Below are 57,671 nucleotides of genomic sequence, written 5' to 3' on the forward strand. Positions count from 1 at the left end.
ATTACGGAACAGTTTTTGAGACAATCGGAAAACAAATTATCAAAAGACGAGGTGGACTATTTGAAAGGCTTTCTAAACCGAATTCCTCCTTTGAGTTACAGAGAATTTGATGGACATAAAACATTGGCTCCAGCCAAACTTTGGGTACGTATTAATAATTCAGAGGTGCCACAATTGTATTCGGTTTATCCTTGGAAAATTCACGGATTGGGAAAACCGGATTTAGAAACAGCCTTGAATACCTGGAAATTTGACACGGATGCTATTAAATTCAGAAGTCATGTGGGCTGGAAACAGGATAATATTTTTGCAGCAAGATTAGGATTAACTGAGGAAGGAGCCAAATATAATTTGCTGAAAATGGCGAATTCCGAAAGGAGATTCCCAGCTTTTTGGGGCCCGGGATTTGACTGGGTTCCGGATCACAATTGGGGAGGCAGCGGAATGATAGGCATGCAGGAAATGCTTTTGCAAACAAACGGAAACCAAATTTATATTTTTCCCGCCTGGCCAAAAGAATGGGATGTGCATTTTAAATTGCATGCACCAAAAAACACCACTGTCGAAGTGCAATTGGAAAAAGGTGAACTAACTTTGCTAAAAGTTTATCCAAAAGAAAGAGAAAAAGATATCGTAAATCTGTTAGGAAAAAGTCTAACAGAGAAAATAAATTTAAAATAGAAAATGTTATCTGAATTTGGTAGAAATACTGAATGGTAATATAAAAACCCTAAAATAATAAATATGAATTTAGTAAAGCAACTGGCATTTTGCGCAGGAACAATGATAACGTTTACATTGAGTAGCAGCGCGCAAAATCAAAATGTAATTTCAGCTTCAAAATCATTAAAAGTAGATTTTGATTTGGCACAACGCCGCACTTTAGAAGTTAATGATCCTAATTATATTTCCTGGCCTATTAGTGAAGGGACGTCTATTGAAAAAAGTTTTGGAACAATCAAAATGACGTTAAAAGGAACCATTAATTCGAGTTGGTACAAAACCGGAATTCAGGCGCCATTTTATGCGCGATTAGTGAACGATGGAATTGTAGCAGATAAAAGTGTAGAATTAATTATTAGCGGATTGACAGAAGGCAAACACAGTCTGTTAACCTTCAATAATACATTTGATAGTCCGGAGCTGGCTAATTATGCTCCGATTAATGTGTATGTTAATGGTGTTTTTTCGCAAACGATTGAACCAACCAACAGAGCGACAGCAACTATTGACGCAGCTACTTCTTATATCCATTTTAATGCTGAAACAGGCAAAGATGTCGTTATTAAGTTTGAGGCTGATGCCAAAGCGGCTTCTGCTATACAAAAAGTAATTATTAATGGTTTCGAATTGGATTTGCCTAATCTAAAGAAACAAGCCAGTACGCCAAGTCCGGCTAATAATGACGAACATGTTGTTTTAGGGAATGACTTTAAATTAGAATGGAATTCGCCGGAAGGAACAGCTTCTCACGATTTTTATTTTGGTACAGATGAACAAAGCGTTGCTAATGCTACTCATAGTTCAGCTGAATTTAAAGGGAATTTAAACAAAAATACAGCAGCTGTAGATGGAGCTTCTTTGAGTAATTTGAATACTTATTATTGGAGAATTGATGAAATTGATGCAAATAAAGAGCTTACTAAAGGAAAAGTGTGGTTTTTTAAACCAGCCCAAATTGCCTTCCCGGGAGCTGAAGGTTATGGACGTTTTGCAATAGGAGGAAGAGGCGGAAAAGTGATTGCAGTAACCAATTTAAATGATAGCGGACCAGGAAGTTTGCGTGACGCGGTGGAACAGGAAATTGGACCAAAAACAATTGTATTTAATGTTTCTGGTAATATCGAATTAAAATCTCGTTTAGTTGTTAGTCAGCCTAATGTAACCATTGCAGGACAAACAGCACCAGGTGAAGGGATTACAATTACTAGAGCGCCAATAGGACTGACAGGAAATGATGGGATTATTCGTTTTTTAAGAGTTCGTATCGGTGGAGGAACTACTTATGACGGAATGGGATTAACGGGAGCAAATAACAGTATCATTGATCACTGTTCGATTAGTTGGACCATTGATGAGTCATTTAGTTCAAGAGGAGCGCACAACATCAGTTTGCAACGCACTTTAATTTCTGAGGCTTTAAATGTGGCAGGTCATGATAAATATCCGGCAGGGAAAATGCACGGTTATGCAGCTACTATTGGTGGTGATGTAGGTAGTTTTCACCACAACTTATTAGCACACAATTACGGACGTAACTGGAGTATTGGCGGAGGTTTGAACGGGAATGGTTTTTACGGAGGAAAAGTTGATATTAGAAATAATGTAGTCTACAATTGGGGACACCGTGCTACCGATGGAGGAGCAAGCCAAGTTAATTTTGTAAACAACTATTACAAACCAGGAGCTTCAACTAATTTCTTTTATGCTTTAAATGCACAGCATGAAGGGGTTGGGAAAGGGAAACAAGAATATTATTTTGATGGGAATGTGATGCCGGGTCATTTTAATGAAAAAAACCAGCAAAAAGGAAGAACGGCTACTTATTCTCATGGAGATAAGGAAACCTATGAAACATTTGTGGACAAACCATTTTTTGAATCACATGTTAAAACACAATCAGCAGAAGCAGCTTATAAAAATGTGTTATCAGATGTAGGAGCGACTCAACCTGTTTTTGATACACACGACCAGAGAATTATCGAGGAAACCTTAAAAGGGACTTATAGTTTTAAAGGCAGTAAAAGTGGTTTGGGCGGAATGATTGATAATGAACAGGATGCAGGTGGATGGCCTAAATTTGCAACAGAAACGCGTCCGGATAGTTGGGATACGGATCAGGATGGGTTGCCAAATTGGTGGGAAGAAGCCAAAGGTTTGAATCCAAATTCTGCAAAAGGAGATTTTGCTGATGCAAATGAGCACACAGGAGATGGCTATACACAATTAGAAGATTATCTGAACTGGATGGCACAACCGCATTATTTTATAAATGCAGGAGAATCTTTAGAAATTGATGCTGAGGCATTTTTTAAAGGCTATACTAAAAAACCTAAATATACTGTAACAACAGTTATAAATGGTTCCGCTTCGATGTTTAAAAATGAAATTCAATTTACTTCAGATAAAAAGGGTTTTGCTTCTGTTGAAGTTAAAGTTGAAGATGCTGACGGAGATTCTATGAGCCGAATTATCAATGTGTTTTTAAAATAAAAATAAGCCTATAAGTCATATAAGTTTTTTAAAATAAGTGTTTTAATGTATTCTTTTATGAGCTTTATGTTTTAATGATTAAGGATTAGTTTAAATTATAAGTAATAATAAATAGCATATAAGTTTTGGTTTTAAAGAAAACACTTTAATGAACTTATATGACTTATATGGTAAAAATAAGTGAAAATGAAAAAGAACATCATTCTATTGTCAGCCGTGCTTTTTTCGACTGTTATTAATGCGCAAAACAAAGGTTTAGTCGATAATTCTGCAAGTCCTTATACAAAATTGAAGAGTGTTGGTTTGCAGGATGTAAACTGGACAGGCGGTTTTTGGAAAGAGCAACTGAATGTAGAAAATCAGGAGACTTTACCTTATATGTGGGATTTGTATCATGATGATGACATTTCCCATGCTTATGCCAATTTTGAAATAGCAGCAGGAAACAGAAAAGGAACTTTCAAAGGGCCTTCTTTTCATGATGGTGATTTTTACAAAATTTTTGAAGGAATGGCGGCAACTTATGCCGTTACTAAAGATCCTAAATTAGACAAGCAAATGGATGAAGCAATTGCTTTATTTCAAAAAGTGCAACGAAAAGATGGTTACTTGCATACTCCCGTTTTAATTGATGAACGTTGGGGGACTTTAGGCCCTGAAGAAGTGAAAAAACAATTGGGTTTTGAAAAATATAATATGGGTCATTTAATGACTGCAGCCTGTGTGCATTATCGGGCCACCGGAAAAACGAGTTTTCTAAATATTGCCAAGGGAGTAGCTGACTTTTTATATGATTTCTATAAAAAAGCATCTCCTGATTTAGCACGAAATGCGATTTGTCCTTCGCATTATATGGGAATTGTCGAAATGTACCGTACCACAAAGAACCCAAAATATCTAGAATTAGCGAATAATTTAATAGATATCAGAGGAACTACTAATGACGGAACGGATGACAATCAGGACCGAATTCCATTTAGACAACAAACTACCGCTATGGGACATGCGGTAAGAGCCAATTACTTATATGCCGGTGTTGCCGATTTGTATGCTGAAACAGGGGAGAAAAAATTGTTAGACAATCTGGAATCCATTTGGGAAGATGTAGCTTATCGCAAAATGTACATTACCGGAGCCTGTGGTGCTTTGTATGATGGAGTGTCACCAGATGGAACTTCTTATGATCCAACCGTAGTTCAAAAAATTCATCAGGCTTATGGAAGACCTTTTCAATTGCCAAATGCTACAGCGCATACAGAAACCTGTGCAAACATTGGAAACGTATTGTGGAATTGGCGTATGTTACAGCTTACTGCTGATGCAAAATATGCTGACGTAGTAGAATTGGCTTTATATAATAGTGTTTTGTCAGGAATTAATTTGGAAGGAAATAAATTCTGCTATAACAATCCCTTGAATGTGTCCGTTGATTTGCCTTTTAATCAACGATGGGGAAATGAACGCGAAGGTTATATTGCTTTGTCTAATTGTTGTGCGCCAAATGTTACCAGGACTATTGCCGAAGTCAGTAACTATGCTTACAGTCTGACTAAAGAAGGCTTGTATGTTAATTTATACGGAAGTAACAATTTGGATACCAATACTGAAGAAGGTGCTAAGATTCAATTGCGTCAACAAACGAACTATCCTTGGGATGGTGCTATTTCAATAACTATGGATAAGGCTCCTAAAGAATCCTATGCTATATTTTTAAGAATTCCGGGATGGAGTAATGGAACAATTATTATAGTTAACAATAAGGTTGTAGAGGCAAGTCCGGTTTCCGGAACTTATTTTAAGCTGGAAAGAAAATGGAAGAAAGGAGATGTTATCAGCTTAAACATCCCAATGCCTGTGGAATTAATGCAGGCGAATCCGCTGGTGGAAGAAACCAGAAATCAAGTGGCTGTAAAAAGAGGACCGCTGGTATATTGTTTAGAATCTGACGGAGTTTCAAAAGAGGCATCAATTAATGAAGTTGTTTTAGATATTAATTCAGATTTTAAAACTGCAAATTATGAAAAGAACGATAGAAATCTGATTGCGATTACTGCACAGGGGTTTCTAAACACCAATTCGTGGGATAAAAAATTGTACCAACCGTTGCACAATCACAAGGAGAAAGTTTCCTTAAAACTAATACCTTATTTTGCCTGGGGAAATGGTTCAGGTAAAGAAATGAACGTATGGTTTTTACGTTAAAAAACTTGTTAAAAATTAGAAAACAAGAGAATTTGAAAAATTTAACATAAAAAAAACATCAAAACTTAAAAAAAATGTGCTAAAAAAATGTGTTGTAATAAAATTTTAGTACATTTGAAAAATGTAAACGTTTACATTTGATTTATTTAGCTCATTTAAAAGCAAAATCATTAAATAAATCTTACAGAAATGTAAACGTTTACACAAATAAAAACAGTCATAAATACATGCGATCAGAATGTTAAATAAATCGAAAAACAGTATGTTAAAGACATCCGAAACTGATTTCTCACTTATACAGAAATAAATAAGCCAAACAAATTAATAATTTTTTAACCAAAGAAACACACTTATGAAACAAACATTTAAAATGGTATTTAGTGTATTACTGTTCAGTATGATGAGTCTGACTGGTTTTGCTCAAAATGCAGCTGAAAGGACAGCTATCACTGGAAAAGTAGTGGATAAAGACGGACTGGGGGTTGTGGGCCTCAATGTTCTTGAAAAAGGGACAAAACATGCTGTTATGACTGATATTGATGGTAACTACAAAATCCAGGTTCCTAAAGGAGCGGTTTTGCAGTTTTCTTATATTGGAATGAAAACTGTTGAAAGAGCTGTTGGTAGTGCAACAACGATTAATATAACGATGCAGGAAGATGCTTCTACTTTAGATGAAGTAGTGGTTGTAGGTTATGGTACGCAAAAGAAAATACATTTGACAGGAGCTACACAAACAATTAAAGCTACTGAAATAGAAGATTTGCCTACAAATAACTTGGCGTCTACTTTAGTTGGTAGAGTATTGGGTGTTGGTGTTTCTGGAGGAACCAGAAGGCCAGGTCAGGCGGCTTCATTGAATGTACGTAATTCAGTAACTCTTTCTAAAGACGGAGGAACAAATCAACCGCTGTATGTGATAGATGGAATAATACAAATATCAGGAAATGGCGCTCCGGATTCTACATTGTTTGATAATTTGGATGCTTCGGAAGTAGAGAGTATTTCATTTCTTAAAGATGCTGCTGCTGCTGTGTATGGTTCGAGAGGTGCTAATGGAGTGGTTTTAGTGACTACAAAAAGAGGAAAAAGTGGGCCTGCAAAGTTTACTTATACGGGATTGTATGGGATGCAGGACGAGGTCTATCGTACAAAAATGTTAAATGCGGTAGAGTATGCCAATTATTATAATATTATGAATGGTCCAAATGGTTACGGAGCTACTGTTGCAGGAAGGGATGTGAGTCCGCAGCATAATTTTTCTCCTGATGAAATAGATTATTATAAAACAATTAATTATAATCCTCTGGATGAAGTTTGGAAACCATCATACAATCAAAAACACACTATGAATGTAACAGGAGGTTCGGATAGAGCTACTTATTTTGCAGGAGCATCTTATTATACTCAGAATGGAAATATTGATAATGTTGATTATAAAAGATGGACATATAGAGCAGGTGCTGATTTTAAAGTTTCTGAAGATTTTAAAGCTGGTATTCAAATTTCAGGATTTTATAATGATAACTCTAAGGTAAATAGTAGGGTTGGAGGTACAAATGATGAGAATGATTACAGAAGATTATTAAACTCTTCCCCAATTTTGCCTCAGTACATTCAAGGCTTACCGGTGCAGCGTTTAAATACTCGTAATGAATCACAATATCATTATTTTGAGATTAACAGGCTAAACAACATAGCAACAAATAAAGGATTCAATTTGACCTCTAATTTTTATGCGGAATATCAAGTGCCCTTTGTAAAAGGTTTAAAAGCCAGAGCGTCTTATGCACGTAATATGATTACCAATAGATCTAACTATATCGGAACTAGATTTACATTGTATCAGTTTACAACTACACCAGGGGTTAATGGAGCGGGAGCTAATGGGCACATCTATGACCCAAATAGACCTCTAGACCAATATACAGCAGTTACGGCTAGAAATAACAGTAATGGTAATAGATTAGGATGGGATAATACAAATTCATTGTCAGAACAGTATAATTTTAATGTATCGTACAGTCGTGATTTTGGGAAACATTCGGTTTCTGCATTGTTTTCAATAGAAAAAGGTGAAGCTAATGATACTCGTGATCAATTTTATAGAGACGAACCTTTGCAAACAACTAATGGTTTTTCTAATTCTGCTTTTGGAACTATTGATGGTACAGCTACCGGAAATGAATCAGGTACTCTGGGTTATATAGGTCGTCTTAATTATGTTTATGCGGATAAGTATTTAGCTGAATTATTGTTCAGAAGTGATGCTTCTACCCGTTTTGCACCAGAGAATTATTGGGGGAAATTCTACAGTATATCTACGGGATGGGTAATCTCTAAAGAAAATTTCTTTAAATCTAAATTTATTGATTTCTTAAAAATCAGATATTCTCTTGGTTTATTAGGTACAGATGATACAAGACCTTGGGGTTGGAGACAACGTTTTACATATCAGAACGGACAGGGATTTGTTGGAGGAAATAATCAGTTAGCTACTACCGGAATGAAAATGGAGGTTACGCCGAATAGAGATGCTACCTGGACTGACCATACAAAAATGAATTTTGGTGTTGATGCTAAATTATTTGACAACAGATTGTCTTTGACAGCTGAAACTTATTATAATATTGAAGATGATATATTACTTTCTAAGACAGCAGATGTTCCTTTTACTATAGGTGGTTCTGTAGCTTCAGAGAATTATGGTAGAAGAGATAATTGGGGATATGAGTTTGCCTTGGGTTGGGATGATACAATTGGTGGTGATTTTAAATATGGGGTGAACGTCAACTTTGGCTGGGGTGATGATAAGATGGTTCGTGGTGATTTTAATCCTATTAATATTATGGAGCCATGGAATCCGCAACCGGGTCAGCGATTAGATAATGGTGTATGGGGTTATGAATATGTAGGCATGTTAAAAACTATGGAGGATGTTCAGGCTTATATAGAAAAATATAACATTCAAACTGTTTTTGGTGTTCGTGCTCAGGATCTTAGACCGGGTTCGTTATCTTATGCCGATATTCGTGGTCCCTTAAATGTTGAAACAGGTGAATTTGCTCCAGCAGATGGTATTGTTGATAAATGGGATCAAGTTCGATTGGCAAAAAGACAAAGTACCAGATATGGTATGGGTACGACTTTGAAGTTTGGTTATAAAAACTTTACTTTAAATGCAGTAGTAACAGCTTCTTTTGGTGGTGGATTTAATGAAGTAGATAGTCAAACTAGAAAAACAATGAATGCTGCCATTAATGATGGTATTGATAACCGACCTTCAATTTGGAATAACATCTACGATCCGGTGTTAAATCCTAATGGAACGATGCCTAATCCTTACAGTGAAGCATTGAACTTAGCGCCAACTTCATCATTCTGGCAACGTTCAGCAACCAGTATTCAAATGCGTAATATTAATTTAGGTTATACTATGCCTAAGAAATTTACAGATGCTTTAGGAATTAGTTCATGTAGATTAAATTTAACAGCTATTAATCCTTTTATTTTATACAACCCATTTGAATATAAAGCTCCAAATGGTGCCTATGATGTTTATCCTGAATTGAAAACCTATTCTTTAGGACTTAATCTATCTTTTTAATTAAGAATATTTAAATCTTTAAAAATGAAAAATATAAAAATAAATATACTAGCTTGTCTTGCAACAGGACTTTTTTTAGGCAGTTGTAGTGATGATTTTCTTGAAGAAAAGAGAGACTTATCAGGAGTTAATGAAGAGGTATATCAAGAACCTCTTCAAGCTCAATCTTATGTTGATTATATCTATAGATTGTTTTTACCTGCAAATAATGCACAATCTTACACATGGGATTTAGCATCGGGTGCAAATGATGATTTCTCTCAGACTACTGATGAATTAACAGGGGAGGTTAACTGGAATAAAGTTTGGGCTGATCCAGGAAGAAATACCGATGCAAATTGTTTGAACTATATTGGTACAGCTATGAATGCGAGTATAGGTAATAATTCATATACTCGCTTGAGACAAATTAATCTATTCTTGGATAATATTGATAAGTATGGTATGGCAGATGCTGATAAAAATCCATTGAAAGGACAAATGTACTTTTGGAGAGCATGGCAATATTTTGATTTAGTGCGTTTATACGGTGGTGTTCCTCTAGTATTAACAGCTCAAAGTTCTATAACTGATAATCCTGAGGCAAATAGAATTCCTAGAAGTTCAACGGCTGCTTGTATTGAACAAATCATAGCTGATTTAGACATGGCGCAAAGTTTATTACCTGGTGTGTGGGATGAGCCTAATGTAAACTGGGGTAGGATTACTAAAGGTGCGGTAGCTGCTTTCAAAGGGCGTGTATTATTAACTTGGGCAAGTCCTTTATTCAATCGTAATGATGATGTTGCAAGATGGCAAAGGGCGTATGATGCAAACAAAGAAGCTGTTACTTTATTAGAGTCAGCTGAAGGTGGTTCTAAAAGACTCTTTAATACAGGAGGATTTGCGAATGGAACAGCTTGGGGAAATATGTGGTTTACTGAAGTTAATAATCCTGAGGCTGTAATTGTGTATGGTTTTAATAATACAACTGCATCAAATGTTCAAAGAAATAATGGTTGGGAACGAGCAGTCCGTTCTAAAACTCAGGGAGCTAATGGGTCGCTAGGTGCAACGTTACAAATGATGGAAGCTTTCCCTATGAAAGACGGTAAAGCACCAGGTGTTTCAACCACATATCCGTATTCATTGCAAACATTTTATAAAAATAGAGATCCAAGATTTTATAAAACTTTTATTTATAGTGGAGCTCCATGGCCTCATGCTGAAGAACCTTCTTTTAAGCAGTTTTCTTATCATTGGTTTAGGACTACTCCAGCTGATGCTACCGTATTGCCAACTGGTGTAACTGAAACATTAGGTACTGTTAATACTAATATATATATCGGAAAAGCAACAAATCCAAGTGCAAGTAAAGCTAACAATTTCCAGTTTAGTGGTACCGATTATATGGAAATGCGTTTTGCCGAAGTATTATTAAATTTAGCGGAATCTGCTATTGGAATTAATCAATTGGCAGAAGGTAAAGCTTTAATTGCAAAAATTAGAGAGAGAGCTGGTATTGAAAGTAATGGAGGGACATTTGGTTTAGACAATGTAAATAGCAGAGATCAACATTTTGCTGCTGTTATTAATGAGAGAAAAGTAGAATTCGCATACGAAAGTAAACGTTTCTGGGATTTAAGACGTTGGTTGTTGTTTAATGATGATTTTGGTACATGTACACGTTTAAATCAAACTCCTATTGATGGAATCAGAAGACAGGGATTATTTTTTATAGCTAAAAGACAAAATGGTACTGATTATGTAGGTAATCCTGATCCATTTGTGCCAGTTAATGGGGTGGCTCCTGTTGCAGACAGAAATCCTGCAACTTACCCAACTGGTATAACTACTTATGATCAGTACTTAGATTATTTTTATACAAACTTTTTAAGAGTGGTTGTAAAAGATAATGCAGATCCTACGTCTGCTAATTGGAAATTTAAATGGTATAATCAATACTATTTCTTTGGTATTCCTGCAAGCGCATTAAATACTTCTATTTATTTAGGACAAACTGACGGATGGTCTGGAGGGACATCAACTTTTTATCCTTTGCAATAATTATATAACAACAAGAAATGCCTGATTTATTCAGGCATTTCTTCTATTACAACTATCAAAATTTTAATCTAATAAAAACACAGTTCTAACCAAACATTTTTATTAATTAAGAGAATTTTAAAATGAACAAATTAAATTATTTATTGGCTTTTTTGGCTTTAGGAAGCAGTGTAAACTGTTTTGCACAATATCCAAAAATATCTCCTGAGGTTCAGGCAAGAGAAAATGCGATTAAGGCTGAAGCTGAGAAACTTTCAAATGAGGCTTGGGAAAAAGCGAAAGTAATTGTGGAACAGGAAGAAAGACAAGGAAAACCATTTATACCGTGGGCTTCGAGACCTACTGATTTGCCACAGGCATCCATTCCTGCTTTTCCAGGTGCTGAAGGAGGAGGAATGTATAGTTTTGGCGGTAGAGGTGGTAAGGTTTTAACTGTTACCAGTCTGGAAGACAGAGGTCCAGGGTCTTTGCGTGAAGCACTGGAGCAAGGTGGTGCCAGAATCATTGTTTTTAATGTTTCAGGTATTATAAAGCTTAAAAGTCCTTTAATTGTTCGTGCTCCTTATGTTACTATAGCAGGGCAAACTGCTCCCGGTGACGGAATTTGTGTAGCAGGTGAAACCATCTGGGTAGATACTCATGATGTTGTTATTCGTCACATGCGTTTCCGTAGAGGGGAAACTTTTGTAGGTCGTCGTGACGATGCTATTGGAGGAAATCCGGTGGGGAATATCATTATTGATCACGTTTCTGCAACATGGGGCTTAGACGAAAACATGTCTTTTTACAGACATATGTATGCTGATGGAACCGGTGGTCCGGATAAAAAATTTCCAACAGTAAATGTTACCATTCAAAACAGTTTGTTTGCTGAAGGTTTAGATACTTATAACCATGCTTTTGGTAGTACTTTAGGTGGGGAAAATTGTTCTTTTATTCGAAATTTATGGTCTTCTAATACAGGTAGAAACCCATCAATCGGTTGGAACGGAATCTTTAATTTTGCTAATAATGTTATTTTTAACTGGGTAAACCGTTCTATCGATGGTGGTGATTATACGGCTCAGTATAATATCATTAATAATTATTTTAAACCAGGACCGGCAACGGATAAAAATGATCCGATAAGCTACCGAATTTTGAAACCGGAATCAGGCAGAAGTAAATTACCTTATGTAGTTTTTGGTAGAGCTTACGTAAACGGAAATTTTGTCGAAGGAAATGAAAAAGTTTCTAAAGATAACTGGGCTGGCGGTGTACAAATGGAAAATAAAAAAGGAAATGCAATGAGTTTTGAAGAAGCGTCAACGTATTTCCCTAAAATGAAAGTAAATGAACCAATGCCAATGCCTTGGTTAAAAACATTTATGACTGCTGAAGAAAGTTATGATTTTGTACTTAAAAATGCCGGAGCAACATTGCCTGAAAGAGATCCTGTTGATACCAGAATTGTAAGAGTTGTAAAAACAGGAAAACCGGAATATGCAAAAGGATTAGATCCTAAATCATTCTATCAGTTTGAGCACAGACGTCTGGGGCAGGATTCTTATAAATTAGGAATTATTACTGATATTTCACAAGTAGGGGGGTATCCGGAATACAAAGGGAAAGCCTATAAAGATTCAGATAATGACGGTATGCCGGATGCATGGGAGAAAAAATTCGGTTTAAATCCGAAAGATGCTTCTGATGCAAATAAAGACAATAATGGAGATGGTTATACAAATATTGAAAAATATATCAATGGCATAGATCCTACTAAAAAAGTAGATTGGAAAAACCTGGATAATAATGAAGATACTTTAGCTAAAAAAGAACAAGGATTAGCAGAGTATAAGAAGTAATCGATGTTTTTTGGTATAATTCTTGCCTAATCTGGTAACAGATTGAGCAAGAATTTTGCTTTATATTACTTAAGTTTTAAAAAAATAAATGATGAAAATGTACAAAAAATTAGTAGTTGCTTTAATGTTGTTTGTTGGTTCAAATATAGTTTTGGCACAATCAGGCGTTGATCCTGAATATGTAAAAGTGACTAATGAAAGAGCTCAGAAAATTGTTGATGATTTGAAATTAAAATCATCGGAAGATCAGCTGGCAGTTAGAAATATAATTGCAGAACAATACCGTTCATTGAGTAAGATTCAGGATGGCCGTGATGCTAAAATTGAGGAAGTTAAAAAAAGTATTACGGATAAGGAGAAACAGCAAAAAACAATTGATAAATTAAAGAATGATGCCGATAAAAAAATCCTGTCACTGCATAAATCCTATCTGAAAAAATTAAGTAAAAAACTTAATAATAGTCAGATAGTTCAGGTAAAAGACGGAATGACTTATGGTGTTTTACCGATAACTGTTACAGGTTATAATGATATGTTACCCAACCTGACTCAGGAACAACAAAAGTACATTTATGATGCGCTGGTGGAAGCCAGAGAACATGCAATGGATGCGGGTTCTTCTAAAGAAAAGCATGCCTGGTTTGGAAAATACAAAGGAAGAATCAATAATTATCTTTCTAAACAAGGATATGATTTAAACAAAGAAAGTGCTGACTGGCATAAAAGATTAGAAGAAAGAGAGAAAAATAAGAAAAAATAAGGTTTTATAGATTTGGTATTGTGATTTAAACTTCATAAAAATATAAACTCATTCATTAAAAACTTCAAAAAAATGAAATACAACCTACAACAGCTGTTTAACTTAAGCATACTTTTTTTCAGTTGCTCGGTTATGCAGGCTCAATATCCTGAAATTCCTAAAGCTCTTCAGGACAAAACGGATGCTGTTTTAGCACAGGAAGATGCACGATTAGCTAAGATTTGGGCAGACAATGAAAATATACTCAGAGAAGAAGCTGTAAAAGGGCGTCCCTTTATTCCATGGGCTGCCTATCCGGGGGATTTAATTCAGGCTGAAATCCCTGCTTTTCCAGGAGCTGAAGGTGGTGGTGCATTTACCGCTGGTGGACGTGGAGGAAAAATATTCGTCGTGAACAGTTTGGAAGATTCCGGTAAAGGAACTTTAAGAGAAGCTTTAGAAGCAGTAGGAGCAAGAACAGTTGTTTTCAATGTATCTGGTATTATTAAACTCCAAAAACCAATCAGTGTGCGTGCACCATATATTACCATCGCTGGTCAGACTGCACCTGGTGATGGTATTTGCGTAGCAGGAGAATCTATTTTGTTGGATACACATGATATCATTATCCGTTATATGCGTTTTCGCCGTGGCGCAACTGAGGTTACAAGAAGAGATGATGCTTTAGGCGGCAATGTGATTGGAAACGTTATCATTGATCATTGTTCCGTAAGCTGGGGGTTAGACGAAAACATTTCGTTGTACCGCCATCAGTTTCAGGCTAATGAAAAATCAAAATTAGAAAAAATTCCTGCAGTTAATGTAACAATACAAAATACCATATCTTCGGAAGGTCTGGATACTTATAACCATGCTTTCGGAAGTACTATTGGAGGCTTAAACAGTACTTTTATTCGTAATTTGTGGGCCAATAATATTTCAAGAAATCCTTCCATAGGAATGTACGGAAGTTTTAATTTTGTAAATAATGTATTGTTCAATTGGTGGAATCGCTCTCTGGACGGAGGTGATTATCGTTCGATGTTTAACATCATCAATAATTATTTCAAACCTGGACCTATTACTCCTGAAAAAGAACCGATTAGTTACCGAATTTTAAAACCGGAATCGGGTTATATGGAGCCTAAAACTTTTGGAAGAGCTTATGTATCGGGTAATTTTGTAGTAGGTTCACCGGAAGTTACCGCTGATAACTGGAATGGTGGAGTACAGCTGGAAGATCGTTCTTTAGCAGAATCTAAAGATTATTTACAGTTAATTAAACAGTCCAAACCATTTCCAATGGCACATGTAACCATTATGAAAGCTGATGAAGCTTATGAATTTGTGCTGAATAATGTAGGAGCCACTTTGCCTAAAAGAGATGCAGTTGATAAACGTGTAATTAATTATGTTCGAACAGGAAAAATAGAATATAAAGATGGTTTGGAAAACACCATTGGAAAAGAATTTATCAAAAGAAGATTGCCTGCTGATTCTTATAAGAAAGGAATCATAACACATCCGGATCAGGTAGGAGGTTATCCTGAATACAGAGGAAAAGCATACAAAGATTCTGATAATGATGGAATTTCGGATGCCTGGGAAAAGAAATACGGTTTAAATCCTAAAGACGCTTCTGATGCTAATGGAGATTTAAATGGTGATGGATATACAAATATTGAAAAGTATATCAACGGAATTGATCCTGTTAAAAAAACGGACTGGACAAAACAGGAAAATAACAAAGAGACGCTTACAGCTCCGTTGTTACAATAGTTTTGAATTTTAATATTTAACTCCCTTAGGGTTTATATATGAAAAACAAATATCCATATTTGAATAATAGTAATTGTTGTAAACACAACATAATCAACAAGTGCCTTAGTTTTAAGGCACTTTTGTTGTTCTTTTTGGCTGCTTCTCTGAATGCTCAAAACAGTTTTCCAACCATTACAAAAGATAAAGCCGGAAAAATAATCCGAACTCAGAACAATTTGGGAGACCAGATTCCTGATTTTTCTTTTGCAGGTTATCGTGCCGGAGAATATGCGATTCCTAATATTGCAGTTAAAGCGTTTGTACCACATATTTCAGGCGATGCAACGGCTACCATTCAGGCTGCTATTGATTATGTGGCGACACTTAAAGCAGATAAAAATGGTTTTAGAGGAGCGGTGCTTTTAGATAAAGGAATATTTAAGGTTTCGGAAACCCTTACAATTAAAGAAAGCGGAATCGTTTTAAGAGGAAGCGGATCCGGAAACAGCGGAACCACAATTCTGGCAACAGGAACTTCAAGAGGCGCTATTGTAAATATATCCGGAAATAATAATCGTATTTTAAAAGATAAATTTCAAGTTGCTGATGCTTATACACCGCTTGGCAGTACTACAATTTCTTTAAAAAATGCCAATGCTATACAAAAAGGCGATCATATTTTAGTAAATACTCCTATCACCCAGAAATGGATTGACAGTCTTGGAATGAAAGATTTTGGTGGTGAAACAGGATGGATAGGATGGAAAAGTGATGATTTTGTAATTCGTGCCGACAGAGAAGTGACTCACGTTCAGTCCAACAAAATCAGTATCGATGCTCCTTTAACAAATGCTTTGGATACAAAATTGTCTCCGTCGGAAGTAGTAATTTATTCATGGTCAGGCCGAATTAATAATGTGGGTGTAGAAAATTTGATTTTAAAATCAGATTTTGATACTACAAACCCAAAAGACGAACAACACAGATGGTACGGAGTTTCCATTCAAAATACGGAAGATGTATGGGTGAGGCAAGTGAATTTTGAACAATTTGCCGGAGGCGCTGTTTCTATATTAAAATCAGCTAAAAGAATCACGGTAGAGGATTGTATTTCTTTGAATCCGGTCTCAGAAATTGCTGCTTTCAGAAGAAGTACTTTTTATACCGAAGGGCAGCAAACCTTATTTCAGCGCTGTTATTCAGAATATGGTTATAATGATTTTGCTGTTGGTGGCTATGCTACTGCGGGACCTAACGTATTTTTACAATGTCAATCGTATTTACCTTATAGTTTTAGTGGCTCTGTTGGAAGCTGGGCTACAGGAATATTGTTTGATGTTGTTTTAATTGATGGAAACGCATTAAGTTTTAAGAATTTAGGACAGGATGGCCGCGGAATCGGCTGGAATGCAGCTAATAGTGTCATTTGGGAAACATCGGCTTCAAAAATTGATAATTTTAGTCCGCCTACAGCTGATAACTGGGCATTTGGAGTTTGGGCACAATGGGCAGGAAACGGACATTGGAATGACGTAAACAGTCATATTAATCCCAGAAGTTTGTACTATGCTTTGCTAGAACAGCGTCTTGGAAAATTGCCAATGCAATCCCAGATTATTGATTTAGGATCAGAGCCTACTTCCAGCCCAACGATTGAACAGGCAGCCGTTTTAACAGCCGAATCTTATAAAAAGCAAACCACTTTAAAAGAATGGATTGAACAGTCAGCAACGAGAAATCCTATTGCAATTGATTTTTCGAAAGCAAAACGCATTAACGAAGTAAAAACAGAATCAAAATCTGTTGCAGATAATACCGATAAAATAGATATTAAAAATGGCCTTTTAATTAGTAATAAAGGATTGTTAACAGGTGAAATTATTGATATTCCATGGTGGAGAGGCAGTTTGCGTGAATCAGATATTGTAACCGCGAGACCTCATATTACCCGTTTTGCTCCGGGGCATTATGGATTGGGGTATACCGATAATTTAGCTGAAACGGTTCAGTTTTTAGTGGATAATAATAAGGCATCTTTAGATCATAATTACGGTTTGTGGTACGAACAAAGAATGGCCGATCACGAACGCATCCGCCGAATGGATGCCGATGTCTGGGCACCTTTTTACGAACAGCCTTTTGACAGAACAGGACAAGGAACAGCTTGGGACCATCTGAGTAAATATGATTTAACAAGATTCAATACATGGTATTGGGGGCGTTTGAAAACATTTGCGGAGTTAGCGGCTCAGCAAAATAAGATATTAATGAACGAACAATATTTTCAACATAATATTTTAGAAGCTGGAGCGCACTGGTCAAGTTCACCCTGGCGTCCGGCTAATAATGTAAACAATACAGGACTTCCTGAGCCACCACCTTATGTAGGTGATAAAAGAATTTTTATTGCAGAACAATTTTATGATGTTCGAAATGAAAATATTAGAAAATTACACCAGAGTTTTATCGAAAAAAGCTTAGAGAATTTTAAAGACAATGCCAATGTTTTGCAACTTACAAGTGCCGAATATACCGGACCTTTATCGTTCATGCAATTTTGGATTGATGTAACAGCTAATTATAAAAAAGCACATAAAAGTGAATCTAAAATCGCCTTAAGTGCCACTAAAGATGTTCAGGACGCTATTCTGAATGATGATAAAAGAGCTGCAACAGTTGATGTAATTGATATCAGATATTGGTATTATAAAGAAGACGGAAGCGCATATGCTCCTCAGGGAGGTGTAAATTTGGCACCAAGACAACACGCCAGACAAATGAAAGTGGGTAAAGAAACAGATGCTCAGGTGTACAGAGCAGTGCGGGAATACAGAGATAAATACAGCAATAAAGCTGTTATTTATTCTACTCCGGGAGCTAATAGATTTGGCTGGCCGGTATTGATGGCCGGTGGTTCTCTGGCTGCCATTCCTAAAATTACTATTCCGGGTTTTCATGAAGCATTGGTAAACATGAAAACGGTTTCTGCAGAAAATTACAACAGCGCTGTCTGGACACTTGAAGATAAGGGAGAAGGATATCTTTATTACTTCCAAAAAGCAAATCAGGCAAAACTGGATTTATCGGATTACAAAGGAACTTTTGAAGTATACTGGATAAATCCTGAAAACGGTAACCAGATTTCAAAAGAAGTGATTCAGGGAAAATCAATCCATACGTTGACAGCTCCGGGCGGAAAAGATTCAAAAATTGTAGCATATATTAAAAAGAAATAAAATGAAAGTAATGATTTCTAAGAAAATGGGTAAACTATTTGCAATTGCAGGATTAAGCTGTCTGGCTATTTCATGCAAAGTAAATAAGGAAGAAACAAAAGCTTTGGCAAAATTAGAAGTTGCCTCAAACAAGCATTATTTCCAGACAGAAGACGGAAAACCCTTTTTCTGGTTGGGAGACACAGGCTGGCTGACTTTTGGAAAATTAAGTCGTGAAGAAGTAAACCAGTATTTTGAAGATCGAAAACAAAAAGGCTACAATGTAGTTCAGGTGATGGTATTGCATTCTTTGGCTGTAAAAAATGTCTATGGAGATTTTGCTTTAACAGATGAGAATGTTTCAAAACCATTGGTAACTCCCGGAAATAATTTTAATAATCCGGATGAATATGATTACTGGGATCATGTAGACTATACATTGGAAGTAGCAGAAAAAAACGGAATCTATTTGGCAATGGTTCCAGTTTGGGGAACTAATGTGAGTAGTAAAGACAGTAAAGTAACTAAAGCTGATGCTGAAAAGTATGCACAATTTTTAGCCGGAAGATACAAAGGCAGAACCAATGTAATTTGGTTAAACGGTGGCGATACACATGGTGAAAAGTTCATGGATATCTGGAATGCAATCGGGAGTACTTTAAAGACCAGCAATCCGGATCAATTGGTGACTTTCCATCCTTTTGGACGTACCGATTCTTCTGAAAACTATCATAATGCGGACTGGTTGGATTTTAATATGTTCCAATCCGGACACAGAACCTATGCTCAGGATACTACCAAAGGAGCTTTTAAAGAAGACAATTACAAATATGTTAGTAGAGATTGGGATTTAAAACCAACAAAACCAACACTGGATGGAGAACCGTCATACGAAGGAATTCCTCACGGTTTACACGATACCCTGCAACCTAAATGGAAAGATCATGATTTAAGAAGATATGCATATTGGTCTGTTTTTGCAGGAGGAGCAGGTTTTACATATGGAAATAATGCTGTGATGCAAATGTACCATAAAGGAGAAAAGAAAGGGGCTTACGGAAACAGAGAAATCTGGAGCGATGCATTGAAAGCTCCCGGCGCCGGTCAAATGAAATATCTCAAGGAATTGATTTTAGATCACAATTATTTTGAACGTGTTCCGGATGAAACTATTATAGCTAATCAGGGTGAAAAATACGATTACTTAGCAGCTACGAGAGGAGCTGATTACGCTTTAATTTACACTTACAATGGCAGAACAATGTCTTTGAATATGGGAAAAATTAAAGGAGATAAAGTAGATGCTTCCTGGTTTAATCCTAAAAATGGCGAAAATAAATCTATTGGAGAATTTAAAAACGAAGGCGTGTTAGAGTTTGATCCTCCGGGAGAACAAGCTGACGGGAATGACTGGGTTTTAGTTTTAACATCAAAATAATCTGAAATGAATTTTATAAAAAAATACCTTCTGTTGAGTGTTGTATTAATTACTGCTTTGGCGACTGCCAAAAATAAAAATGAAGGCTGGATAAATATTTTGAACGAAGGAGGAAATAACAAAGGAATCCTTTGTACTCAGGCCATTCAAAAAGCGATCGAAAAAGCTTCTAAAAATGGCGGAGGAACTATTTTCTTTCCGGCGGGAAATTACTTAACAGGACCCATTACATTCAAAAGCAATATCACGATTTATCTGGATGCTGGTTCGGTTTTGAAATTCTCCAATAATTTTGATGATTACCTGCCTTATGTAGAAATGCGTTACGAAGGAATCATGATGAAGACTTTCTCGCCATTATTTTATGCTAAAGATGTCGAAAATATCAGCATTAAAGGAAGAGGTGTTATTGATGGTCAAGGGGAAGCCTGGTGGAACGAAGTGTACCGTATTGAAACAGCTAAAGGTCCGATTCCGTTGACAAAATACCAAACGATGTGGGTGGAACAAAACAAAGGAATTGTGTATTCGCCATATTATCAAAGAACAATTGACAAAAAGTTTTTCAGACCAGCTTTTTTTCAGGTACAGAACTCTAAGAATATTTTAATCGAAGGAGTGACTTTTCAAAACTCTCCTTTCTGGACGATAAATCCGGTTTTTTGTGAGAATATAAATATCACGGGAATCACCATTTTTAATCCGCACTCTCCTAATACAGATGGAATCAATCCTTCTTCGTGTAAAAATGTACATATTTCGAATTGTCACATTAGCGTAGGCGACGATTGCATCACCATAAAATCAGGAAGAGATGAAGACGGTCGTAAATATGGGATGGCTACAGAAAATGTGACTATTACTAATTGTACGATGCTAAGTGGTCATGGTGGTGTGGTTATAGGAAGCGAAATGTCTGGAGGAATTAAAAAAATCACGATTTCAAACTGTGTTTTTGACGGAACCGACAGAGGAATCCGTATCAAAGCAGCTCGTGGTCGTGGCGGCGTTGTAGAGGACATTCGTGTAGATAATGTAGTGATGAAAAACATCAAAGAAGAAGCTTTTATGATGAATCTTTTTTATGATAAAAATACTGTAGAAGAACCGGTTTCAGAGCGAACACCTATTTTTAGAAATATTCATATCAGTAATGTTACCGGAACAAATGTGAAAAAAGCAGGAACTGTTTTAGGAATTTCAGAAATGCCGGTGCAGAATATTTCTTTTTCAAATATAAACATTCAGGGTACAGAAGGATTTACACTAAATACAACTGACAATGTGGAATTTCATGATGCAAAAGTTACAATAACTTTAGGAGCTTCTTTTAAAATTGAAAATTCAAACAATCTGATTTTGGATAATGTTGCTTCAATGAAACCAATAGCTAACACCGCATTAATTAAATTAACTGATGCATCAAACATGATGATTTCTAATAATTTTCCAATGTTTACTACAGATGTTTTCCTGGAAGCTGATGGTGCGAAAACTAAAGGAATATTCCTGAAAAACAATGTTTTTAACAATGTAAAAAAAGTGATAAATAAAGGAGCTGCATTAGACAAAAACGCTGTTGTAGAATAAGTGTATCTTCCTGTAAGGTCTTTTTGATCGTATGGGACAGAAATTAATTTTTAAAAAATGAAAAAAATTCTATTTATCCTGACAATTGCTTTAAGCACTTGGAGTTGTTCCAATTCGAAACAAGCTTATCTGTTTACTTCTTTTCGTGAGCCAGCTACAGATGGATTGTACTTGGCTTCCAGCGAAGATGGCTACCATTGGAAAGATTTAGGAGGTCCTTATTTAAAACCGGAAGCGGGGAAAAGCAAAATCATGCGTGATCCTTCAATTGTAAAAGGAAAAGACAATGTGTATCACATGGTCTGGACAACAGACTGGAAAGGTGGCGATGGTTTTGGGTATGCCAGTTCTAAAGATTTACTGCATTGGTCAGAGCAGCAGTATATTCATGTGATGAAAAATGAACCTGAAGTGGTAAATGTTTGGGCTCCCGAAATTTTTTATGATGACGAACAGGACCGCTATATCATTATCTGGGCTTCCACCATTCCGTTTCGATTTGAAAAAGGAGTAGAAGACGAGAAGAACAACCACCGCATGTATTATGTGACGACTAAAGATTTCAAAACATTTTCGGATACCAAACTGTTTTTTGAACCCGGTTTTTCTGTGATTGACTGCGTCATTGTCAAGAGAGCTAAAAACGATTACGTATTAGTTTTAAAAGACAATACCAGACCCATGCGAAATTTAAAAGTAGCTTTTGGAAAAACACCATTGGGACCGTTCGAAAATATTTCTGAACCGTATACGGCATATCTTTCTGAAGGCCCTACGGTTTTGAAAAAAGCAAACGATTGGCTGATTTATTACGATAATTACGGAGCAAAAAATTATAAAGCAGTAAAGACTTCTGATTTTAAAAAATTTGAAGATGCATCGTCGCAAATTCAACTTCCGGAAGGTCATAAACACGGCACAATTACTACTATTTCAAAGAAAACTTTGAAAAATTTAATTGAAAATAAAAAATAATGAAAAACATTTTAAACATAAAAAACAATTTTTTAGTAATAGCTGTTACAATAGCAAGTTGTACTGCAGCTGTTGCACAAAATGATACCGTGAGATATGTTGGAAAAACATTGTCTAATATCGATTACCACCACGGACAATTAAGTCCTGTTGTTGGGGTTCATGCTACGCAAATTATGCGTGCCAGCAGGGAACATCCTGAAAAATCAGATGGCTATGGCTGGACTTACAATCATCAGCCTACCATGGCGTATTGGAATAATACTTTTTTTCTGGAATATTTAAGTGGTCGTTCAGGAGAACATATTCCGCCAAGTCAGACTTTATTAGTGAGTTCTAAAGACGGCGAAAACTGGGGAATGCCAAAGGTAATTTTTCCGGTTTACCGCATTCCTGACGGATGGAAAAAAGAAGGAGTAGATGGTGTAGCTAAAAATCTGGATGCGATTATGCACCAGCGAATGGGATTTTATACATCATCTGATAAAAAATTGTATGCATTAGCTTATTACGGGATTGCAATGGACGAAAAAGACGATCCCAATGACGGAAAAGGAGTGGGCCGTGTGATTCGTGAGATTCATAAAGACGGAAGTTTTGGACCTATCTATTTCATTCGATACAATAAATCCTGGGATAAATCGAAATCGGCTTTTCCATTTTATACCAAATCAAAAGACAGAGCTTTAAAGAAAGCTTGTGAAGAAATCCTTTCTCAGCCCTTAATCATGCAGCAATGGGTAGAAGAAGCTGACAGAGATGATGAATTGATTCCATTACAAAAACCATATAAAGCCTTTAGTTATTATCATTTAGCAAACGGAAATGTGGTAGGTTTATGGAAACACGCCTTAACTTCTGTTAGTAAAGATGGTGGTAAAAACTGGGAATATATGCCGTTGCGTGCACCTGGTTTTGTCAACAGTAATGCTAAAATCTGGGGACAAAAAACGTCTGATAATCGGTATGCTACGGTTTATAACCCATCAGAATACCGATGGCCATTAGCCATTTCAACATCCGATGACGGTTTAAATTATACCGATTTATTACTGGTTCATGGAGAAATTTCTCCAATGCGTTACGGAGGAAATTACAAATCCTATGGTCCGCAATACGTGAGAGGAATTACTGAAAACAACGGAACTCCGCCAGACGGGAAACTTTGGGTTTCTTATAGCGTGAATAAGGAAGATATCTGGGTGGCTTCTGTTCCGGTTCCGATAACAAGTGAAGTAAAAGAAAATGCCAATGACGTTTTTAATGCTATGCCTGACGGTCAGGAATTAAAACTCTGGAATACGTATAACCTTTCCTGGGCTTCCGCCAAAATAGAAAAGAAAGCTGACGGTGTAAAATGGTTAACTTTGCGTGATCATGATTTGTTTGACTATTCCCGTGTAGAACGTGTAATTCCTTTTGCTGAAAAGATGGAAGCTACTTTTACCGTAAAACCGGAACAAAATGATCATGGTTTATTGCAAATTGAATTCCAGAATAAACAGGGATTACCATCTATTCGACTGGTGTTTGATTCGGAAGGGGTTTTAAAAGTGAAAAATGGTGCCCGTTTTAGCGGAATTACTAAATACGAAGCCGGTAAAGAGTATACCATTACCGTAAAACTGGATGCTGCTTCCCGTTCTTATACTGTAAAAGTAAATGACAAAGAATCAGGTACAAAGATATTCTATGCACCAACTGATGGAATTTCGAGAATTATGTTCAGAACCGGCGATCAGCGTTATACTCCAAATCCGGATACAGCACCCGATATTGAAGATTATGTGGATTTACCAAACACTGGTTTAGAAATCCCGGAAGCGGTATTTAATATTAAATCACTGGTTACGGAAAAATTATAAAAAACAGCCACGAATTTGCAAATTGTTTTAGATTCGTGAATTCGTGGCAAAAAAAACAGAACATGAAGTTTTTCAAAAACATAGGATTGCTTGTTTGTCTTTTAGTAACTTTTATTTCTAATGGACAAATTAATGTTGCCCATTTAACATGCAATAGTACTACAAATCCGTTAGCAGTAAGTACCCAAAATCCGGTTTTTAGCTGGAAAATAGTTGCTAAGAAATTTGATGTTTCACAAACAGCGTATCAGTTAGTAATAGCTTCTACTAAAGAAAAACTGAATGCCAATGAAGGGGATGTCTGGGATAGCGGAAAAGTAATTTCCAACGCAAGTCAGGACGTTAAGTACACAGGGAAAGCTTTAAAAAATGGAACTAAATATTTCTGGAAAGTCAGAATTTGGTACAGTAATAGAAAAGTGACTCAATGGAGCAATGTGGCTTATTTCAGAATCCAGCCTTCGGATTTAAATCCAACGTGGATTGGGGCAATTACTAAAGCTGATAGTCATTTGCCGGAAGGCCGAAATTACCATACCGCTACTTTCAAAAAAGAAAAAAGACAGGCTATGGTAGATGCAACGGATTCTTTGGCTCGTAGAAGTATCCAGTTACGCAAACCATTTACAATTTCGAAAAAAATAAAAGAAGCGGTAGTTTATGTTTCCGGATTGGGACATTATGAACTGACTTTAAACGGAAAAAAAGTAGGCAATAGTGAATTTGCACCGCTCTGGACAGATTATGATAAGACCGTTTACTACAATACTTATGAAATTAAGGCAAATGAATTATCAAAAGGTGAAAACGTAATTGGGGTGGTCTTAGGCAACGGAATGTACAACATGATTGAAGAAAGGTATGCCAAGTTCTTTGTGAGTTTTGGTCCGCCTACTTTGTTTTTACAAATGAAAGTCCTGTACGAAGACGGCTCTGAACAAATTATCAAAACGGATAAAACCTGGAAATATGCTAAAAGTCCAATCACTTTCAATAGTATTTTTGGAGGCGAAGATTACAATGCAAATTTGGAACAAAAAGGATGGAATAAGGCTCATTTTAATGATGCTCACTGGAAATCAATTGTGATTCAGGAAGCGCCAAAAGGGGTGTTAAGACCACAACAACTTACTCCTGTAAAAATTGAAGAGCAGTTTGCTGTTAAAGCAGTTACGGAACCGAAAGCGGGTGTTAGTGTTTTTAATATGGGACAAAATCTATCCGGTTTCCCTACGCTGAAAGTACAGGGTAAAAAAGGACAAACCGTGAGAATGTGGGTTGGTGAAGGACTGAATGATGATGGAACGGTAGGTCAGGGAAGATCCGGAAAACCGTATTATTTTGATTATACTTTAAAAGGCGAAGGAGTTGAAGAATGGCAGCCTAAATTTAGTTATTATGGCTATCAGTACATTCAGATTGAAGGGGCAAATTATAAAGCGACTAAGGATGCTTCTTTGCCAACAATTATAGATTTAAAATCTAATTTTATTTATAATTCAGCCGGAACTGCCGGAAGTTTTATTTCTTCGAATGAAATTTTCAATAAGACGCATGAGCTGATTAATAATGCTATCAAAAGTAATTTTCAGGCAGTGCTTACTGATTGCCCGCATCGGGAAAAACTGGGATGGCTGGAAGAATCCCATTTAAACGGACCCGGATTGATTTACAATTACAACATGAAAAATTATATTCCCGGGATCATGCAAAACATTGCCGATGCACAGCGTGAAAACGGAATGATTCCAACTATTGCTCCGGAATATGTAGTTTTTGGTGGTGATTTTACCGATTCGCCTGAATGGGGAGTGGCAGGAGTTATTCTGCCTTGGATGTATTATGATTATTATGGAGATGATTCTTTATTGAAAGAATATTATCCGGTAATGAAAAAATATGTGGATTATCTGACTTCAAAAGCTGATAAAGGAATTGTTTCTTACGGTTTAGGTGACTGGTATGATTATGGAGATCATGCGGCAGGTTATTCTAAAAATAGCCCAATAGCACTCTCAGCGACAAGTCATTACTATTTTGGTGTTGATTTATTGGCCAAAGCTGCGAAACTATTGGATAAAAAAGAAGATGCAGTTATTTATGAAAAATTAGCAATAAGTGTAAAAAATGCATTTAATGGCAGGTTTTTTGATGAAAAGACGAAGCAGTACGGTACCGGAAGTCAGTTTTCTAATGCAGTACCTTTGTTTTTAAACATGGTTTCCGCAGAAGACAGGCAGGCTGTTTTAACCAATCTGGTTAACGATATCAAAGCCAGAAACTATAGATTGACAACAGGTGATGTTGGGAATCGTTATTTGTTTCAGGTTCTGGCTGATAATGGTTTGAATGAGGTGATGTATAAAATGCACAACCATTATGATGCACCGGGTTATGGTTTCCAAATCAAATTTGGTCTGACCACTTTAACCGAGCAATGGGATCCGCGAAAAGGAAATTCCTGGAATCATTTTATGCTGGGGCAAATTGAAGAATGGTTTTATAAAAGTTTAGTGGGAATTGTTCCCGATGAAGCAAATCCGGGATTTACACATTTCTTTTTACAACCTGAAATGGTGGGCGATATGACTTTTGTAAAAGGAACTTATAATTCGGTTTATGGAGAAATCGCTTCAGAGTGGGAGAAAAAAGAGAATAAATTAATTTATAAATGCACGATTCCGGCTAATACAACGGCAACTGTAAAATTGCCTGTAGCTAATACTACCGTTATCAAAGTAAATGGTAAAAAACTGAGCAATTCTAAAACGGTTCAAAATGAGAATGGTAAAACTACATTTATTTTAGGTTCAGGTGTTTATGTTGTGGAATGTGCTTTGTAAATATAAATAAAATGATACTTTAAGAATGATGAGAGCTATAATGAAAAAGACTTTTTTACTGCTGATGCTGCTGTTGGTTTTGCCAAAACTAGCCGCACAAACCTCAGATGATAATTACAAAGAACCCATAGTAAGAACAATAAAAACGATAGAATCTATTTTTAAAATCACTATCAATGACAAAGATGGTTTGCTTAAAGAGAAAGAATTAGAATATGCCCGATGGAGAATCCGTCAGGACAATTTAGAAGTTTCGCTGACAGCTGTTTTGACGCCTTTTAATCTGACCTATTTTAAAGAAAATGATTCTGTTTATCGCATACGCAAATTTGAATATGCCAGAAATTCGGATGCTGTAGGTAAGGAACGATTAGAATATCTAGCAGACTTATATCCCAATTTAAAATCCTGGGAAACCAGAAAAGCCGATTTGAAATCCTGTATTATCAGTTCCATTGGTTTAGACAAAGCACCGGCAATGCCAAACAAAAACCCAATTTTAACTAAAGTTAGAAAATATGGTAATTATACAGTGGAGAATATTGGTTTAGAAATTATGCCGGGCGTTTATGCTACGGGTTCCATTTACAAACCGTATCCTTTAAAAGGAAAAGCACCGGTAGTGATTACACCTAACGGACATTTTGGTGACGGCAGATATCGAAAAGACGAGCAATTGCGTTGTACTATTCTGGCTAAAATGGGTGCGGTTGTGGTTAGTTTTGATTTGTTTGCCTGGGGCGAATCGACTTTACAGTTTGATTCGACTTTGCATCGTCAAAGTATTGCACAAACCATTCAGGTTTTGAGTGCCGAAAGATTATTAGATTATATGCTTTCGCAAAAGTATACCGATAAAAACCGCGTGGGAGTTACCGGTGGTTCCGGGGGTGGTTCCATGACGATGTTCCTGGCAGCAATTGATGATAGAATTACAGTTTCTGTACCGGTGGTGATGACCTCTTCTCATTTTTCAGGTGGTTGCCCTTGTGAGAGCGGTCGCGGTTTACACCTTTGTGGAAATGGAACCAATAATGCTGAAATTGCAGCAATGGCAGCTCCAAAAGCACAATTAATAATTTCTGATGGTGGCGATTGGACATCGACAGTACCGGAATTAGAATTTCCATTTATTCAAAAAACCTATGGCTTATACGGAAAAAAAGAGTTAGTTGAAAACGCACATTTTGCTAAAGAGGGACATAATTATGGCGAATCGAAACGCATGGCAATGTATCCTTTTATGGCAAAACATTTAGGCTTAGATATCAATAAAGTAAAAAACAGTAAAGGTGAAATAGATGAATCTGCCTGCGTAATTGAAGCTTATGAAAAAATGTACGTTTTTGGTGCAAAAGGTGAAAAACTACCGGCAAATGCATTAAAAGATATTAATCAATTATACGCTCTTTTTGGAGAGAAAAACTTAAAACAATAATGAATTTTACAAGTACAAAAAGCCGATTCTTTTTTCAATTCCTAATGGTTTTATTGGGAGTGAATTTTGCATTGGCACAACAACAGCCAATAAAATTATGGTATGATAAACCTGCCGCTATCTGGAACGAAGCCTTGCCTTTGGGTAATGGTCGATTGGGCGCCATGGTTTTTGGTAATCCATCCATTGAAAGATTGCAATTAAACGAAGAAACTATTTGGGCCGGTTCGCCCAATTCTAACGCGCATTCCAAATCATTAGCGGCTTTGCCAGTGGTTAGAAAATTAATTTTTGAAGGAAAATTTGATGAAGCACAGGCTTTGGCAGATTCGGATATCATGTCGCAAACTAATAACGGAATGCCGTATCAGACTTTTGGGAGCCTGTATATTTCCTTTTCAGGTCATGATAAGTTTACAAACTATTACCGTGATTTAAATATTGAAAATGCAACGGCAACAGTAAAATATACGGTGAACGGTGTAGAATATAAAAGAGAAATTTTGACTGCGTTTACTGATCAGGTTGTTGCTGTTAAACTGACTGCCAGTAAGCCGGGAATGATTAGCTGTAATCTGATGATGAATAGTCCATTTGATAAAACGGATCCTTATTCAGATGGGAAACAAAGTGTGATTTCGGGTGTAGGAAGCACTGTGGAAGGACAAAAAGGGAAAATCAAATTTCAGGGGCGAACTGCTGTTCAAAATGTTGGAGGAACCGTAACTTCAAAAAACGGAATTATCAGTATCGATGGCGCTGATGAAGCTACAATATATGTTTCTATTGCTACTAATTTTGTGGATTACAAAACACTAGACGAAAATCAGGAGCAAAAATGTAAACGTTTTCTTGAGGCAGCTTTAACTAAAAATTTTGACGAAATTAAAAAAGCACATGTGGCTTATTATCAAAAATTCTTCAAACGAAGCAGTTTGGATTTGGGAAGCAACGCAGCGATGAATGCACCAACCGATGAACGCATCAAAAACTTTGCGAAGCAATCTGATCCGCAATTGGTTTCTCTTTATTATCAGTTTGGACGCTACCTTTTAATCTCCTGTTCGCAACCGGGCGGTCAGCCTGCCAATTTACAGGGTATCTGGAATGATATGCTTGCACCGCCATGGGAAAGTAAATACACCATGAACATCAATGCGGAGATGAATTACTGGCCAGCTGAACTGACCAATCTTTCGGAAATGCACGAGCCATTTATCCAAATGGCAAAAGAATTAGCGGTTACAGGACAGGAAACGGCTAAAACTATGTATAACTGTGGCGGATGGGTATTGCATCACAACACCGATATCTGGCGTATTACAGGGCCTATCGACCACGCTACTTCGGGTATGTGGATAACCGGAGGTGCCTGGGTTTGTCAGGACTTATGGGAACGTTATTTGTACACCGGAGACAAAAAATATTTGGCTGAAATTTATCCTCTTATGAAAGGAGCGGCTCAATTCTTTTTGGACTTTATGGTAATTGACCCAAATACAAAATATCTGGTGGTCGTTCCGGCAAGTTCACCTGAAAATACGCATGCTGGAGGTTCCGGCAAAGCAACTATTGCTTCGGGAACCACAATGGATAACCAATTGTTGTTTGATTTATTTACTAATGTAATTAGGGCTACCAATATTCTGTCAGAAGATGTGACTTTTGCTAAAAAAGTACAGGAAGCGCTGGCTAAAATGCCTCCGATGAAAATCGGACAACACAATCAATTACAGGAATGGCAGGACGATTGGGACAATCCTAAAGACAATCACCGCCATGTATCCCATTTGTACGGTTTGTTTCCAAGTAATCAGATATCAGCGTTTAGAACACCGGAACTTTTTGAAGCGGCTAAACAATCCTTGATTTACAGAACAGACGAATCTACAGGTTGGTCAATGGGTTGGAAAGTAAATTTATGGGCTCGTTTATTAGATGGAAATCATGCCTATAAATTAATTCAGGATCAGTTGCATTTGGTTACCGCAGAACAACGAAAAGGTGGCGGAACCTATCCAAATATGTTGGATGCACACCAACCATTCCAAATAGATGGTAACTTTGGATGCGCCGCGGGAATTGCCGAAATGCTGATGCAAAGTCAGGAAGGTGCTATTCAATTATTACCGGCATTGCCAACAGTTTGGAAAAATGGTTCTATAAAAGGAATAGTAGCCAGAGGCGGTTATGTACTGGATATCGAATGGAAAAACAATAAGGTTTCGATGTTGAAAATTCAGGCTAAACTAGACGGAAATTGTCGATTGAGATTAGAAAATAGTTTAAAAGCAAGCGGATTTGCAATGAAAAAAGCCAAAGGACAAAATCCAAATCCATTGTTCGAGACAGCGAATGTGAAGAAGCCAATTATTTCAGATAAAGCAAAATTACCAAAAGTAAAATTGCCAAAGTATCAGGAATATGATGTAGAGATGAAAGCGGGTCAGACCTATACATTTTACGGGAATTAATAAGGTCATTGCGAGGAACGAAGCAATCTCATAACGTGAGCGTAATGACAAACAAACTGAAAAAATAAATAATTAAAATGTTGACAAATTTTAAATACAAAATAATCGCTTTTACAGTTTTGATCGCTTCATTAAGCGGCTGTAAATCCACTTCGGGACATTTTTCAAAAGGAGCTGTGTTGAAAGCCGATAACTTCAAACATTATGTTGATTATTTCAACACCATGGAAGATGAAAACCTGAAGTTTGCCATTCCAAATGATAGTGCCTGGAAATGGATGGAAAAGAATATTCCGTTGTTTGAATGTCCACAGCAAAATTTTGAAGAAATCTATTATTTCCGTTGGTGGACAGCCCGCAAACACATCAAAAATACCCCTCAGGGTTATGCCATTACCGAATTTTTGGTAGATCGCTCGTATGCTGATAAATACAATATGATTGCCTGTGCTCTAGGACATCATATTAATGAATTCAGATGGGTTCATGACCCAAAATACATTGAGCAGGATGTGCATTTATGGTACAGAGGCAATGAGGGAAAACCTATGAACAAGTTGTATAAGTTTAGTAGCTGGACTGCAGATGCTTTATACAATCGTTATTTAGTAAATAAGGATGAAAAATTCTTACTGGATATGATGCCGGATATGGTTACGGATTATGCCGTTTGGGAAAAAGACCGTCAGCGCAAAGATGGTTTGTTCTGGCAGCATGATGTAAAAGACGGAATGGAAGAATCCCTGAGTGGCGGACGAAAAGTGCAAAATGCAAGACCAACCATTAACAGTTATATGTACGGAAATGCAATGGCTATTTCGAAAATGGCTGCGATGAAAGGCGATAAAGCATTGGAAGATAAATTCAAAGCTAAAGCAGATAATTTGCAAAGTTTAATAGAAAAAAAATTATGGAATCCTAAATCGGATTTCTTTGAAACCTTTACCGAGAAAGATACCTTGGCACAAGTAAGAGAAGCCATTGGTTTTATTCCGTGGTATTTTAATTTGCCGCAAAAGAATAAAGGTTTTGAAAAGGCCTGGGAACAATTAAAGGATGAAAAAGGATTTTCGGCTCCTTTTGGTTTAACCACTGCCGAGAGAAGAAGTCCGCGTTTTAGAACACATGGAACCGGAACTTGTGAGTGGGATGGTGCTATCTGGCCATTTGCTACTTCGCAAACCTTAACCGCTATGGCTAATTTGCTAAATGATTATGAGCAAAAAGTAGTAGATGCAAATGATTATTTCAAACAAATGAATTTGTATGTGGAATCACAATATTATCGTGGGCGACCATATATTGGCGAATATCTGGACGAAACAACGGGGTATTGGTTAATGGGCGACAGAGAACGCAGCCGTTATTACAATCACTCTACTTTTAATGATTTGATGATTACGGGATTAGTTGGTTTACGTCCGAGAGCTGATGAGAAAATTGAAGTGAATCCGTTGATTCCACAGGAAAAATGGGATTGGTTTTGTCTGGATAATGTGTTGTATCACGGCAATATCATCACCATCCTTTGGGATAAAACAGGAGAAAAATATGGTAAAGGGAAAGGGTTTAGGATTTTTAAGAATGGGAAGGAAATTGGGGTTTCTGAGAGATTAGAAAAATTAGTTGCGGAATAAATAAATTGCACGCAGATTTTACGGATTTAAGCAGATTAACGCAGATTTTTTTGCTCAATCTGATTCAAATAAAATCTGCCAAAATCGGATATTATTGATTATTGTAAATAACTAGAAGATTGAGAATAATAACTTGGAATTGTAACGGAGCATTTAGAAAAAAGTTTGAAATTATTACAGACTTAAATGCAGACATATATATAATTCAAGAATGTGAGAATCCAGCTGAATCAATGGATAAAAAATATCAAGAATGGGCTGAAAATTATCTTTGGATTGGAGATAACAAAAATAAAGGACTTGCAGTTTTTGCAAAGTCAGAGATTAAACTGGAAAAGTTAGATTGGAGTAATAGTTTCAAAGACCATACAGTAAAGCATTTTTTGCCCTGTAGAATAAATAAGGACTTTAACTTATTGGCTGTCTGGACACACAGGAACAATTCTCCTAATTTTGGTTATATCGGTCAATTGTGGAAATATTTACAAATAAATAAAGACAAGCTAAATGAGTCAATAATTGTAGGTGATTTTAATAGTAATACAAGATGGGATGAATGGGACAGATGGTGGAATCATTCTGATGTTGTGAAAGAATTTAGTGAGCTTGGTATTGAAAGTTTTTATCACAGATTTACAAGTGAACTTCAAGGTAAAGAAACTAAACCAACCTTATATTTTCAAAGAAATTTTGAAAGACCTTATCATATTGATTATGTTTTTGGTACTCAAAGATTCACTAATAAAATGATTAGTTTTGAAATTGGAGACTTCGATACTTGGATAAGAATCAGTGATCATATGCCGATTTTATGTGAAATTGAATAAATGATAAAAACAAAAAAGTTTAAACGAAAAATACAAAGACGTAATCTTTAAAAATATTATCTGCGAAAATCTTCAAAATCTGCGTGACAAAAAAAATAAAATTTATGAAAAAAACACTTCTACATACCTTCATCCTAATAGCATCGCTCAGTTTTTCTTTGGCGCAAGCCCAAAATAAAATCAGCATGACCAATCTGCAATGCGAAATGCTAAACAATCCGGAAGGAATTGATGTGGTTCAGCCCCGTTTGAGCTGGCAAATAAAAGCTGATGTAAATGATGTGAAACAAACCGCCTATCAAATTATGGTTGCTTCGACTTTGGAAAATCTGAAAGCGAACAAAGCCGATTTATGGGATAGCGGAAAAGTAACAAGCAACGAATCTGTCAATATTGTTTACAAAGGCAAAAAGCTGGGCGATCGACAAAATGCGTTTTGGAAAGTAATTGTTTGGACAAATAAAGGCGAAATTAAATCGGATGAAACGGCACATTTCAGCATCGGGATTTTAACCTATGCCGATTGGAAATCGACCCGTTGGATTGGCTATGAAAAATTATCGAAAGACGATAGTGTTTCTCAGTATTCGAGATTGTCAGCCCGTTATTTGCGAAAAGCAATTGATTTGAAAAAACAGGTCAAAAGCGCTAAGGTTTACATTATGGGTATGGGCTTGTATGAGCTGTACATCAACGGAAATAAAATTGGCGATCAGGTCTTAGCTCCCGTTCCAACAGATTATACCAAAAACGTAAAATACAATGTTTTTGATGTGACTGCGCAATTGAAAGAAGGCAGAAATATGTTGGGGACTATTTTAGGAAACGGACGCTATTTTGCGATGCGTCAGGATTACAAACCGTATAAAATAAAATCTTTTGGTTTTCCAAAAATGGCTTTGCAATTGTTTGTGGAATATACCGACGGAAGTAATGAGGTAATCAGAACCGATGAAACCTGGAAATTAACTACCGACGGACCAATTTTGGCTAACAACGAATACGACGGCGAAGAATATGATGCACGTAAGGAAATGAAAGGCTGGAACACAACTAATTTTGATGATTCTACTTGGATAAATGCCAGATATGTGCAGGAACCGGGCGGTTTTTATGAAGCGCAGATGACACCGAATATGAAAATAATGGCTGAGGTAAAACCCATTTCTATCAAAGCGACTCCAAGAGGAACTTACATTTTAGACATGGGTCAGAATATGGTAGGCTGGTTGCAATTGAAAGTAAAAGGAAAATCTGGTGACCAAATCACACTGAAATTCGCCGAATCCTTACAGGAGGATGGGTCGCTGTACATTGCCAATTTGCGTGATGCTAAAACTACCGATATTTATACACTTAAAGGCGGAGGAGAAGAAATCTGGGAACCACGATTTGTATTTCACGGTTTCCGTTTTGTAGAAATTTCCGGTTTTCCGAACAAGCCAACATTGGATAATTTCATTGGAAAAGTGGTATATGACGACATTAAAACAACAGGAACTTTCGAGTCTTCGGATGCAACGATGAACCAGATTTTTAAAAACGCCTGGTGGGGAATCAGCGGAAATTACAAAGGAATGCCAATCGACTGTCCGCAACGAAACGAGCGCCAACCTTGGTTGGGTGACAGAACAACAGGAGCTTATGGTGAAAGTTTTTTATTCGATAATCAGACTTTGTATGCCAAATGGCTCGACGATATCAAATATTCCCAAACTCAGGACGGTGGATTGCCAGATGTAGCACCCGCTTTTTGGCGTTATTATGGTGATAATGTAACCTGGCCCGGAACTTACATTACAGTTGCGGATATGTTGTACCAACAATTCGGCGATGCTGAAGTAATTAAAAAACAATATCCGTCGATGAAAAAGTGGATGACGTATATGGAAGAAAATTATCTGAAAAACGATTTGATGAACAAAGATAAATATGGAGATTGGTGTGTTCCACCGGAATCCTTAGAGTTGATTCGTTCTAAAGATCCTGCCCGTTTAACCGATGGACAATTGTTATCCAGTGCTTTTTATTGTCAGCTTTTGGGTATAATGCAAAAGTTTGCTAAAATAGCGAATGCAGAATCCGATATTGCTCATTATGAGGATTTGGCAACAAGAATTAAAAAAGCATTCAATGCTAAATATTTGAATACAGCTACCAACAGCTATGCTAATAATACCGTAACCGCTAATGTTCTGCCTTTGGCTTTCGGGATGGTTCCTGAAAACCTAAAAGAGAAGGTTTTTCAAAATATGGTTCACGAAGTGGAAGTGACTAAAAACGGTCATATCAGCACGGGAGTTATTGGAACACAGTTTTTAATGCGAACGCTAACCAATTTTGGAAGAGGTGATCTGGCTTATAAATTAGCTTCCAATAAAACCTATCCAAGCTGGGGTTATATGGTCGAAAACGGTGCCACAACCATTTGGGAATTATGGAATGGAAACACAGCTGACCCCACGATGAATTCTCAAAATCACGTGATGCTTTTAGGTGATTTAATGATTTGGTACTACGAAAATATGGCGGGAATCAAGAGCAATCCTGAAAATCCGGGCTTCAAGGAAATTATCATGAAACCCGATTTTAATGCCGGACTCACTTTTGTAAATGCTTCTTACGAATCTATTCATGGATTGATTAAAAGCCATTGGAAAAAAAATAAAAATGGTTTGGAATGGAACATTACAATTCCGGCAAATACTTCGGCTGTGGTTTATTTACCAACAACTGATTCGAAAAAAATTACTGTAAATAAAGCAAAATTAGAAAAAATAGGAATTAAATATAAAACTGAAGGTAATCAACAAATTGTAAGCTTGCCATCAGGGGTTTATACCATAAACTTAAAATAAATTACAATAACAAATAAAAAATAAAATGAGAGGATTAAAAATAGCAGTCATGCTTATTGGAGTGATAACATTAGGAAGTTGTAGTTCTGCTTTAAAAAATAAAACCTGGAAAGAAGGCATTTTAGTAGATCAATTTATCTATGATAAAGCACCTTATCCTTCTTGTCATTCGGTAACTATTGTAGAGGCAACTAATGGTGATTTAGTGTCAGCTTGGTTTGGGGGAACACGTGAAAGAAATCCTGATGTCTGTATTTATGTAAGTGTGAAAAAGAAAGGCAGCGACAAATGGGGTGAAGGAATTCAGGTGGCAGACGGAATAATGAAAGACGGACCAAGATTACCAACATGGAATCCGGTTCTGTATCAAATTCCCGGAGGCGATTTGATGTTGTTCTACAAAATTGGTCCAAAACCTTCAGAGTGGTGGGGAATGCTAAGAAGATCTACTGACGGAGGAAAAACCTGGTCAGAAGCAGAGAAATTGCCTGACGGATTCTTAGGACCTATCAAGAATAAACCTGTTTTACTAAGTAACGGAAATTTATTATTACCATCCAGCACCGAAGGAAATGGATGGCATTTGCGTATGGAATCAACTCCTGATTTTGGAAAAACCTGGGTGATGGGCGATACTATTTCGAGAGGAAAAAACCAAGTTAATGCAATTCAGCCAAGTATTCTTTTTCATAAAGACGGAAGTCTTCAGGCTATTGGTAGGACAAAAAACAGGGCGTTGTTTAGTACTTTTTCTAAAGACAACGGAAAAACTTGGTCGGATTTGGAGTTGCTAGATATGCCAAACAACAATTCAGGAACGGATGCGGTAACACTTAAAGACGGAAGGCATTTATTAGTGTACAATCACGTTTTGCCTCCGGGAACAGAAGCTAAAGGGCCTAGAACCCCTTTAAATGTTTCTATTTCTGATGATGGCATTCACTGGAACGCCGCTTTGGTTTTAGAAGATTCAAATATCAGTCAGTATTCGTATCCATCAGTAATACAAAGTAAAGACGGGATGGTACATATCGTTTACACCTGGAGAAGACAGAAATTGAAATATGTAAAAATTGATCCTTCAAAATTAGTGACACTTCCTATCAAAAAAGGAATCTGGCCGGGAGAGAAAGGAAAAGTGGTAACTGCTGTTAAGGCGGAAGAGGAATAATATTAAATTAAAAGGTTTTAAAAAAATATAAATCCGCTAAATCTGCGAGATGAATTTCACGCAGATTCAGCAGTTTTTTAATGATAAATATGATAGCAAATTATTTTAAAAGAAGGACCATTGTTTTATTTCTTGCTGTTTTGGCAGTTACATTCAATAATGAGGTTTCTGCGCAATCATCCAAAAAGCAACATTACAAAGTGGCAGTTTGCGATTGGATGATTCTAAAAAGACAGAAACTAGGTTCGTTTGAATTAGCCAGCCAAATAAAAGCCGACGGAATAGAATTAGACATGGGCGGTTTAGGAAGCCGTGAAACTTTTGACAGTAAACTTGCTGATCCTGTTGAAGTAAAGAAATTTAAGGACAAGTCCAAAGAATTTAATGTTGGTATCTCTTCAATTGCGATGTCCGGTTTTTACGGACAATCATTTGCAAAGCGTGAAACGGTAAAAAAAATGGTTCAGGATTGTATTGATGCCATGAAAACAATGAATGTAAAAGTGGCTTATTTGCCGTTAGGAAATCAATGTGATTTGAAAAAATTTCCTGAATTACGTCCGGTAATCATAGAACGTTTACGTTGGGCGGGAAAACAAGTGGCTAAAGTAGGCGGTGTAATAGCAGTTGAAACAACCTTGGATGCTAAAGCTGAAAAAGAATTTTTAAAAGAAATAGACTGTAAAAGAATAAAAAGTTCTTTCAATTTTTCAAATGCAATCGAAAACGGAAAAGATATTGCGTCAGAATTAGAGATTTTAGGGAAAAAGAATATTGCTCAAATTCATGCTTCCAATACTGATGGTTTCTGGATACAAAATGATAAAGCAATCGATTTGCCAAAAATTAAATCCACTTTAGATAAAATGAAATGGAAAGGCTGGCTAATTGTTGAGCGTTCCCGCGACACTACCGATGTGTACAATGTAAAGAGGAATTATGGTGCAAATGTGGCCTATTTGAAGAAAATTTTTCAGAATTAGTTTAATCGGTCTTACTTTTTAAATAAATTAAAAAACAAATTAGAATGAGGATAATACAAATTGCTTTGATCTTGGTGGGAATGTTATTTTTAGGAAGTTGTAAACCAACTTTTGATACTAAAATAGCATTACAAGATAAGACCTGGAAAGAAGGGATTGTTAAAGATGAATTTATATTTGAGACAGCTCCTTATCCATCTTGTCATGCGGCAACCATTGTAGAAACAACCAATAAAGAACTTGTAGCTTCATGGTTTGGCGGTACCAATGAAAAAGACCCGGATGTAGGTATTTGGGTAAGCAAACTTAAAAATGATAAATGGACAGAAGGTGTAGAAGTTGCTAATGGAGTAATCAACGATACTTTGCGTTACGCCACTTGGAATCCTGTATTATACCAAATTCCAAAAGGTGATTTGATGCTTTTTTATAAAATAGGTCCAAGTCCTACAAAGTGGTGGGGAATGATTATTCGTTCATCAGACGGTGGTGAAACTTGGTCAAAACCGGAAAAAATGCCTGAAGATTTTTTAGGACCAATCAAAAACAAACCGGTTTTATTAGCAAACGGAACACTTTTATCTCCGTCAAGTGTTGAAGGAGACGGATGGTATTTGCGTATGGAATCCACTCCTGATTTTGGGAAAAATTGGATTATGGGAGATACGATATCTCGAGGGAAAGACACAATAAATGCCATTCAGCCTAGTATTTTATTCCACAAAGGGAAAAAGATACAAGCCATCGGAAGAACAAGAAACAGACATTTATTCAGTACTTTTTCTTCAGATAACGGCAATACCTGGTCGGATATTTCACTATTAAATATGCCCAATAATAGTTCAGGAACCGATGCAGTAACTATGAAAAATGGACAACATGCTTTAATTTACAATCATGTTTGGCCCAATGAAGATCAAATAAAAGGAATTAGAAGTCCATTGAATATTGCTGTGTCAAAAGACGGAATCAATTGGGATGCTTCATTGGTTTTAGAGGATTCCAGAGTGGGAGAATATTCCTATCCGGCAATCATTCAAGGTTCAGATGGTATGTTGCATTGTGTGTATACATGGAGAAGACAACGTATCAAATATGTAAAAATTGATCCTTCAAAATTAGTGTCTTTTCCAATTGTAGATGGAGTCTGGCCTGGTCCGACCGAAGAAAGGTATAAGGTTGCGGTTTGTGACTGGATGATATTAAAAAGACAAAAATTGGGTGCATTTGAATTGGCGAAAACAATTGGTTCAGATGGTATCGAATTGGATATGGGAGGTTTGGGTAATCGAGAAACTTTTGATAGTAAATTGGGAGATCCGGTTGAGAGACAAAAGTTTTTAGACAAATCAAAAGAAACTGGAGTAGAAATAAGTTCGATTGCGATGTCTGGTTTTTATGGACAATCTTTTGCAGAAAGAGAATCCGTAGAGAAAATGGTAAATGATTGCATCGAAACTATGAAAAATATGAATGTTCAGGTCGCTTACTTGCCTTTGGGTACGAAAGGAGATTTGGTAAAACATCCGGAATTAAGAGCAAAAATTGTAGAACGTCTTCGATGGGCTGGAGAACAAGTAAATAAAGTGGATGGTGTTATTGCTGTAGAAACTTCTTTGGATGCTGCGGGAGATAAAAAATTATTAGAAGAAATTGGAAATAGAAATATTAAAATTTCATTCAATTTTGCCAATGCAATTGATAACGGAAGAGACATTTCTAAAGAATTAAAAACTTTGGGAAGAGACAATATTGCTCAAATTCATGCTTCGACTACAGATGGAGTTTGGCTGGAAAATAATAAAGCTGTTGATCTTCCAAAAATAAAGAAAACACTTGACGACATGCAATGGCATGGGTGGTTAATTATAGAGCGATCCAGAGATATCAATCAAGTTCATGATGTGAAAGCTAATTATGGAGCTAATGCCACTTATTTGAAGAAAATTTTTCAGAATTAAAAAATGGTTCCTCATTTTTGTCATCCCGAGGAGCGAGGTATCTTCACAAAGTGAGTTAAGTATTGTGGATTCAGCATCTGGAGATTTCTCCTTCGTTGAAATGACAAACTAGACAGGATAAGATTTCTAAAACAAAATTATAATAGAAATGAAATATATAAGTTTACTTTTTTTCAGTTTTTATGTCTCTTTTGCGACAGCGCAACAGCTTACCATTGTAAGTGATGTTCAGTCGCCACGAGTGCAATTTGGAGCCGAAAAAATATCAGAAGCAGCAAAAACAAAAGGATATAAAGTGATTTTTGCTGATAAAGTACCAAAAAAATCAAAAGATAAAGTAATTGTCATTGGCGAAAAAGGAACTGATTTTTGGAAAAAAAATACGGCCAAATTTACTTTGGACGAAAGTCAGTTAACTAAAAAGGAAGGCTTCCAAATCAGTACGCAAAAAAACATCATTTTTATTGAAGGCTTTGATGCTTCGGGAGCTTTATATGGTGCTTTAGAACTAGCCGATGTTATTAAAAAAGAAAACAAATTACCAGCCGAAATCAGTAAAAACGACAGTCCGGAAATGGTGTTGAGAGGTACTTGTATCGGAATGCAAAAAACAACTTATCTGGAAGGTCGAGGCGTTTATGAATATCCTTATACGCCGGAATCTTTTCCATGGTTTTATGATAAAGCGCTTTGGATCAAATATCTGGATATGATGGTTGAAAACCGCATGAATTCTCTTTATTTGTGGAACGGACATCCGTTTGCCTCATTGGTAAAACTAAAAGACTATCCGTTTGCTGTCGAAGTAAGTGATGAAACATTTAAGAAAAACGAAGAAGTTTTTCAATTCTTAACCGAAGAAGCGAATAAAAGAGGAATATGGGTCATTCAGATGTTTTATAATATCATTCTTTCGAAGCCTTTTGCAGATCATTACAACTTAAAAACTCAGGAAAGAGAGCGTGTTATCACTCCGTTAATTGCCGATTATACACAGAAATCAATTACGGCTTTTATTGAAAAATATCCTAATGTTGGTTTGTTGGTTTGCTTGGGTGAAGCGATGAATACGGTTGAGGATGATGTAAATTGGTTTACTAAAACCATTCTTCCCGGTGTTAAAGATGGATTGAAAGCTTTAGGAAAAACGGAAGAACCACCCATTATTTTGCGTTCACACGATACCGATGCTCCAGCGGTAATGGCGAAAGCTTTGCCTTTATATAAAAATTTATATACCATGAGTAAGTACACCGGAGAATCTTTGACCACATATACGCCGGGCGGACCTTGGGGAGAAACGCACAAACAGTTGAGTTCTTTGGGTTCAATTCATATTGAAAATGTACATATTCTGGCCAACTTAGAGCCTTTTAGATATGGTTCTCCTGATTTTATCCAGAAAACTGTAAAAGCAATGCATACTATTCATGGAGCAAATGCGTTGCATTTGTATCCGCAAGCGTCATATTGGGACTGGCCGTACACTGCCGATAAAACCAAAACCGGGGAACGATTATTAGAAATGGATCGCGACTGGATCTGGTACCAAGCATGGGCAAGATATGCGTGGGACAGTAAAAGAGACCGAACTCAGGAAATTAGTTATTGGGATGCCCAATTAGCTAAAAAATACGGTACAGATGCTGAAAGTGCAAAAAATATTCTGGAAGCTTATGAGCAAATAGGTGAAATTGCTCCTAAAACACTTCGGAAATTCGGAATTACCGAAGGAAATCGTCAAACGTTGTTGTTAGGAATGTTTGAAAGCCAATTAGTGAATCCGGCCAAATGGCGCGTGTATCCGGGATTCCACGAATCTTGCGGTCCTCCGGGAGAGTTGCTTCAGGAGTATGCCAGAAAAGAATGGAACCATGAAGCCCATTCCGGAGAAATTCCTCCGCAGTTGATTAGCGAAATTGTGCACCACGGAAAAATTGCCGTAGCAGCGATTGATAAAGCCGCTCCAAAGGTGACTAAAGACAAGGAAGAATTCAGTCGTTTAAAAAATGATGTGTATTGTTATGATGCTTTTGCCAATTGTTTTTCCGAAAAAGTAAAAGCGGCCATGCTGGTTTTAAGATACAGCTATTCGAATGATATTGCCGATTTAGATCAGGCTGTACCACATTTAGAAAAAGCTCTGAAATACTATGAGGAATTGGTAAAGCTGACTAAAGATACCTATTGGTATGCCAATAGTATGCAGACTGCGCAACGTCGAATTCCAATAGGTGGTGATGATGGGAACAACAAAACCTGGGAGGAATTGTTACCGCATTACGAACGTGAACTGGCTAATTTTAAACGAAATTTAGTATTGTTAAAAGAAGCTAAAGATGGAAAAATCAAACCAAAAGCAATTACACCTTGGAAAACAGAGCAAGTGACAATGCTCAGTCCACAGGCAGCCTCTTATGCGGTGAAAGTAGGTACAAAAGTCTATGGAACCGATATTTCTGAATTGATAAAAGTCGCTCCTGAACTAAAAAATTTAAAAGGAATTTCATTGATAGAAGACCAGCAGAATACCGAAGGAACTACGCTGAAATTTAAAAATGATAAAGCAGTGAAATTAGTGGTAGGCTATTTTAACTCAGATCAGAAAAGATTTTTATTTCCTCCAAGTCTCGAAACTAATGCAGCAGGAAATGAAAGAGGTGAAGCCGAAGTAATTTTGGCGAATGCGATGAATTTAAAAGAATTGCCAAGAATTAATATTCATACTTATACTTTTAAAGCAGGAGAAAATGAACTTAATCTGGGTAAAGGAAGAGTATTGATTTTAGGTTTTATTGATGCCAATCAAAAGATTGAAACCCGTGATGTAGGTTTCATTGGGGCAGATGAAAAAGAAGCTGTAGACTGGTTATTTTATTAATTATGAAAAAAGAAACAAAGACTATATTATTTTTGATATTTATTGTTTTTGCTTTTTGCAAAAGTGATCAAATTCTGGCGCAAACACGTGAAGAAATTTCGCTGAATGCCGATTGGAAAACTACTATGGTTGATTCCAATTCAGGTTCAGATCAGGATTTTGTACATCATTCGGATACGGACTGGAAAGCGGTAGATGTTCCGCATAACTGGGATCAATATTATGGCTTTCGCCAAATGACACACGGCAATTTGCATGGAACAGCCTGGTATTCAAAAAAAATAAAAATTGGAAAACAGCAACAAGCCAAAAGATATTTCCTGTTTTTTGAAGGAGTAAACAGTTATGCTACCGTGTGGGTAAATGGAACAGAAGTAGGTCAGCACAAAGGCGGTCGTACCACTTTTACTCTGGACATAACGGATGTTGTAAAGTTTGATGCTGAAAATAAAATCGTTGTCAAAGCGGCTCATCCTGCTTTCATTGCCGATTTGCCCTGGGTTTGTGGCGGATGTTCCGGTGAATGGGGATTTTCTGAAGGTTCACAGCCTATGGGGATTTTCAGACCGGTAACTTTAGTGATTACTAATGATGTTCGAATTGAACCTTTTGGTGTTCATATCTGGAATGATCAATCGACTTCAAAAGAACAAGCTATTTTGCACACCACAACCGAGCTACAAAATTACAGCGTATCCAATAGAAATGTTATGGTCACTAGTGTACTTTTGGATGAAAAAGGTAAAAAGGTAGCTTCGGTTACCAGTACTGTTTCACTTTCTAATGAAGCGAAGGAAATTCAGCAAACATTACCTAAAATTAAAAAACCAAAATTGTGGTCGCCTGACAATCCGTATTTATATACACTTTCGACTACTATTTCAGAAAATAATAAAGTTTTAGATAAAATTACAACAGTTTACGGAATCCGTTGGGTTTCCTGGCCAGTAGACAGACCGGGAGAAGATAACCGATTTTTTATTAATGATACGCCTGTTTTTATCAATGGAACCTGTGAATATGAACATCAGATAGGTCAGAGTCATTCTTTTTCGGATAAACAGATAAAAGCCAGAATTGAACAGATAAAAGCGGCAGGATTCAATTCGTTCAGAGAAGCACATCAGCCTCATAATTTGAAATATCAGGAATTGCTGGATGAAAGCGGAATCTTATTCTGGAGCCAGTTTTCGGCTCATATCTGGTACGATACGCCGGAGTTTAAAGAGAATTTCAAAACCTTATTGCGCGAATGGATTAAAGAACGTCGTAATAATCCATCAGTAGTATTGTGGGGATTGCAGAACGAAAGTACGATTCCGAAAGAATTTGCCGAAGAATGTACAGCGATTATTCGTGAAATGGATCCAACAGCATCCTCGCAACGAAAAGTAACAACTTGCAACGGTGGCGAAGGAACGGATTGGAATGTAGTACAAAACTGGTCCGGAACTTATGGAGGTGATCCGTTTAATTATGATGTCGAAATGACGTCTCAGTTATTAAACGGAGAATATGGTGCCTGGCGTTCTATGGATTTACATACTTTTGGCGAATTTGACCAAAAAGGGCTTTTGAGTGAAAACCGATTTTCGCAGTTAATGGAAATTAAAGTGCGTGAAGCGGAGTCTGTAAAAGATAAAATTGCGGGACAATACAACTGGTTATTCGCATCACATGAAAATCCTGGAAGGGAACAAAACGGAGAAGGATTCAGAGCTGTCGATCAGGTGGGACCGGTAAATTACAAAGGATTGTTCAGTATTTGGGGTGAGCCGCTGGATGCGTATTATATGTACCGCGCTAATTATGTTTCCAATAAAACCAACCCGATGGTGTATATTGTTTCACACACCTGGCCCAACCGCTGGGAATCTGCCGGGATTAAAAACGGGATTGATGTATATTCTAATTGTGATGAGGTAGAATTGTTTAATGATGTCAATAATCAGTCTTTAGGGAGATTAAAAAATCCGGGAAGAGGACAGCATTTTCAATGGAATAAAGTCAATATTCAGTATAATGTCCTGTACGCTGTGGGTTATGTAAATGGCAAAAAAGTAGCTCAGGATTATATTGTGCTGCATAATTTGCCTGAAGCACCCAACTTAAAATCATTAAGTTCCAAAGAAGAAATTGTTTCGACAAAAGCGAATTATAATTACATCTATCGTGTCAATTGTGGAGGTCCTGATTATAAAGATGCAGACGGAAACCAATGGTTAGCTGATGTTCATAAAACGGAAGCGAACACCTGGGGTTCTTTGTCCTGGACAGATGATTTTAAAAATATACCCGCTTATTTTGCGAGTCAGCGTGCTACTTTTGACCTTGTTGACGGAACTCAGAATGATGCCTTATTCCAAAATTTCCGTTATGGAATGGATAAGTTAAAATATGAATTTCCTGTTGCCGATGGGGAATATGAAGTCGAATTGTATTTTTCTGAGCCTTGGTACGGAACCGGTGGAGGATTAGATTGCAAAGACTGGCGTATTTTTGATGTGGCAATCAATAATCAGGTGGTTTTAAAGGATTTTGATATTTGGAACGAAGTTGGTTTTGCGAAAGCGGTAAAGAAAACTTTTGTAGCAGAAAGCAAAAATGGAAAATTAGTAATTGATTTTCCAAAAGTAACTTCCGGAGAAGGAATTATTTCCGCTATTGCGATTGCGTCGAAAGATCAATCGGTAAAAGCAGCTGCTCCTTCACCAAAGAATATCTTAGATGTTGTTGCAAATACATCAGTTGAAGTTGGTTCCTGGTTACAGCTGAATTCAAAACAATATTTAAATTCAGATGTGACGTTTACACAATTACCGTCTAATTTGTACACTTCCGATTATGTTTATTTTGCAGATGAAAATAACATAACAGGTTCTTTTATTTCGAAAGAAAGTGCAACAGTTTCGGTTTTGATTGATTCGAATCTAAAAACAGCGTTACCATGGCTTTCAGATTATAAAAAATCAGAAGCAACAGCTACAAACAGTAAAGGAGTTGTTTTTAGTATTTTTGAAAAAGAAGTAAAAAAAGACGAAAAGGTGTTTTTTGGCAACAAAGGTGATGGAACTCCTGCTTTTACGATTGTAGTAGTGCCAAGTTCTGATTTAGGAAAAGTAAAAGACGACCGGCCTTCACTAAAACTGGAAGCTGAAACTGCTAAAATAAAAGGAGGCGGAACTGTGAAAGGAAATTTCAAATCAGCTGATTATATTGAATTTGCTAAAAATACACCAAACAGTATTGAATTTGAAGTCAATCCCGGGGTTGCGAACATCTATCTGATGCGTTTCAGATACATGAATCTAAATCAGGAACCGATAAAAGTGAAATTAATTATCGAAGATGCTTATGGAATTTTGTTACGAAATGATGAAATTGAATTCCCGGCACCAACAGAGAAATGGAAGATTTTAAATACCACTTCGGGAGGTTATATTAATGCCGGAAAATACAAAATAAGAATTGAATCGGATAATATGAAAGGATTGCGTCTGGAGTCTTTAGAGTTTCAATAGAAAGAAAATATAAAATAGAGAAAAGAGGTAAGAATAAAGATTTTTGGATGTCAGATAAGCTTAAAAAAAATCTGCTCAAATCTGTTGAATCTGCGTGATAAAATTTAAATTCCTTGTAGGGAAAAAAAATAATACAATGGTAAAAGAATATAAAAGTGTTTTACAAAAAGGAGGAATAGCAATAGCAATGGTGTTATTGGTGGCTTGTGCCTCAACAAAAAAAGACAGCCGTGTTATAGCCGATTTTAATCCCGATTGGAATTTTAAATTAGGCGATCATCCATCGGCAATTCAGGCTGATTTTGATGCGAATGATTGGCGAACATTAGATTTGCCACACGATTGGAGTATCGAAGGTACTTTTAGCGCAGATTATCCAACAAAACCCAAACAAGGTGCATTGCCTGCGGGAATGGGTTGGTACAGAAAATCATTTACTTTGCCTGAATCGGCAAAAAATAAAAGCATTGCTATCGAATTTGACGGGGTATTCTGCAACAGCGAAGTCTGGATTAATGGTCATTATTTAGGAAAACGTCCGTTTGGGTATATCTCCTTTTCGTATGATTTGACCAAGTATCTGCACTTTGGCAACCAAAAAAATTACATTGCTGTAAAAGTGGATAATGATGCTCAGCCGAGTTCCAGATGGTACACCGGTTCCGGGATTTACCGAAATGTACGTTTAGTAACTACCGATAAAGTGCATGTGGCACATTGGGGAACTTATGTCACTACACCTGAAGTTTCAAAGGAAAAAGCTACGGTAGATTATCAGGTTAATATTCAGAATGATGCTGCTATGCAAAAGCAGCTTAAAGTGGTAACAGCTATTCTGGATGCTGATAATAATGTGGTGACCAAATTAGAATCTACTGAAACTATTGCTGCAAATGCTGTTTTGGAAAAAGGACAAAAATTTGAAGTAAAAAATCCAAAATTGTGGGATACTAAAAATCCTAATTTGTATAAGGTAGTGACAAAAATCTATGAGAAATCGACTTTAATAGACGAATATGAAACGCCTCTTGGATTTAGATTTTTTGCCTTTGATGCCGAAAAAGGTTTCTCTTTAAACGGTATTCCAATGAAAATTTACGGCGTTTGTCTGCATCATGATAATGGGGCTTTAGGAGCGGTAGCTACTTATCATGCTATCAAAAGAAAGCTGACTATCATGAAAGAAATGGGCGTGAATGCTATCAGAATGGCTCATAATCCACCTTCGTTAGAAATGCTTCAGCTGTGTGACGAAATGGGTTTTATTGTACAGGATGAGGTTTTTGATGTTTGGAAACTTAAAAAAGTAAGCCACGATTACAACAAATATTGGGACGAATGGCATAAACGTGATTTGGAAGATTTTATTAAAAGAGACCGTAACCATCCATCGGTGATGATGTGGAGTATTGGTAACGAAATCCGGGAACAATTTGATAGTACGGGAGTTTCGATTACTAAAGAACTGGCACAAATTGTGAAATCCTTAGACAAAACCAGACCCGTAACTTCGGCGCTGACAGAGAATGTTCCAGAGAAGAATTTTATCTATCAATCGGGTGCGTTAGACCTTTTAGGATTTAACTACAAACATGCTGATTACGGAACTTTCCCCGAACGTTTTAAAGGACAAAAAATCATAGCTTCTGAGAGTGTTTCGGCATTAGAAACTCGTGGTCATTATGATATGCCAACAGACACCATCAGAATGTGGCCCGTAAAATACAATGCGCCTTTTGATGGAAATGATGATTGGACCGTAACTGCCTTTGATAATATTGCTTCTTTCTGGGGAACTACGCATGAGGAAAACTGGAAAGCAGCTAAGAAATATGATTTTATAGCAGGAACTTTTGTTTGGACTGGTTTCGATTATATTGGAGAACCGGATCCGTATCCATATCCAGCCCGTAGTTCGTATTTTGGAATTGTAGATTTGGCTGGTTTGCCTAAAGATGTGTATTATATGTACCAAAGCGAATGGAGTGATAAAACAGTCTTGCATTTGTTGCCACACTGGAACTGGAAAACAGGTCAAGTGATAGATGTTTGGGCGTATTACAACAATGCCGATGAAGTGGAATTATTCCTAAACGGAAAATCTTTAGGTTCGAAAACCAAACAAGGAGATGAATTGCATATTGCCTGGAAAGTGCCTTTCGAAGCAGGAACTTTGAAAGCCGTTTCCAGAAAAGCAGGCAAAGTGGTGAAAGAAACTGAAATCCGTACTGCTGGCGAAGCAACTAAAATTGATTTAAAATCGGATAAAACGAGTATTAAAAACGACGGATATGATTTGGCTTACGTGACGGTTTCTTTGCAGGACAAAGACGGAAATCCACTTCCAAAAGCTGATAATCTAATTAACTTTAAAGTTTCGGGAGGTGCTACAATTGTTGGTGTTGATAATGGTTACCAAGCCAGTTTAGAACCTTTTAAAGCCGATTACCGCAAATTATACAACGGAAAATGTGTAGTGATTTTACAATCGAATAAAAAAGCAGAAAACATAACATTGGAAGCGACTACAGCAGGGAATATTACGGCTGCTACTGTGAATATTAAAGTGGAATAATTTTTCGATATTTTTAATTTAAAAAGCACGGATTTCGATTCGTGCTTTTAATTTTCAATCAGATACTTTATCATATTGTTATTTATTGCAATTGATGTTTTTCAATATTACTAATGGCAATTTTTATAAATTTAGAGAAGGATTTTTTTCTCTCACTCCATTGTTCAAGATGACTAATAATAATTTCTTCAGATTTTGTTTTTTTTGTTTCTATTATAAAATCAATAGTTGATAATAATTCTAGTCCAAATGAAGAATAAAAACCTTTAAGAAAGTCTTTTGTTTTATTAACGATTTCAGCATATTTAAGGTTTTCTGGTAAACTTAAAAACTCAATAATTTCTTGTTCAGTATTTGCACGCAATGCAATTTCTTCAAATGGTTTTTTGTCTTTTGAACTATAGCCAGTAATATAACTTCCGTTTAAGTAATACAGAACATGCTTTACTTTTCCAGAATATGGTCCATAAAAATTTGCTGAAAATTCTAATTTGAAGTTTTCTTTAGCGCCAAATTTTTGAAGAAAATAAGCTACTTTTTCTGCTGCAAATTCAGAAACAAACTCTCCATTTCTAACCAATTCAAATAGAACAGATAATAGCATTGCTCTTGCAGGGGTTAATTTTACTCTCTCTCTTTTCAAAACTTCTTCAATAGCAGTATTTGGTTGGAAAATTTCAATATCTATATCTAAATCTTTCAAATAATATTGCATCATTCGACTAACTTTGTCCCAATCAAGTCCACCATTTCCTGCTCCTAAAGGTGGAATCGCAATTGATTTAATATTTCTTTCTTTTATAACTTTTACCAATTCAATCATCCCTTTCTCAATATAACTATATTCAGACGGTTTTCTCCAGTCAGTTTTCGTTGGAAAATTTATTATTATTTTGTTACCTCCTAACAATGAAATTTCTTCGGTTACTAATAATTCACCTATATGAAACTCGTTGTTTTTACAGGCTTTGGCATAAATTTTATAATTGTTTGGAAACTGATTTTTAAATTGCAAAGCAATTCCTTTACCCATAACTCCAACAGTGTTAACAGTATTGACTAAAGCTTCAGCTTCACTTTCTAGTAGATTTCCTTTTATAAACTTCAGCATTTTAAAAATAGTATTCGCTTTTTATTAAAATTTTATTATCTGGTATGCCTAACTTTAAAAGTTTATTCTTGGCATTTTGATTGTATACTGCATAAATTCCAATTGCTTCACAAGGAATATCTTGCTCAACTAAAAATTCTGCTTCTTTTCTTCGTTTTTTATCTAAGTCTTTAGGATCATTCCAATATACATCTTTGATTACTTTAAAATCAATTATCTCATCTATTCTTTCAATCTCAGGTGGTGAATAGAAGCTACTTAAAAAATTCACTGCATGACCATCTGTAAAAACGTAATCTAGTTTAGAATTTATTATATTATTAACTGAAGTTATGCAATAAACAATATTTTCAGCAGATGTAGCTTTAACTCCATTAAATCCTTTTTGTATCACATACAACATAGGCATTTTATACCAAAAATAAAAAGGTATGTAATTACTGAGAGTTTTCCCATTTGGAATAAAAAACAAATTACGATTACTTATTAGATTGCCGTCACCTATTGCTTTATAATTTTGATTAGCATTAATGGAATCAATTTTAGTAATACCATATTGTAATACATGTTCCATATTATCAATATGCAACATTCGAAAAAGATAAATTTTATTTAAATCGGTCACACCAATATAATTTTATCAAACGTACTTAATTCATATCATTAATCAAAGAAAGTTTTTCTAGTTTTTTTAAATATTATAAATCGCTCTATTTCAGTTAAATTCAATCTTAATCCCACTAAAATCCTGCTTTTTTGAGAAGTATTTTATACTTTTGCACTCTGATTCCAAAAAAGAAGGAATTCAAGGAATGAAATGACAAAGAAGAAAGTAGAAATTCTGGCTCCGGCTAAGAATCTGGTTCAGGGAATTGCCGCTATCAATGCGGGCGCAGATGCTGTATATATTGGAGCACCACATTATGGAGCGCGTACTAATGCCACGAATTCTGTGGAAGATATTGCCGAAATGGTCAAATACGCCCATTTGTTTAAGGCACAGGTTTTTGTGGTGATTAATACCATTTTGTACGATAACGAATTAGAAGATTGTAAAAAATTAATCTATCAATTATACGATATTGGTGTCGATGCATTGATTGTACAGGATATGGCTATTATGGAAATGGATTTGCCTCCCATTGTGATTCATGCCAGTACACAGGCGAACAATCGTGACCCTAAACATGTGAAGTTCCTGAAAGATGCCGGAATGCAACGTGTGGTTTTGGCCAGAGAGCTGAATTTAGACCAAGTACGTGATATTGCTACTGCAACTGATGTAGAATTAGAATTCTTTGTTTCCGGAGCATTATGCGTTTCTTTTAGCGGGAATTGTTACATGAGTATTGCGGGTGGAGAACGCAGCGCTAATCGTGGTTCCTGTGCTCAAAACTGCCGTTTACCGTACAATCTGATTGACGGAAACGGAACGACTTTATTGACCGAAAGTCATCTGCTTTCGATTAAAGATTTGGATTTAAGTGATCAATTACCGGCTTTGATCGAAGCGGGAATTACTTCATTTAAAATCGAAGGCCGATTAAAAGATATTGTTTATGTAAAAAACAATACTTCGTTTTTAAGAAAGAAATTAGATGCTTTCTTAGAAAATAATGAGAATTTCCAAAAAGCATCTTCCGGTAGAACGTTCTATAATTTCGAACCGGAAATGGACAGAAGTTTCAACAGAGGCTACACCGATTATTTTGTAAACCAACGAAAAGAGAAAATTGGTAACTGGGAAAGTCCAAAATCACAAGGACAGCATATTGGTAAAGTAACAGAAATCAAAGCCAATGGTTATGTAATTGAAAATTCCGAAAAGCTGAACAATGGTGATGGTCTGTATTTTATCAATGCAGATGGAATTGCAGATGGAGTACAAATCAATATTATTGTGAATGATATTGTGGTGCCGAATACGTTCAAAAATATTCCTGTTGGAACCATGATTTACCGTAATTCGGATGCGGAATTTAACCGAATTGTAGAAAAAGAAAATGCTGCGGTTCGTAAAATTGGTGTTGCAATGCGATTTGTAGAAACAGCAAATGGTTTTGAACTGATTGTTACCGATGAAGACGGTCATCAAAGTATTGCTAGTTTAGAAACAGCAAAAGAAGAAGCGAAAAGTGCCGAATCAGTTGTTCCAAATATCACGAAAAACTTAGCTAAAACCGGAAATACACCTTTTATCGTGGATGCGATTGAAGTGGAATTCAGCAACAACTGGTTTTTACCTATTTCAAAGGTGAATGAAGTACGTAGAATTGCTTTGGAACAATTAATTGATATCCGTATCAACGAATACCACAGAGAAGAATTCCAAATCGTTCCTACGGATCATCCTTATCCAACCGAAAAACTGGATTTTACTTTTAATGTTTCGAATAAATTAGCCAGAGCTTTTTATAAAAGACACGGGGTAACTGAGATTGAAAAAGCCTTTGAATTGCAATGGGATCCGGGAAAAGCGCGTGTAATGACCACCAAATATTGTGTGAAATACGAGTTGGGTAAATGTGCCCGTTTCCAACGTGAAACTATGGGGGAAAAAGTAGCAGAACCGCTTACCTTAAAACATGGAGAAAACGAATACAAATTAAAATTCAACTGTAAGCCTTGTGAGATGGAAATTTGGGAAAAAGACGCCGAATTCGAAATCATAGACCAGGATGAGCAATTGGATTATGTGAAAAGAAGATAATACCATTAGTCGGTCATTGCGAGGTACGAAGCAATCACATAAAGTGAGACTGGCAACGGGAATTTTTTATATAGAAAGCTGCAACTAGAATGTTGTGGCTTTTTTTGTTTTTAACAGTCCCGAATTCACGAACTATTTTTTAATTTTTTTACCGCAAATTCGCAGATTATTAAAAAAAAGCTTAGTGTAACTTTGTGTTTACGTTGTTTGTCACCCTGAGCTTGTCAAAGGGCTTTGTTTTGATTTTTTTGACTTTCGTCGTTTCTAAGAAAAGTTATATTTCTAAAACAGTAATTTCTGCTCCATTCAAATCAGCGGTGATGTAGATTTGACAGGAAAGCCGTGTAGTTTCATCAGAATAGCCTAATTGTTCTAAAGTATTGGGTTCATTTCGGTCTTTTACGGCAGAATTTCCGGTAATTCCGGATGTTTTTACCACACAAGTGGCACATCGGCCTACGCCGCCACATTCACCAAAACTTTCCAACTGTAATTCTTCCTTGAGCAAATACATCAAATTAGGATAGCTGCCATGACGCGTTGTAACGGTAATTCGAGTTCCGTTTTCAATAACGGTAAAGTGGATATTTTTGAATTCTTTTTCCAAAGTTTTTTACCGCAAAGGGCACAAAGTTTTACGCAAAGTTCGCAAAGATTTTTTTAAAATAAAAAAACCGCAAATTCACAAATTAAAAATAATAATTTGCGAATTTGCGGTAAATAATTTTCTTCTTTTTATAAGAATTTAATCCTTAGCAAAATTCGTTATAAGCATCTTGCAAGTTCTCAGCAATCATTTCAGCTGGACGACCTTCAATGTGGTGACGCTCTAACATGTGAACCAATTCTCCGTTTTTGAACAATGCCATAGATGGTGATGATGGAGGAAAAGGGAACATATGTTGTCTGGCAGCATCAACAGCTTCTTTGTCAACACCAGCAAAAACAGTGATTAAATGATCTGGTTTTTTAGCACCTTCTAAACTCATTTTTGCTCCCGGACGTGCATTTCTTGCTGCACAACCACATACAGAGTTTACAACTACTAATGTAGTTCCTTCTGCTTTGATAGCGTTTTCTACGTCTTGTGCACTATGTAAATCTTGAAAACCAGCTGAAGTTAATTCAGCCTGCATTGGGGTTACCATTTCTTGTGGATACATATCTTTTGTATTTTAATTTGTAAATTTTGAATAGGCAAAGTTACAAAGAATCTGCTGAACAAAATGGTTTGGATTATAAAGTTTTGTTATAGTTTAATAGCCGTTCTCGAAAGAGAAAACAACGTATTTTTCAATATTAGAGATAACGTACCGCTTGGAATAGTGCTTTTATAAAAAGCCATTTAGGACATTTTAGAATAACCTGAATATCTTCAATTAGTGAAGTTTCTTCGTCCAGAAATTTAAAAATCAAAGCTGGATTTCCTTTTTTAAACATCGAAGAAAAAATCATAGTGCCTAATTGGTTTTCTCTATCTAAAATGTATAATAATAACAAATCATAAAACCAGAATTTACTTTTGTGATGGAATTTTCTAAAATCATTCTGCTGTTGCAAAAAAGTAATTAATTGCGATGATTTTTTATCGGAATTCTTAAAAGTATAACCCGTGCTGGCTTTCGTCCATCCACCGGCGGTACCAATGTTGAGCACTTTTTTAGTGTTTTTTTTCCAAAAAGGATAGCAAGTCATCGGGATGCTGCCTTGCTCTTTTTCGATGATTTGGTAATTAGTAATACCAAGTTTTTTGATGTAGTTTTCTATTTCGGCTTCGTATTCCTCTTTTGCTAAAAGCGAATGCGAAAACAAAGTATATTCCAGTAAAGCTTCGGTTTTTGAAGTTGGCAACACATACATGAATCTTGTATTTCCTTTTTGTTCAACCGAAAAATCCATAAACGTAGCCTGCTTCGGATTGAAAACGGCTTCTTCTGATATTATTTTCCAACCAATAAAATGCTGTTGTAAAACCGGAAATTTTGTTTGCTGGACTAATGCCGCTTTATTAAATATACTATTGAAAACTTGATTGCAAGTAAATTGATTATTTTCGGTAGCCACGAAAACGTGATTTTCCAATTCGTTAATATCAGTTACTTTTTCATTCAAAAAAATGATGTTTTTTTGTCTCGAAAGCAATTCTAAAACCAAATTGTAAAAATCCAATCCCTGAACTTTGCAATATTGATAGGGTTGTAAATCTAAAATTCGCTTAAAATCATCATTGGCAAACAAGGCATAATTCCATTTTTTAGAAATAATGGTTTCCCAGGTTGATTTTTCTTTTTCCCAGAAACACCAGGTTCTGTCATTGGTTTTTTTAGGATTTTCATCCAATAACAAAATGTTTTTATCCTGAAATTTTCCCGATTGAACCATTTTATAGACCGTCATCAAAGCGGCCAGACCGGAACCGGTAAAAATGTAATGATAGTGTTTCATAGGATGGGAAGCGAATTCTTCTCAAAAGTAACCAATTATTTTATTTTTTCGAGAATGAGAAGTAAGTCCTTAGCATTTAGCAACGAATGCTTTTGGAAAACAATTGAAAAATCAGCTTCTAAGATGGTAAGCGTGGGGTAAATTACTTCAGAATTGATAGTTGCTAAGGCTGTGGCGAGTTCATGAATTCCTGTGTTTGGACCTTGTGGTTTGAATTTGAAGCTGTGATTGTTGAAAAAAATATCTTCTTTGCTTTCTGCGTCTAATGAAATAAAGTAAAAATCAGTATTTAATACCTTGATGATTTCAGGGTTTTTGAAGGTCGAATTTTCCATCATTTTGCAGATTTTGCACCAATTAGTATGAACAAAAACAACAATGGGTTTCGGATTTTTTTTCGACAATTGTTCTGCTTCTTCAAAAGTATAGCTTTTCAATTGGGCAAAACCCGATGGAATTGCCCAAAAGAAAATCAGTACTATGAAAATTAGGTTTTTCATTTTTATTTTAAGGTGTATCTCAGACCAAAGAAACTTCGTATTCCCTGATTGGGTCCGTAAACATAACCGGGATCAAAAGTTAAAGCATACGGGTTATCAGCAGTTGCCAACACATTTCCCTCAGGATCATATTGTACATTTTTATCAAAAGGATCGTTAGCTCTGGCTATAATAAACGGATTCCCTTTGTTAGGAGTCCAGTTTAACAGGTTTTTTATACCAGCATAAATTTCGATATTTTTAAATTTATTGAAAGTGAACTGAATGTTTTGAATACTCCATGTAGGCGAATAATCTTTTCTTGGATCCAATTCTCCCAGAGTAGGCAGTCGCATCGGGCCGTATAGATTTCCGGTATAGTCAACATCCAGGAAAAGTTTGTTAATCCGGTACGAAATCGCCCAGGTTCCCGTGAATTTTTCGGTTAGTATCTGGCGGGTTTTTATTCCGTTTTCGGTTTTGGATACATCCATATAAGTTGCTCCTACAATGACTTTCAGTCCGTTTTGAAAAACCATATCGATATTGGTACTAATTCCTTTGGTAACCGCATATCCGTCCAGATTTTTATAAATAATCTGATTCGGATTAGTATCATAATCAGGTATAATCGAATTGGTAAAATGCGTGTACCAGGCCGAGGTTTCCAAGCCGATGAAGTTTCCGTTGTTGGTAAAAATTTTCTTCAGGTAGTTTAAATTCGCATTGTAAGAACGCTCGGGTTTTAATTCTTCTAAAATTATTACATCACGTGAACCGGTCAGTGCTGCATGTTCTTCGGTAAATAAGTTGACTACTCTGAAACCGGTTCCGGTATTGAATCGAACAATATTATTATCGTTGATTTTTAATTTGTAAGCCAGTCTGGGGGTAAAAATAGCACCGTGATTGCGGTTGTAATCATAGCGTGCGCCTAAAAGCAATTTGTGTTTTTCGGCTAAAGCTATTTCGTCCTGAACAAATAAACTCGGAATCCAATTGATACTTTCTTCTGCTGTTGCAGGCGTATTGTCGTTATAATATTGATAACGTAAGGCTGTTCCAAAGAGCATATCATGTGAGGCTATTTTTTTATCCCAGGTCAACTGTCCAAAACCAATACGTTGTTTTGCCAGATAAGGAGTATTGCCATACACCGAATTTTGATCGTGGTCGGTGTAAGAGAAGGAGAATAACATTTTTTCTGAAAAAGGCAATTCATAAGCTCCTAATATTTCCCAGCGTTTGGTATAGATACTTTC

33 protein-coding genes (2 of these 33 cut by a window edge) are annotated in these 57,671 nt (G+C 36.3%); 26 read left to right on the forward strand and 7 right to left on the reverse strand.

From position 1 onward, the window contains the following. The 25 genes from ABS764_RS04760 to galB form a co-directional block, all read left to right on the forward strand. Positions 1 to 681, forward strand: the end of a protein-coding gene (locus ABS764_RS04760; protein WP_408080501.1) for a DUF5703 domain-containing protein. The gene continues 1,638 nt to the left of window position 1, outside the view; 681 of the gene's 2,319 nt are visible here — the last part of the coding sequence; its start codon lies off the left edge, out of view; it ends in the stop codon at positions 679 to 681. A gap of 63 nt (positions 682 to 744) precedes the next feature. Next, positions 745 to 3,213 (forward strand): pectate lyase family protein, encoded by a 2,469-nt coding sequence (locus ABS764_RS04765; protein ID WP_408080503.1) that lies wholly within the window; start codon positions 745 to 747, stop codon positions 3,211 to 3,213. Positions 3,214 to 3,399: 186 nt separating this feature from the next. Next, on the forward strand, positions 3,400 to 5,415 hold the full coding sequence (locus tag ABS764_RS04770) for an aceric acid hydrolase (RefSeq protein ID WP_408080505.1): 2,016 nt from the start codon (positions 3,400 to 3,402) through the stop codon (positions 5,413 to 5,415). A 352-nt stretch (positions 5,416 to 5,767) separates the two neighbouring features. After that, complete coding sequence (locus ABS764_RS04775) at positions 5,768 to 9,022, forward strand: SusC/RagA family TonB-linked outer membrane protein (RefSeq protein WP_408080507.1); 3,255 nt, start codon at positions 5,768 to 5,770, stop codon at positions 9,020 to 9,022. A gap of 24 nt (positions 9,023 to 9,046) precedes the next feature. Further along, complete coding sequence (locus ABS764_RS04780; RefSeq protein WP_408080509.1) at positions 9,047 to 11,068, forward strand: RagB/SusD family nutrient uptake outer membrane protein; 2,022 nt, start codon at positions 9,047 to 9,049, stop codon at positions 11,066 to 11,068. A 122-nt stretch (positions 11,069 to 11,190) separates the two neighbouring features. Further along, entirely contained in the window at positions 11,191 to 12,912 is a 1,722-nt protein-coding gene (locus ABS764_RS04785; RefSeq protein ID WP_408080511.1) for a polysaccharide lyase, read from the forward strand. Positions 12,913 to 13,003: 91 nt separating this feature from the next. Next, entirely contained in the window at positions 13,004 to 13,672 is a 669-nt protein-coding gene (locus tag ABS764_RS04790) for a DUF3826 domain-containing protein (protein ID WP_408080513.1), read from the forward strand. 72 nt (positions 13,673 to 13,744) lie between these two features. After that, positions 13,745 to 15,430, forward strand: coding sequence for a polysaccharide lyase (locus ABS764_RS04795; RefSeq protein WP_408080515.1), 1,686 nt, complete (start codon positions 13,745 to 13,747; stop codon positions 15,428 to 15,430). 38 nt (positions 15,431 to 15,468) lie between these two features. Then, positions 15,469 to 18,648, forward strand: a complete 3,180-nt coding sequence (locus tag ABS764_RS04800; RefSeq protein WP_408080517.1) for a DUF6298 domain-containing protein — start codon at positions 15,469 to 15,471, stop codon at positions 18,646 to 18,648. Position 18,649: 1 nt separating this feature from the next. Further along, positions 18,650 to 20,065 (forward strand): glycoside hydrolase family 140 protein, encoded by a 1,416-nt coding sequence (locus tag ABS764_RS04805; protein ID WP_408080519.1) that lies wholly within the window; start codon positions 18,650 to 18,652, stop codon positions 20,063 to 20,065. A gap of 6 nt (positions 20,066 to 20,071) precedes the next feature. Then, positions 20,072 to 21,655: a glycoside hydrolase family 28 protein gene (locus ABS764_RS04810; protein ID WP_408080521.1), complete on the forward strand. Its 1,584-nt coding sequence runs from the start codon at positions 20,072 to 20,074 to the stop codon at positions 21,653 to 21,655. 57 nt (positions 21,656 to 21,712) lie between these two features. After that, positions 21,713 to 22,630: a glycoside hydrolase family 43 protein gene (locus ABS764_RS04815; protein WP_408080523.1), complete on the forward strand. Its 918-nt coding sequence runs from the start codon at positions 21,713 to 21,715 to the stop codon at positions 22,628 to 22,630. Further along, the gene (locus tag ABS764_RS04820; RefSeq protein WP_408080525.1) at positions 22,630 to 24,495 is read left to right on the forward strand and encodes a six-hairpin glycosidase; all 1,866 of its coding nucleotides are present in this window, start codon (positions 22,630 to 22,632) and stop codon (positions 24,493 to 24,495) included. Before ABS764_RS04815 ends, ABS764_RS04820 begins: the two co-directional genes overlap by 1 nt. A gap of 62 nt (positions 24,496 to 24,557) precedes the next feature. Next, positions 24,558 to 27,338, forward strand: a complete 2,781-nt coding sequence (locus ABS764_RS04825) for a glycoside hydrolase family 78 protein (RefSeq protein ID WP_408080527.1) — start codon at positions 24,558 to 24,560, stop codon at positions 27,336 to 27,338. A 25-nt stretch (positions 27,339 to 27,363) separates the two neighbouring features. Continuing rightward, positions 27,364 to 28,776: a prolyl oligopeptidase family serine peptidase gene (locus ABS764_RS04830; RefSeq protein ID WP_408080529.1), complete on the forward strand. Its 1,413-nt coding sequence runs from the start codon at positions 27,364 to 27,366 to the stop codon at positions 28,774 to 28,776. Then, a complete protein-coding gene (locus ABS764_RS04835) occupies positions 28,776 to 31,250 on the forward strand; it encodes a glycoside hydrolase family 95 protein (protein ID WP_408080531.1) in 2,475 nt (824 codons plus the stop codon). The genes ABS764_RS04830 and ABS764_RS04835 overlap by 1 nt, the downstream gene beginning before the upstream one ends. Before the next feature lie 77 nt (positions 31,251 to 31,327). Next, on the forward strand, positions 31,328 to 32,887 hold the full coding sequence (locus ABS764_RS04840; RefSeq protein WP_408080534.1) for an MGH1-like glycoside hydrolase domain-containing protein: 1,560 nt from the start codon (positions 31,328 to 31,330) through the stop codon (positions 32,885 to 32,887). 119 nt (positions 32,888 to 33,006) lie between these two features. Continuing rightward, positions 33,007 to 33,714 carry an endonuclease/exonuclease/phosphatase family protein gene (locus ABS764_RS04845; protein ID WP_408080536.1) on the forward strand — a complete coding sequence of 236 codons (708 nt, stop codon included), beginning with the start codon at positions 33,007 to 33,009 and terminating at the stop codon, positions 33,712 to 33,714. A gap of 104 nt (positions 33,715 to 33,818) precedes the next feature. Further along, positions 33,819 to 36,572: a glycoside hydrolase family 78 protein gene (locus tag ABS764_RS04850; RefSeq protein ID WP_408080538.1), complete on the forward strand. Its 2,754-nt coding sequence runs from the start codon at positions 33,819 to 33,821 to the stop codon at positions 36,570 to 36,572. A gap of 25 nt (positions 36,573 to 36,597) precedes the next feature. After that, on the forward strand, positions 36,598 to 37,743 hold the full coding sequence (locus ABS764_RS04855; protein WP_408080540.1) for a sialidase family protein: 1,146 nt from the start codon (positions 36,598 to 36,600) through the stop codon (positions 37,741 to 37,743). An 89-nt stretch (positions 37,744 to 37,832) separates the two neighbouring features. After that, a complete protein-coding gene (locus ABS764_RS04860) occupies positions 37,833 to 38,726 on the forward strand; it encodes a sugar phosphate isomerase/epimerase family protein (RefSeq protein ID WP_408080542.1) in 894 nt (297 codons plus the stop codon). A 44-nt stretch (positions 38,727 to 38,770) separates the two neighbouring features. After that, on the forward strand, positions 38,771 to 40,687 hold the full coding sequence (locus tag ABS764_RS04865; protein ID WP_408080544.1) for an exo-alpha-sialidase: 1,917 nt from the start codon (positions 38,771 to 38,773) through the stop codon (positions 40,685 to 40,687). A gap of 148 nt (positions 40,688 to 40,835) precedes the next feature. After that, a complete protein-coding gene (locus ABS764_RS04870; protein WP_408080546.1) occupies positions 40,836 to 43,568 on the forward strand; it encodes an alpha-d-galacturonidase in 2,733 nt (910 codons plus the stop codon). A 2-nt stretch (positions 43,569 to 43,570) separates the two neighbouring features. Beyond that, positions 43,571 to 47,089, forward strand: a complete 3,519-nt coding sequence (locus tag ABS764_RS04875; RefSeq protein WP_408080548.1) for a malectin domain-containing carbohydrate-binding protein — start codon at positions 43,571 to 43,573, stop codon at positions 47,087 to 47,089. A gap of 136 nt (positions 47,090 to 47,225) precedes the next feature. Further along, positions 47,226 to 49,664 (forward strand): beta-galactosidase GalB, encoded by a 2,439-nt coding sequence (gene galB / locus ABS764_RS04880; protein WP_408080550.1) that lies wholly within the window; start codon positions 47,226 to 47,228, stop codon positions 49,662 to 49,664. An 82-nt stretch (positions 49,665 to 49,746) separates the two neighbouring features. Here galB and darG read toward each other — a convergent pair whose 3' ends face one another. Next, complete coding sequence (darG, locus tag ABS764_RS04885) at positions 49,747 to 50,775, reverse strand: type II toxin-antitoxin system antitoxin DNA ADP-ribosyl glycohydrolase DarG (protein ID WP_408080552.1); 1,029 nt, start codon at positions 50,773 to 50,775, stop codon at positions 49,747 to 49,749. 1 nt (position 50,776) lies between these two features. Next, positions 50,777 to 51,400, reverse strand: coding sequence for a type II toxin-antitoxin system toxin DNA ADP-ribosyl transferase DarT (darT, locus tag ABS764_RS04890; RefSeq protein ID WP_408080554.1), 624 nt, complete (start codon positions 51,398 to 51,400; stop codon positions 50,777 to 50,779). Between the two features lie 192 nt (positions 51,401 to 51,592). Here darT and ABS764_RS04895 point away from each other — a divergent pair, with 192 nt between their 5' ends. Further along, the gene (locus tag ABS764_RS04895; RefSeq protein ID WP_408080556.1) at positions 51,593 to 53,485 is read left to right on the forward strand and encodes a peptidase U32 family protein; all 1,893 of its coding nucleotides are present in this window, start codon (positions 51,593 to 51,595) and stop codon (positions 53,483 to 53,485) included. A gap of 274 nt (positions 53,486 to 53,759) precedes the next feature. Here ABS764_RS04895 and ABS764_RS04900 read toward each other — a convergent pair whose 3' ends face one another. From ABS764_RS04900 to ABS764_RS04920, 5 genes are all read right to left on the reverse strand, one after another. Next, positions 53,760 to 54,092 carry a 2Fe-2S iron-sulfur cluster-binding protein gene (locus ABS764_RS04900; RefSeq protein WP_408080558.1) on the reverse strand — a complete coding sequence of 111 codons (333 nt, stop codon included), beginning with the start codon at positions 54,090 to 54,092 and terminating at the stop codon, positions 53,760 to 53,762. A 145-nt stretch (positions 54,093 to 54,237) separates the two neighbouring features. After that, entirely contained in the window at positions 54,238 to 54,648 is a 411-nt protein-coding gene (locus ABS764_RS04905; protein WP_408080560.1) for a BrxA/BrxB family bacilliredoxin, read from the reverse strand. Between the two features lie 136 nt (positions 54,649 to 54,784). Further along, positions 54,785 to 55,930, reverse strand: a complete 1,146-nt coding sequence (locus ABS764_RS04910; RefSeq protein WP_408080562.1) for a lycopene cyclase family protein — start codon at positions 55,928 to 55,930, stop codon at positions 54,785 to 54,787. A 35-nt stretch (positions 55,931 to 55,965) separates the two neighbouring features. Beyond that, positions 55,966 to 56,430, reverse strand: coding sequence for a thioredoxin family protein (locus tag ABS764_RS04915; RefSeq protein ID WP_408080564.1), 465 nt, complete (start codon positions 56,428 to 56,430; stop codon positions 55,966 to 55,968). Positions 56,431 to 56,432: 2 nt separating this feature from the next. Further along, positions 56,433 to 57,671, reverse strand: partial view of a TonB-dependent receptor gene (locus ABS764_RS04920; RefSeq protein WP_408080566.1) — the 3' portion only. The gene runs 1,017 nt beyond the window's last position; the window shows 1,239 of its 2,256 coding nt (coding positions 1,018-2,256); its start codon lies off the right edge, out of view; it ends in the stop codon at positions 56,433 to 56,435.

Origin of the sequence: Flavobacterium plantiphilum, from assembly GCF_046000495.1 — a bacterium.
Taxonomy (GTDB): domain Bacteria; phylum Bacteroidota; class Bacteroidia; order Flavobacteriales; family Flavobacteriaceae; genus Flavobacterium; species Flavobacterium plantiphilum.

Bases quoted from the DNA above. Each gene is read 5' to 3' on its own strand.
- ABS764_RS04765 (WP_408080503.1), top strand. From the start codon at position 745: ATGAATTTAGTAAAGCAACTGGCATTTTGCGCAGGAACAATGATAACG.
- ABS764_RS04770 (WP_408080505.1), top strand. From the start codon at position 3,400: ATGAAAAAGAACATCATTCTATTGTCAGCCGTGCTTTTTTCGACTGTT.
- ABS764_RS04775 (WP_408080507.1), top strand. From the start codon at position 5,768: ATGAAACAAACATTTAAAATGGTATTTAGTGTATTACTGTTCAGTATG.
- ABS764_RS04780 (WP_408080509.1), top strand. From the start codon at position 9,047: ATGAAAAATATAAAAATAAATATACTAGCTTGTCTTGCAACAGGACTT.
- ABS764_RS04785 (WP_408080511.1), top strand. From the start codon at position 11,191: ATGAACAAATTAAATTATTTATTGGCTTTTTTGGCTTTAGGAAGCAGT.
- ABS764_RS04790 (WP_408080513.1), top strand. From the start codon at position 13,004: ATGAAAATGTACAAAAAATTAGTAGTTGCTTTAATGTTGTTTGTTGGT.
- ABS764_RS04795 (WP_408080515.1), top strand. From the start codon at position 13,745: ATGAAATACAACCTACAACAGCTGTTTAACTTAAGCATACTTTTTTTC.
- ABS764_RS04800 (WP_408080517.1), top strand. From the start codon at position 15,469: ATGAAAAACAAATATCCATATTTGAATAATAGTAATTGTTGTAAACAC.
- ABS764_RS04805 (WP_408080519.1), top strand. From the start codon at position 18,650: ATGAAAGTAATGATTTCTAAGAAAATGGGTAAACTATTTGCAATTGCA.
- ABS764_RS04810 (WP_408080521.1), top strand. From the start codon at position 20,072: ATGAATTTTATAAAAAAATACCTTCTGTTGAGTGTTGTATTAATTACT.
- ABS764_RS04815 (WP_408080523.1), top strand. From the start codon at position 21,713: ATGAAAAAAATTCTATTTATCCTGACAATTGCTTTAAGCACTTGGAGT.
- ABS764_RS04820 (WP_408080525.1), top strand. From the start codon at position 22,630: ATGAAAAACATTTTAAACATAAAAAACAATTTTTTAGTAATAGCTGTT.
- ABS764_RS04825 (WP_408080527.1), top strand. From the start codon at position 24,558: ATGAAGTTTTTCAAAAACATAGGATTGCTTGTTTGTCTTTTAGTAACT.
- ABS764_RS04830 (WP_408080529.1), top strand. From the start codon at position 27,364: ATGATGAGAGCTATAATGAAAAAGACTTTTTTACTGCTGATGCTGCTG.
- ABS764_RS04835 (WP_408080531.1), top strand. From the start codon at position 28,776: ATGAATTTTACAAGTACAAAAAGCCGATTCTTTTTTCAATTCCTAATG.
- ABS764_RS04840 (WP_408080534.1), top strand. From the start codon at position 31,328: ATGTTGACAAATTTTAAATACAAAATAATCGCTTTTACAGTTTTGATC.
- ABS764_RS04850 (WP_408080538.1), top strand. From the start codon at position 33,819: ATGAAAAAAACACTTCTACATACCTTCATCCTAATAGCATCGCTCAGT.
- ABS764_RS04855 (WP_408080540.1), top strand. From the start codon at position 36,598: ATGAGAGGATTAAAAATAGCAGTCATGCTTATTGGAGTGATAACATTA.
- ABS764_RS04860 (WP_408080542.1), top strand. From the start codon at position 37,833: ATGATAGCAAATTATTTTAAAAGAAGGACCATTGTTTTATTTCTTGCT.
- ABS764_RS04865 (WP_408080544.1), top strand. From the start codon at position 38,771: ATGAGGATAATACAAATTGCTTTGATCTTGGTGGGAATGTTATTTTTA.
- ABS764_RS04870 (WP_408080546.1), top strand. From the start codon at position 40,836: ATGAAATATATAAGTTTACTTTTTTTCAGTTTTTATGTCTCTTTTGCG.
- ABS764_RS04875 (WP_408080548.1), top strand. From the start codon at position 43,571: ATGAAAAAAGAAACAAAGACTATATTATTTTTGATATTTATTGTTTTT.
- galB (WP_408080550.1), top strand. From the start codon at position 47,226: ATGGTAAAAGAATATAAAAGTGTTTTACAAAAAGGAGGAATAGCAATA.
- darG (WP_408080552.1), bottom strand. From the start codon at position 50,775: ATGCTGAAGTTTATAAAAGGAAATCTACTAGAAAGTGAAGCTGAAGCT.
- ABS764_RS04895 (WP_408080556.1), top strand. From the start codon at position 51,593: ATGACAAAGAAGAAAGTAGAAATTCTGGCTCCGGCTAAGAATCTGGTT.
- ABS764_RS04905 (WP_408080560.1), bottom strand. From the start codon at position 54,648: ATGTATCCACAAGAAATGGTAACCCCAATGCAGGCTGAATTAACTTCA.
- ABS764_RS04910 (WP_408080562.1), bottom strand. From the start codon at position 55,930: ATGAAACACTATCATTACATTTTTACCGGTTCCGGTCTGGCCGCTTTG.
- ABS764_RS04915 (WP_408080564.1), bottom strand. From the start codon at position 56,430: ATGAAAAACCTAATTTTCATAGTACTGATTTTCTTTTGGGCAATTCCA.